Below are 47,547 nucleotides of genomic sequence, written 5' to 3'. Positions count from 1 at the left end.
CGCCGGGAGCGGGCGCCGGGCGGGGATCCGGTGCGGCCCCGCCGGGGGAGGCGGGCCCGGCCGGGCGCTCCGCGGACCGCGCGGGCCGCCAGGCCGCCACCGCCTCGCCGTCGGGCCAGGAGGCCGGCGGGAGGGTGACGTGCAGATGGCCCTCGGCGTCCGGGATGGCGGGGACGGAAGCCGGAGGCGGCGGGACCGTGGACCCGGGCGGGGTGGGCTCCAGCTGGAGGACGGACTCGCCGATGCGCAGCAGGGCCCCGGGGGCGAACGGGACACCGCGGGGCCCGACCGGCTGCCCGTCGAGCGTGGTGCCGTTGGTGGAGCCGAGGTCGTGGACGGTGACCCGGCCCCCGGCGTCCACGGTGATGGCGCAGTGCAGCCGGGAGACGTCGGGGTCGTCCAGGGGGACGTCCGCGTCGGCGGACCGCCCGACCCGGATCTGCCCGCCCTGCAGCAGGTGGACCCCGCCGGCGTCGGGACCGCCTATGACATGGAGCCGGGCCGCGGCCGAGGGTCGTTCCTCGTGGTGGCCGTCGGCCGGGGCGTGCAGCGAGAGCACGGCGCCGTCGAGCAGCGGCGGCACACCCAGCACGGCGGTCGCCGGGTCCAGCCGCTCGGCACCGGCGTACAGCGGAGGCAGGGACCTCAGGGACGCCGTGGACCGCGCGGGCTGCCCGGAGCCGCCCGTGCCGGAGGTCAGGGCACCCGCCACGGCCCCCAGGAGGGTGCCCGCGGGCGCGGTGACGAGCACGTCGGAGGAGCGCGCCCCCCGGCCGCCGCGCGGCCCGAGAACGGTCAGCCGGATCTGCATCTCCGTCCACGGTCCCTTCTGCCCGGTCCGAAGGCGGGAAGAGGCCTCGCCCCACCCGCCGTGTCCGGGCACATCGACACGTACAAGAACGAACCGACCGGCTCCCGTTGCTCAGCGATCCGCGATCCGCACGCGCATCCTCCCACTCGCCACCGACAGGTTGCCGCCGGTGCCCACCTTCACGATCTTGAATGATCAGCATTGGGCGGAAAAAGCAACCAAACGACCGTACTCCGCGTCCTAATCCCACGCCCGCCCCGTGCGTGAACGAGCTCCGCTCCCATGACGCGGCACTACAGTGGGCGCACACAGGCCACGGACCAGGCCAAGATCCAGGGAGTGCGAGACGTGCGGCCGGTAGGCAGCAAATACGAACTGGTGGAGCCGCTGGGACGCGGTGCCACGGGCACCGTGTGGCGCTCCCAGGTGCGGGACACCGGCGAGACCGTCGCGATCAAGGTGCTCAAGGAAGAGCTCGCGAGCGACCCCGACGTCGTGATGCGCTTCCTGCGGGAGCGCTCGGTGCTGCTGCGGCTGCGCCACCCGCACATCGTCCGCGTGCGCGACCTGGTCGTCGAGGGCGACCTGCTGGCCCTGGTGATGGACCTGATCGACGGCCCGGACCTCTACCGCCACCTGCGCGAGAACGGTCCGTTCTCCCCCGTGGGCGGCGCCCTGCTGACCGCGGCCATCGCCGACGCCCTGGCCGCCAGCCACGCCGACGGCGTCGTGCACCGCGACCTGAAGCCCGCCAACGTGCTGCTCGCCACCGTCACCGGCCCGGACGGCAGCGCCCAGATGCACCCGATGCTGACCGACTTCGGCATCGCCCGGCTGGCCGACTCGCCCGGCCTCACCCGGACCCACGAATTCGTGGGGACCCCCGCCTACATAGCGCCGGAGTCCGCGCAGGGCCGCCCGCAGACCTCCGCGGTGGACATCTACGGCGCCGGCATCCTGCTGTACGAGCTGGTCACCGGCCGTCCGCCGTTCCACGGCGAGAGCGCGCTCGAAGTGCTGCAGCGGCACCTGAGCGCGGAACCGCGCCGCCCCACCACCGTCCCCGAACCGCTGTGGACGGTCATCGAGCGCTGCCTGCGCAAGGAGCCCGCCGAGCGCCCCAGCGCCGAGAACCTGGCCCGCGCCCTGCGCGTGGTGGCCGCGGGCGTGGGCGTCCACGCCTCCCCGGCGCAGGCCGAGGCCGCCATCGGCGTGGCCGCGCTGCTCGCCCCGGACCCCGCACCGGCGACCGTGCCGGACACCCCCCTGGTGCCGCCGGGCACCGCCGACCCCACCCAGGTGCTGCCCAACCGCTCGCCGATGGCCGGGTACGACCCGACGGCCGCCACCAGTGTGCTGTCCGCCGGCGGGCCCGAGAGCGGCGCCGACCCGACCCAGGTCATCCAGGGCGGTTCCCGCCCGGCCGGCGGCGCCGACGGCACCCGTGTGATGCCGCCGGTGCCCGGTGGCCCGCCGAACGAGCCGCCCCAGGGCCCGCACCCGTGGGAGTCGCAGCTCAACCGGGCCCGGGCGCGTGCCGAGCAGACCGAGATCCAGTACCTGGACCCCGACCAGGACCCCCTGCGGCGCCGCCCGCGCCGTCAGCCGGGCGGCCAGCCGCCGCAGCAGCCCCCGCAGTCCTACCAGCAGCAACAGCAGCCGCAGCGGCAGCAGCCCGGTGGGCAGGGGTACGCGCAGCAGCCCCAGCACCAGCAACCCCCGCGCCCGCCGCAGCACCGCCAGCCGCAACCGCAGCAGTACGCGCCGCAGCAGCAGCCGCAGCAGCAGCAGTACGCGCCCCGGCCGCAGCAGCAGCCGGTGCCGCCGCGCTACGAGCAGCAGCAGCCCCGGCGGTACGAGCCGCAGCGGCCACCCGCCCCCGAGCCGCCCCCGGCCCGCGAACCGCGCCGGCGCAGTGCCAACCCGATGCGCATCCCCGGCCTGGGCTGCCTCAAGGGCTGCTTCACGATGATCGTCGTCGTGGTCGTCATCTTCCTGCTGGCCTGGTACTTCGGGCCGCTGCAGGGCTGGTTCGACACCGGCAAGGGACTCTGGGACACCCTGTCCACATGGGTGAGCGACATCTGGAACGGGATCAGCTCGCTGGGTGACTCCACCAGCGGCCCTCCCAGCCAGTAGCGCGGCAGCTCCTGCTTTCAAAGAGTGCGGCAGCTCCTGGCTTCAAGGAGTGACGGCGGGAAATTCTGAGAGCGTTTTCAAGCGCCACGTCTTGACGCCTCGTCAGCCCGGGCGGACAGTGAACTGCCCGGGCACCCCCCCCCTTCACGCGCTCCCCCACCTCTCCTCACAGGAGGACTTGTCATGCGCGCGTCCAAAACTCTCGTCCGGGCCGGCGCGGCCGCACTGCTCGCGCTCGCCGCGGCCCTCGCGGGCCCGGCCTCGGCCAGCGTCCCCCCACCCGGCACCGGCTGGTCCCTGACCTGGAGCGACGACTTCACCGGCAGCGCCGGGTCGGCCCCCTCCGGCACGGACTGGATCACCGACACCGGCACCTCCTACCCCGGCGGCCCCGCGAACTGGGGCACCGGCGAGGTGCAGACGTACACCGCGAGCAGCACCAACCTCCAGCAGGACGGCAGCGGCAACCTCCGCATCACCCCGGTCCGCGACGGCTCCGGCCGCTGGACCTCCGCCCGGATCGAGACCCGCCGCACGGACTTCCAGGCGGCCGCGGGCGGCCGGGCCCGCATCGAGGCGCGCATCCAGATGCCGAACGTGACCGGCGCCGCCGCGGCCGGCTACTGGCCGGCGTTCTGGACGCTCGGCGCCGACTACCGCGGCAACTACCAGAACTGGCCCGGCATCGGCGAGTTCGACATCATGGAGAACGTCAACGGAATCAACCAGGTCTGGGGCACGCTGCACTGCGGCGGCAACCCCGGCGGCCCCTGCAACGAGACCAACGGCCTCGGCGCCGTCCACGCGTGCCCGGGCAGCGCCTGCCAGGGCGCCTTCCACACGTACACCTTCGAGTGGGACCGCAGCGTCAGCCCGGAGACACTGCGCTGGTACGTCGACGGTGTGCAGTACCACTCCGTCAACGCCTCGCAGATGGACGCGACGACCTGGGCCAACGCCACCCACCACGGCCACTTCGTGCTGCTGAACGTGGCAATGGGCGGCGCCTTCCCCAACGGGGTCGCGGGCAGCGGCACTCCGACCGGCTCGACCGCCTCGGGCGTGCCCATGCTGGTCGACTACGTGGCCGTCTGGAACTCCGCCGGCAGCGGCGGGGGCGGAGGCGGCGGCACGGGTGCCTACGGCACGATCCAGGCCGAGTCGTACGCCGCCCAGTCCGGCACCGCCACCGAGACCACCACCGACACCGGGGGCGGCCAGGACGTCGGCTGGATCGGAGGCGGCGACTGGCTGCGCTACAACGGCGTCGCCTTCGGCTCCACCGCCGCCCACCAGTTCAAGGCCCGGGTCGCCTCGGGCGCCGCGGCGGGGGTGAGCGGGCTGGTCGAGGTGCGGCTGGACAGTCCCACCGCGACCCCCGTGGGCAGTTTCGCGGTCGGCAGCACCGGGGGCTGGCAGAACTGGACGACGGTTCCGGCCAACACCGCGGCGATCACCGGGACGCACGACGTCTATCTGACCTTCGCCAGCGGTCAGCCCGCCGACTTCGTCAATCTCAACTGGTTCACGTTCACCGGCTGAGACTGCCCATGGTGGTGATTTGTCGACTTCTGGAGGGTGATTTCTTCCGCAGAAGCCGCACTCACCCCGGACTGGTTCCCCCAACCGGCTCGCATCCGCGTAGCTTTGTCGCCAACACGACGGCACGTCGGAGGAGTCGGAGCAGCCTTGGGACGGAAGATCGGCAGCCGGTACACCGCGCACCAGGTGCTGGGGCGCGGGTCCGCCGGCACGGTGTGGCTGGGCGAGGGCCCCGAGGGCCCGGTCGCCATCAAGCTGCTGCGCGAGGACCTCGCCTCCGACCAGGACCTCGTCGGCCGCTTCGTCCAGGAGCGCACGGCCCTGCTGGCACTGCACCACCCGCACATCGTCGGCATCCGTGACCTGGTGGTCGACGGCTCCGACCTGGCGCTCGTGATGGACCTCGTGCGCGGCACCGACCTGCGCTCCCGCCTGGAGCGGGAGCGCAGGCTCGCGCCCGAGGCCGCCGTCTCGGTCACCGCCGACGTCGCCGACGGCCTGGCCGCCGCGCACGCGGCAGGCGTCGTCCACCGCGACGTGAAGCCCGAGAACGTGCTGCTGGACTCCGCCGCGCCGCCCGGACCGGGCGGGGCGCCCCCGGCGCTGCTCACGGACTTCGGCATCGCGCGACTCGTGGACTCCCCGCGCCGCACCCGCGCCACCCGCATCATCGGCACCCCGGACTACCTCGCGCCGGAGATCATCGAGGGCCTGCCGCCGCGCGCCTCGGTCGACATCTACGCGCTCGCCACCGTCCTGTACGAACTGCTGGCCGGCTTCACGCCGTTCGGCGGCGGCCACCCCGGGGCCGTGCTGCGCCGGCACGTCACCGAGTCGGTGGCGCCGCTGCCCGACCTCCCCGACGAGCTGTGGCAGTTGCTCTCCCAGTGCCTGGCCAAGGCGCCGGCCTCGCGGCTGACGGCCGCCGAAGTGGCCACGCGGCTGCGCGAGTTGCTGCCGGACCTGGCCGGGCTGCCGCCGCTGGAGGTGGACGCGCCCGGCGACCACCACCACGAGGACGCGGGCGGCTTCGGCGCCGAACCGGCGGGCGCCGGCGAGCCGTACGACCCGCCGGCCGGCCGCCGGCGCGGCGCGGTCCCGCTGGTCAGGGGCGCCGCCCCGGACTCCACCCGGGACACGCACACCAGCATCAAGCTGCCGACCGCCGAGGAACTCGCCGCCGGCCGCGCCGCGGGCGACGACCCCCGCGGCAGCCGGGCCCGGCACCGGCACCGTGCCGTCGCGGACTCGCCGCAGCGCCGCCGGGCCAAGATCGGGGCGGCCGCCGCAGCCGCCCTGGTGGCCGCCGGGCTCGGCGGCTGGGCCATCGCCGCCTCCGGCTCCGACGACGGCGGCTCCACCAGCCGTGAGGACCGGGAGCCGGGCGACTCCACGACGCACGCGCCCACCCCCACCGCGCCCACCGGCGCCGCGGCCTCCCCGCAGGGTGCCGTCAGTTCCCCCGCCGACGCCGCCGACACGGCCGGGGAGGCGTCGCTGCACTGGTCTGGCCTGACGGCGCTGCCGCCGCTCCCGGTCGCGGGGGTGGAGACCACCGGCAGGCCGCGGGCGGTCTCCGCCGCAGGGGCGACGTACGTCTTCACCCGGGGCACCGACCGGAACCTGTGGTATCTGGTGGACGGCGGCTGGCACCGGCTCACCGGGATAAGCGTCGCCGACGACCCCTCGGCGGTCTCCTCGCGCGCCGGGCAGCTCGACGTGTTCGCGCTCGGCACCGACCACAAGGTCTACCGGCGCACCCTCAGCGACGGCGCCTGGGGCGGCTGGTACCAGGTGGACCAGCCCGCCACCTTCGACACCACCCCGGCCGCCGCGTCCTCCGCCCCCGGCCGGATCGACCTGGTCGCCCGCTCCGACGGCGACCTGGTCACCTCCTCCTGGGTCGACGGCCGGTGGAACGCCTGGGCGCTGGTGCCCACCGCCGGCCGCATCACCTCCGCGCCCGGCCTGGTGTCGCGCGCCCGCGGCACCCTGGACGCCTTCGTCGTGCGCAAGGCCGACGGGGCCGTGCTGCGCCTGCCGTACGTCAACGGCGCCTGGCGGCCCTCGGAACTGGTCCCCGGCCTGGACGCGACCGGCCGTCCGGAGGCCGCGGTGTCGGGGGGCCGGCTGTACGTCCTGGCCCCGTCCGGCGGCGGCGCCCTGGCCGCCGCCGTGGGCGCCGGGTCCGGCTGGGCGCCCGTCCCGGTGAGCGCCACCAGCCGCACCGGCGCCACGCTCACCGGTTCCGCGAAGTCGCTCACTCTCTACGTCCGCCGTGCCGACGGCGCCCTCGCCCGCTCGACCGGTTCGCCGGTCACATGAAGGTCACGATCCAACGGCCTTGTGCGTGGGCGGTATTGCGGCGGTTATCAGACCGGGCGTAACACTGAACGCGGAACAGCGGATGACGCGGGGACGGGACGCCCGGCGCAGCTGCCTCGGCCAACCGGCGGGCTGCCACCGCGGCGTGCTTCCGCGCTGAGGGGATGGGCAGGCAGATGCGGACATCCAGCAGGCGCACGCGAGGTACGCGCAGGGCCGTCGTCGCCGCGGTGGCGGCGGCCGCCCTGGCACTGACAGCGGCCGGTTGCGGCGGCAGCGACGACGACAACGGCGGCACCGGTGACAACGGAGCGGCGTCGCCCAGCGGTTCGGGCGGCGGGAACGGCGGCGTGGCGCTGCCGGACCTCAAGGGGCAGAGCCTCGAGGTCGCCGCGGTGTGGACCGGCCCCGAGCAGAAGAACTTCCAGAAGGTCATCGACGAGTTCGGCAAGCGCACCGGCGCCAAGGTCACGTTCGTGCCGACCGGTGACAACGTCTCCACCTTCCTCGGTACCAAGATCGAGGGCGGTCAGCCGCCGGACGTGGCGTTCCTGCCGCAGGTCGGCGTGTTGCGGCAGTTCGCGCAGAAGGGCTGGCTCAAGCCGCTCGGCCCCGAGGCGCAGGCCCAGCTGGACAAGAACTTCACGCAGGGCTGGAAGGACCTCGGCGCGTACGAGGGCAAGCAGTACGGCGTCTACGCCAAGGCCGCCAACAAGTCGCTGGTCTGGTACAACACCGCCGCCTTCGACAACGCCGGCATCTCCGCTCCTCCCGCCACCTGGGACGACTTCCTCAAGACCGCGGAGACGATCTTCGAGTCGGGCACGCCGCCGGTATCGGTGGGCGGGGCCGACGGCTGGACCCTCACCGACTGGTTCGAGAACATCTACCTCTCCCAGGCCGGGCCCGAGAAGTACGACCAGCTCGCCGAGCACAAGATCAAGTGGACGGACCCCTCGGTCAAGGAGGCGCTCACCACCCTCGGCGGGCTCTTCGGCAAGAAGGACCTCATCGCCGGCGGCCAGAGCGGCGCCCTGCAGACCGACTTCCCCAAGTCGGTGACGCAGACCTTCACCGGCAACCCGCCGAAGGCCGCGATGGTCTACGAGGGCGACTTCGTGGGCGCGTTCATCGGCGACAACACCAAGGCGAAGGTCGGCGAGGACGCCAAGGTCTTCCCCTTCCCGGCGGTCGGTTCCGGCAAGGCGCCGGTGGTCAGCGGCGGTGACGTGGGCGTCGTCCTGAAGGACTCCAAGGGCGCGCAGGCGCTGGTCACCTTCCTCGCCTCCACGGACGCGGCCGGGGTGTGGGCGTCCTCGGGCGGCTTCGTGTCGCCGAACAAGTCCCTGGACCTGTCGGTGTACCCGGACGAGGTCTCGCGCTCCATCGCCAAGGGCCTGGTGTCGGCGGGCGACGACTTCCGCTTCGACATGTCCGACCAGGCCCCGGCGGCCTTCGGCGGCACCGCGGGCAAGGGCGAGTGGAAGGACCTCCAGGACTTCCTGAAGAACCCCTCGGACGTGGCGGGCGCGCAGGCCAGGCTCGAAGCGGACGCCGCCAAGGCGTACGCCGGCTGAGGCGGCCGCGATGGCGACGGCGGCGACCGTGCAGGGTCCGGCCGCCCCGGGCGGCGTGCCCGCGGCGCGGCGCAAGGGCGTGACGGGCACCCGGCGCTGGGTGGCGGCGGTCTTCCTGCTGCCCGCGCTGGTGCTGCTGGGGGCGCTGGTGGTGTACCCGATCGCGTACACGCTCTGGCGCAGCCTCTTCGACAAGGCGGGATCGGGCTTCGTCGGGCTGGAGAACTACGGCTCGGTCTTCAGCGACGACAGCACCCTGACCGCGCTGCGCAACACCGCGGTCTGGGTGGTCGTGGCGCCGGTCCTGGCCACGGCGCTCGGCCTGGTCTTCGCGGTGCTGACCGAACGGGTGAGCTGGGGCACCGCCTTCAAGCTGGTCGTCTTCATGCCGATGGCGATCTCGATGCTGGCGGCCGGGATCATCTTCCGGCTGGTGTACGAGCAGGACCCGGCGCGCGGCGCGGCGAACGCGGTCGTCGTCGGCGTCCACGACACCTTCGCCGACTCCTCCGCCTACCCCGGGGCCAGACCCCGCCCGGGCGGGGAGCTGGCGGCCTCGGGCGGCGGCTCGTACACCACGCAGCAGGCGGCGCGGCAGGGCACGGCGGTCGCGCTGCCGCTGATCGGCATCCCGGCGGCCGAGCTCCCCGCGGGGACGGGCGCCGCCCGGCAGGCGGCCGCCGGGCCCGGGGTGACCGGCACGGTGTGGCTGGACTTCAAGCCGGGCGGCGGAGGCACGGCGGGCGCCGTCGACGCCGGGGAGAAGGCGCTGAAGGGCGTGCGGGTCGAGGCCGTGAAGGACGGCCGGGTGGTCGCTTCCGCGACGTCCGGCGCGGACGGCACCTTCGCGCTCCCGGCGTCCGCGGCCGGCGCCCGACTGCGGCTGCCCGCCTCGAACTTCGCGCAGCCGTACAACGGCATCGACTGGCTCGGCCCGACGCTGGTGACGCCCGCCATCATCGGTGCCTACCTGTGGATGTGGGCGGGCTTCGCGATGGTGCTGATCGCCGCGGGGCTCGCCGGGGTGCCGCGCGAGCTGATGGAGGCGGCGCGGATCGACGGCGCCAACGAGTGGCAGGTGTTCCGCCGGATCACCGTGCCGTTGCTGGCTCCGGTGCTGGTCGTGGTGGTCGTCACGCTGATGATCAACGTGATGAAGATCTTCGACCTGGTCTACATCATCGCGCCCAGCACCTCGCAGGACGACGCCAACGTCCTGGCGCTGCAACTGTTCCTGTCGTCCTTCGGGGGCGGCAACAACCAGGGCGTCGGCAGCGCGATCGGCGTCATCCTGCTGCTCCTGGTCGTCCCGGTCATGGTGTTCAACATCCGCCGTCTGCGCAGGGAGGCCCGCCGATGACGACCGTCGCAGGCACAGCGGAACCCGCCGGACCGGCCCGGCCCGCCGGCCCGGAGACCGCGGGCAGGGCCGCCAGGGCCCCGCTCGCCGCGCGCCTGGTGGAGCGGGCCGGCGCCGGCGTGCTGCGCGTGTTCCTCGTGCTGGTCGCGCTGTTCTGGCTGATGCCGACCGTGGGGCTGCTGATCTCCTCGTTCCGCGGACCGGTGGACATCGGCGCCACGGGCTGGTGGAAGGTGTTCACCGCGCCCTCGCAGCTGACCGCCGCCAACTACCGCGAGCTGCTGGGCAACGACGCCGTCACCTCGTCGCTGCTGAACACCGCGCTCATCACGGTGCCGGCCACCTTGCTGGTGGTGGTCATCGGCTCGCTGGCGGGCTACGCCTTCGCCTGGATGGAGTTCCCGGGCCGGGACTGGCTGTTCCTGCTGGTGGTCGGGCTGCTGGTGGTGCCGGTGCAGATCGCGCTGGTCCCGGTGGCCAAACTCTTCGGTGACATCGGGATCTTCGGCGACATCATCGGCGTCGTCCTGTTCCACACCGGCTTCGGCCTGCCGTTCGCGATCTTCCTGCTGCGCAACTTCTTCGCGGAGATCCCGCGGGAGCTGCTGGAGGCCGCGCGGCTGGACGGGGCGGGCGAGCTGCGGCTGTTCGCGCGGGTGATCATGCCGCTGGGCGGTCCGGCGATCGCCTCGCTCGGCATCTTCCAGTTCCTGTGGGTGTGGAACGACATGCTGGTGGCGCTGATCTTCTCCAACGCCGACTCGCAGCCCATCACCGTCGCACTGCAGCAGCAGGTCAGGCAGTTCGGCAACAACATCGACATCCTGGCGCCGGGCGCCTTCGTGTCGATGGTGGTCCCGCTGGTCGTCTTCTTCGCCTTCCAGCGGCAGTTCGTCTCCGGCGTCATGGCGGGCGCCGTGAAGTAGGCGCGCGGGGCAGGGCCGGGGCCGGGCAACACTCCGTGGCCGGAACGGTCGCCGGACGCGGCACGCCCGTCAGGATATAACGGGCATAAGCCGCGTACGTCGATCCTACGGATGTGCTGCCTTGCCCCGGTTCAGCGTCATCGTGCCCGTCCACAAGGTGCAGGCCTATCTGCACGAGTGCCTGGAGTCGGTGCTCGGGCAGAGCTTCACCGACGTCGAGCTGATCGCCGTCGACGACCGCTCCCCCGACGGCTGCGGCGCGGTCGTCGAGTCCTACGCGGCCCGCGACCACCGGGTCACCGCCGTGCACCTGGCCGAGAACGTGGGCCCCGGGCGGGCCCGCAACGCCGGCATCGCCCACGCCACCGGCGACTACCTGCTCTTCCTCGACGGCGACGACACCCTCACCCCCGGCACGCTGCGGGCCGTGGCCGACCGGCTGGCCGAGACCGCCGAACCCGACGTGCTGGTCTTCGACCACGCCCGCACGTACTGGGACGGCCGCGTCGTCCGCGGCCGCCACGCCGGCCCGCTCTCCCACGCCGGGCCGCCGCCCGGTCCCCTCGCCGACCGGCCCGGTCTGCTGCGCCTGCTGCCGGTGGCGTGGAACAAGGCCTACCGGCGGGAGTTCGTCCAGCGGCGCGGCCTGTCCTTCCCGCCCGGCTGGTACGAGGACGTGCCCTTCACGTACCCCGCGCTGCTCGGCGCCGGCAGCGTCGCCGTGCTGGACCGGGTCTGCGTGCACGACCGGCAGCGCCGCCACGGCAGCGTCCCGCGCACCACCAGCACCCGCCACTTCGACGTCTTCGAGCAGTACGAGCGGCTCTTCGCCTTCCTCGACCGCCACCCCGCGCACGACCCGTGGCGGCCCGCGCTCTTCCGGCGGATGGCCGACCACCTGCTGCTGATCTACAACAGCGCCGACCGGCTGCCCCGTTCGTCGCGCGCCGCCTATTTCAAGCGCTGCGGTCTGCTCCTGCGCCGGCTGCGGCCCCCGGAGGCCGGCCGCCCCGGGCGCGGCGGCGAGCCCCGGCGGCTGCTGGTGCGGCTCGGCGCCCGCCACGTCTTCGACGCGGTGCGGGCCGCGGGCGCGCTGCGCGGGCGGCTGCGCGCGCTGGCCGGGGCCGCCCGTCTCACCGTCCGCACGGCGGCCCTGCGGGCGCACTACCGCCTGCAGCGGCGGCGGCCCCTGGACCCGCGGTCGGCCGTCTTCGCCGCCGACCGGTACGGCGGCTACGCCTGCAACCCCGCCGCCCTGGAGACCGCCGTCCGCGGCCTCGCCCCGCACCTGCGCACGGCCTGGATCACCACCGAGGAGCACGCCGGAACGCTGCCGCCCGGGGTGCGCCGCCTCCAGCCGGACTCGCCCGCGTACTGGACGGCGCTGGCCCGGGCCACGTACCTGGTCAACAACGTCAACTTCCCGCACGCGTACGTCAAGCGCCCCGGCCAGGTGAACCTGCACACCCACCAGGGCACCCCGCTCGGCCACATGGGACTGGACGTGCACGGCGACCCCGCCGCCTCGGCCGGCCGGGACTTCGCGCGCATGCTCGCCCACACCGACCGCTGGGACTACTGCCTGTCCGCCAACCCGCACTCCTCGGTGGTCTGGGAGCGCGCCTACCCGGCCGGCTACGTCACCCTGGAGTACGGCCAGCCCCGCAACGACGTGCTGCTCCGGGCCTCCGCGGACGACGTGCTGCGGCTGCGCGCCGCCCTCGGGCTGCCCGAGGGCGTCACGGCCCTGCTGTACGCCCCGGCCCACCGCGACCACCGGCACGGCTTCCGCCCGCCCGCCGACCCGGCCCGGCTGGGCCGGGAACTCGGCCCGGGATTCATGATCCTGTACCGGGCACCGCGCGAGCACCCGGACCGCGGATGCGCGGCCGGCCTCCCCGAGGACCTGCCGGGCAACGTGCTCGACGTCTCCGCGCATCGGAGCGTGCAGGAGCTGTGCCTGGCATCCGACGGGCTGATCACCGACTACGCGTCCCTGATGTTCGACTACGCCGTCCTGGACCGGCCGGTGGTCGTGCACGCCGAGGACTGGACGGCGTACCGGATCGCGCGCGGCGCCTATCTCGACATCACCGCGGAGCCGCCGGGGCTGGTCGCCGGGTCCGGGGACGAACTTCTCGACATCCTGCGCACCGGCGCCTGGCGCGGCCCGCTGTCCACCCGGCTGCGCGCCGCCTTCCGGGAGCGCTACTGCCCGTGGGACGACGGGCAGGCCGCCGAGCGGGTCGTGCGCCGGGTCTTCCTGGGCGAGCCGGGCGGCCTGCCCCCGATCGCTCCCGCGCGGGGCCGCCGCCCGGCCCCCGCCCCGGACCGGGCCCATGAGCAGGTCCGGGCGCAGGCCCGGGCGCAGGCCTGCGCGCAGGAGCCCGGCGGGGTGTACGACCAGACCCGCGACCCGGCGCCCGGCGCCTGACGTCCCCGGCGGTTCACCCGTTCGACTCAGAGGAGGTGACCGACGCGGCCGGGGCGAGTTGAACTCCTCGTCCCCGCACACCGCCCGTACCCGGAAAGGGTGACGTCAGCCGATGGCCCCGCGCACGCCCCGCCTCACCGTCGTCGTCCCGGTCCACAACGTCGAGGCGCACGTGGCGGAGTGCCTTGCCTCGGTGGCCGCGCAGACCCTCGACGCGCTCGACGTGGTGGTCGTGGACGACGGTTCCACGGACGCCGGCGCCGAGATCGCGCGCTCCTTCGCCGACCGCGACCCCCGCTTCCGGCTGGTCCGCCAGGAAGCCGCGGGCCTGGGCCACGCCCGCAACACCGGTGTCCGGCACGCCGATCCGGCCACCTCCTACCTCGCCTTCCTCGACGGCGACGACGTCCTGCCGCCGCGCGCGTACGAGACGCTGGTGCGGATGCTGGACGCCTCCAGCTCGGACTTCGCCACCGGCAACGCCTGGCGGCTCACCGAGGACGGCCGCGAAGAGGCCTGGCCGCGGCGCGACACGAGCCGCACCGTGCCGCGCACCCATGTCACCCGGGACCCGGCGCTGCTCTCCGACCGGGCCGCCTGGAACAAGGTCTTCCGGCGTGACTTCTGGGAGCGGCACCACCTCGCCTTCCCCGAGGACCTGCAGTACGAGGACGCCCCGCTCACCCTTCGCGCGCACTTCCTCGCCGAGGCCGTGGACGTCCTGCACGACCACGTCCACTACCGGCGGGTCCACGAGGGTTCGGCCGCCGGGCGGCGCACCGAGGTGCGAGGCGTGGGGGGCGCGCGCGGCGCGGCGGACCGTGTCGCGGCCGTCGACTCGGTCAGCCGCTTCCTCGCCGACCCGGCGCACCCCGCCCGGGGCGCGTACAAGCGCGCCTACGACCGCTCGGTGCTCACCGACGACCTGCAGGACCTCGTCGAGGCGCTGCCGATCGCGGGACCGGAGTACCGGCGGGTGTTCATGGAGCGCTGCCGGGACTTCCTCAGCCGTGCCGACCCCGGCGTCTTCCCCGAACTCCCCGTCGCGCAGCGGATCATCTGGCACCTGGTCGCCAAGGACCGGCTCGACGACCTCGTCGCGTTCCTGGAACACCAGCGCGCCAATCCGTCCGGGTTCACGGTCGCCGGGCCGCCGCTGCGCAAGCGCGCGGTGGTCGCCGCCGCGGACGGCACCCCGATGGCACTGCCCCCCTCCGTGGCGCGGCTGCGCCGCGCCGACCTGTCCGTGCACGCCGAGGTCGCCGAAGTGTCCCGGGAGAACGGCCGGCTGGTGCTGCGCGGCCACGCCTACCTGCGCAACATCGACGCCGGGCAGCCCGGCGACGCCCACATCACCGCCGTCGCGCTCAGCGGGCGGCGGCGCCGGGTCAAGGTCCTGCTGCTGCCGGTGCGCATCCACCAGGAACCGGCCGCGACCGTCGGCTCCCGCCAGGAGGAACACTGCTACGACTGGTCGGGCTTCGAGATCACCGTCGACCCGGCACGGCTGCGGCCCGGCAGGTGGCGGATCGCGGTGGTCGTCGCCGCGCGAGGTGTCATCCGCACGGCGGGACTGCGCGCCGCGGACTGCGGTTCCGGTGCCTCCCCGCAGTCGTACCCGGCGGGCGACGGGACCCGGGTGGTGCCGTACCACCGGGCGGGACGGCTGCACCTGTCGGTGGACCCGGTGACCCGGACAGTGGTGGACCACCGGGCGGGCCCCGACCAGACGGTGGAGCTGGACGTCACCGGCGCGCCGGACGCCACCGCGCTGCGCCTGACGCTCGCCTCGACGCGGGCGGTCCTCACGTATCCGGTCCAGGACGCGGACCACGGCGTCCGCCGGGTCCGCGTGCGCCTCGCCGACCTCGGGGACGCCCGGCCCGCGCTGGAACCCGGCCCCCGGCAGATCGCCCCGGAGACCACCGAGACGTGGGAGGCCGTCCTGATGCGGCCGGGCCGCACCGACCCGGTCCATCTCGACGGGGACCTGCCGGCCGGCCACTACCCGCTCGGCACGGACGCCCGGTTCGCCGGTGTCCACCGCGAGCTGCTGGTCGAGGCCGACGCCGCAGGCCGGCTGGTGCTGCGCGACCGCACACCCCAGCCGGTCGTGGACGCCGTCGGCTGGACCGCCGAGGGCGCGCTCGTCCTCACCGGCCGGCTGGCGCCGGACACCCCGCCCGGCCGGGCCGAACTGGTCCTGCGGCACGGCACGTTCAGCGCCGAGCACGCCTTCCCCGTACGCCTGGACAGCGCGGCCGCGTCGCCGGCCCCGGCGGGCCGGGCCCGGCACCGCGAGGGGCGCCGCTTCACCGTGACCGTGCGCCCCGGCCGCATCGAGACCCTCGCCGGGACCGTGCCGCTGGCCGAGGGCCGCTGGGACCTGTGGCTGCGGGCCGGCGGGCACGACGCGCCCGTGCGGGTGGCCCCCGCGGCGTTCGACGCGCTGCCGATGGCGGCGGGCTCCGGCGGCAAGGCGTTCACCGTGGACCGGCACCGGCACGACCGGCTGTTCGTGGAGGCCGGAGCGACCGTGCCGGAGCCGCAGCGCGGCCCCTACCGGCAGCGCGTGCTGCGCGAGACGCACTACCCGCGCACCCGGGGCCTGCCGCGCCGCGACACCGTGCTCTACAGCTCCTTCGACGGCCGCAGCAGCGGCGACTCCCCGCGCGCGGTCCACGAGGAACTGCTGCGCCGCCGCGAGGCCGACCAACTGGAGCACCTGTGGGTGGTGCGGGACGGCCAGGCGGTGCCGCCCGGTACCGCGCGGCCCGTGGTCCTGCACAGCGCCGCCTGGTACGAGGCGCTGGCGCGCAGCCGCTACGTGGTCACCAACACGCACCTGCCGCCGTGGTTCGTCCGCCGCCCCGACCAGCGGGTGCTGCAGACCTGGCACGGCACTCCGGTCAAGCGCACCGGCCGCGACCTGGCCGGCACCCTGTGCGCGGAGCTCGCCCACCTGCCGCGCCCGCCGCGCGACACGGGCCGGCAGTGGAGCGTGCTGCTGTCGCCGAACGCGCACAGCACGGGCGCGCTGCGCACGGCGCTCGCCTTCGACGGGGAGGTCGCCGAGACCGGACTGCCGCGCACCGACGTGCTGTTCGCCGACGACCGCGACAAGATCGCCGCCTCGCTGCGGGACCGGATGGGCATCCCGCGGGGCCGCACCGTGGTGCTCTACGCCCCGACGCGCCGCGACGACCGGGCGTACGACGCCGGCCACTACCGCCGCTCCCCCCACCTGGACCTGGCGGGCGCCGAGGCCGCCCTCGGCAGGGACCACGTGCTGCTGTACCGCTCGCACCCGATGGTCGCCGACCGGCTGCGGCCGGGCCGCTCCGGCTTCGTCCGCGACGTGTCCGCGCACCCCGACGCGGCCGAACTGCTGCTGCTCGCCGACGTGCTGGTCACCGACTACGCCTCGCTCGCCGCGGACTTCGCCAACACCGGCCGCCCGATGCTCTTCCTCGTGCCCGACCTGGAGCACGTCCGCGACACCCTGCGCGGCTTCTACCCCGACTTCGAGGCCCAGGCGCCCGGTCCGCTGCTGCACTCCACCGCCGAGGTCGCCGGCGCGCTGCGCGACCTGGACACCGTGGCACGGCACAGCGCCGACGCGTACGCCCACTTCCGCGCGACCTTCTGCCACCTCGACGACGGCGGGGCCGCCGCCCGCGCCACCGACCGCCTGCTCGGCCTCGGCGGCACCGCACGACGCTGAACGGTCCGTCCGCCGGTCCCCGCGCTCCCCCCGCGCCTGTCGTGGACCCGGTGCCGCCCCAGCCCGTCGCCGGCCCCGGGAACCGCGGGTCGTCGCGGTGCACCACGAGCGCGACCCGGGCGCCGGGCGGTCCCGCGGCACCGACGCCGAACGGGCCACCGGGGAGCCCCTGTTCCTCCTCGACGGCGACGACACCCTGCCCCGGGTCGCCGACGGCGGCCGCACGGCGGCCGCGCCAGGACGGCGCCCCTGACCTCCTCCACCTCGACCATGCGCGCACCTACCGGTGGGACACCGCCGGGAAGAGCCGTGTGCGGGACCTGCCGTCCTCCGCCGGCACCGAGGCCTTCCGGTCACCGAACGCCCGGAGTTCCTGGGGCTGTTCGCGATCGCCTCCCACCGGGTCCACCGCAGGGGCTTGCGCCGGGGGCACGGCTTCGCCTTCGGCGACGGCGTCCGCGAGCGCCCCGGTCCCGTACACGACGGTGCCCACCGCGGAGCGGATCTCCCGCCCGGACCACGTGCTGCCGGAGTACCGGCGGCGCCGCAGCGGGCGGGCACCCGCGCCCCGGCCGCCGCACGGGGAGGCCGCCAGTCGGCCGTAGCCCCTCCCACGAACGGGTGGCCGCACGCGGACACGTCCCCGTACGGACCCGCCGGGGATGCAGCACCGCGTGCCACGATCGAACATCGTGGTGACGAGCTGACGACGGCCGGGAGGGCTGCGTGACCGGCGTTCTGACGACCCAGCGGGACTGGCGCATCCAGACCTACGAGCTGCGCCGGGTGCGGCGCCCCTCGCCGTACCTGATTCTGGGCACCCTGTTCTGGCTGGTGGTGGCCCTGAAGACCTGGGACGCCGTACCGGCCGCCGACTTCGGGCAGCACGCCGCCGCGATCGAGCGGATCGCGGCGGACTGGCGGCACCCGTCCAACCCGCTGCTCGACATGCCCGGCACCGGCAGCCCCTACTTCACCCCGTACACGGTGCTGCTGGGGCTGCTGAGCAAGCTCACCGGCGTGCCGGGCTGGCAGTTGCTGAAGGCCTGCGGCCCGCTCAACCTCGCCCTGGTCGTCACCGGTATCGGCGCCTTCACCCGCACCCTCAGCACCCGCCGCTGGGCGCCGGTCCTGGCACTGGCGGCGTTCGTGCTGCTGTGGGGGCCGGAGCACAAGGAGTGGAGCGGCTTCCTCTCACTGCAGTCGATGACCCGCGGGCTGACCTACCCGAGCGCGTTCGCGATCGGCCTGACCTTCTGGGCGTGGGCGATCACCGCGCGCACCGCGCGGCGCGGCGTCGGCGGGCCATGGCTGCACACCGGGCTCGGACTGCTGCTCGGCGTCATCCTGCTCGTCCACCCGTTCACCGCGATGGGCGCCGTCATCGGCGTGGCCGCCCTGGTGCTCGGCCTGCAGCAGACCCCGATCGTCGCCGGGATCCTGGGCCGCTGGGCGCTGACCGCCGCCGTCGCCTTCGCGGTGGCCGGGTGGTGGCCGTACTTCAGTGTCTCCGCGCTGCTCGGCGACCCGACGGTGGACGGGATCCACCGGCAGCTCTACGGCGACCTGTGGCAGTGGTACGGGCTCGCCCTGGCGGGCCTGCCGGCGCTGCTGTACCGGCTGCGGCTGAACCCGCTGGACCCGCTGGTGCTGATGTTCGCCGGGGACTGCGCGGTGGCCGCGTACGGCTGGTTCAGCGGCGAGTACTCCTACGGGCGGATCTTCGGCCTGCTGCTGGTGCCGCTGCAGTTCGCGCTGGCGGTCGAGCTCGCCGAGGCCCCGCCGTGGACGCTGCTGCGCACGGTGCTGGCACCGCTCGCCGCCGTGGCGGCCTGCGTCGGCCTGGTGGCGCAGGCCGGTGCGATCGTCCCGAAGCGCTACGTACCGCCGGCGGTGCACCTGCAGCGGCTGAACCACTGGCCGAGCTACCAGTGGGCGCAGCGGCACGTGGCGGTCGGCGACGTCGTCCTGACCGACGCCTACGGTCCCTCCCACGTGATGCCGGCCTACGGCGCGTTCCTGGTCGCCCCCACCTGGCCCGACCCGTCGACCACGGCGGCGGAGCGGGGGCGCCGCGCCGCCGACGTCCGCACCTTCCTGGCCCCCACGACCGCGCCGGACCTGCGGCAGGCCATCGCCCGCCGCTACCACGTCCGCTGGATCATGACGGCTCCCAAGGCCCCGGTCCCGCCGGACACCTCCCTGGTCGCCACCGGCCCGCGCACGCACGAACGGCTGTACCGGATCGGGTGACCGGGCGCCGACCGCACGGGAGGGGCCGGGGGATCTCCCCCGGCCCCTCCCGTTGTGCCGCGGCCCTCGCGGGGACCGTCAGTGGTGCGTGCGCAGCAGCGTGCGGAAGGTCCGCATCGCCACCGACAGGTTCGCCAGGTCGAACGCCTCCGACCCCTGGATCTCGTCCAGGGTGGTGCGGGCCCGGGCGACCAGGGCGCCCCTGGCCTCCTCCCACTTCTTGAACCGCTGCTCCGGGGTGGAGGAGCCGTTGCCCACCGAGAGCACGTCCGCCGTCAGCGCGGCGTGCGCGGCGAACAGGTCCTCACGGATGGAGGCACGGGCCATCGACTGCCAGCGGTCGGCGCGCGGCAGCTCGATGATGCGGTCCAGCAGCTGGGTGATCTGCAGGCGGTCGGCCAGGTCGTAGTAGACCTCGGCCACCGCCAGCGGGTCCTTGCCGCTGCGGTCGGCGACGTCCACGATGTCCAGCGCCGGGAAGGCGGAGGAGAACCCGGCCACCTTGGTGGCCAGTTCCTCCGGGACGCCCGCGCCGGTCAGCTCGTCGTGGATCGACTGGTACCACTCCAGGTCCGCGCCGCGCAGCAGCTTGGGCAGCTCGGCCCAGACCCGGGTGACCCCGTCGTGGAAGAACTCGATGGTCTCGGCGATCCGCAGCGGCTGCGGCCGGTTGTTGAGCAGCCAGCGCGAGGCCCGCTCCACCAGCCGCCGCGAGTGGAGCCGCACGCGGGTCTGGACATCGGCCGGCACGACGTTGTCGAGCGCCTCGACGTCGTCCCAGATCCGGCTCAGCCCGAAGATCGCGCGGGCCGCGGTGTGCGCCCGGACGATCTCCTCGCTGGTGGCGCCGGTCTCCTCCTTGAAGCGGTGGAGGAAGGTGCTGCCACCGGTGTTGACGGTGTCGTTGACCAGCACCGTCGTGATGATCTCGCGGCGCAGCGCGTGGGCGTCGATCTGCGCGGAGAAGCGCTCGCCCAGCGCCTTCGGGAAGTACGCGTCCAGCAGCCGCCGCAGATACGGGTCGTCCGGCAGGTCGGTGGCGAGCAGTTCCTCCGCGGCGGTGATCTTGGTGTAGGCCAGCAGGACGGCGAGCTCCGGCTGGGTCAGCCCCTGGCCGGCGGCCAGCCGCTCGCGGATCTGCCGGTCCGTGGGCAGGAACTCCAGCGCCCGGTCCAGCATGCCGTCGCGCACCAGCCGGCGGATGAAGCGCTGGTGGGCGTGGAGCAGACTGGGGGCCTGCGCCATGCTGTTGGCCAGCGCGACGTTCTGCGCGTAGTTGTTGCGCAGCACCAGGGAACCGACCTCGTCGGTCATCTCGGCCAGCAGGGTGTTGCGCTGCTTGACCGTCATGTCGCCCTCGGCGACGACCGCGTTGAGCAGGATCTTGATGTTGACCTCGTGGTCGGAGGCGTCCACCCCGGCGCTGTTGTCGATGGCGTCGGTGTTGACCCGGCCCCCGGCCAGGGCGAACTCGATGCGGCCGAGCTGGGTCAGGCCCAGGTTGCCGCCCTCGCCGATGACCTTGGCGCGCACCTCGGCGCCGTTCACGCGGATGGCGTCGTTGGCCTTGTCGCCGACGTCCAGGTGCGACTCGGCGGACGACTTGACGTAGGTGCCGATACCGCCGTTCCACAGCAGGTCCACCGGGGCCTTGAGGATCGCCTTCATCAGGTCGGCCGGGGTCATCTTCGCCACCGGCTGCTCGATGCCGAGCGCCTTGCGGATCTGCGGGGTGATCGTGATCGCCTTGGCGCTGCGCGGGAAGATCCCGCCGCCGTGCGAGATCAGCTTCGCGTCGTACTCCGCCCACGAGGAGCGCGGCAGCTCGAACATCCGGCGGCGCTCGGCGTAGGAGGTCACCGCGTCGGGCTGAGGGTCGATGAAGATGTGCCGGTGGTCGAAGGCGGCGACCAGCCGGATGTGCTCGCTGAGCAGCATGCCGTTGCCGAAGACGTCACCGGACATGTCGCCGACGCCGACGACCGTGAAGTCCTCGTTCTGGGTGTCGTGGCCCATCTCGCGGAAGTGCCGCTCGACGGACTCCCACGCGCCGCGGGCGGTGATGCCCATCTTCTTGTGGTCGTAGCCGACCGAGCCGCCGGAGGCGAACGCGTCGCCGAGCCAGAAGCCGTAGGAGTCGGCGACCTCGTTGGCGATGTCGGAGAACGACGCGGTGCCCTTGTCGGCCGCGACCACCAGGTAGGTGTCGTCGCCGTCGTGGCGCACCACGTCGGCGGGCGGCACGACCTGGCCGCCCACCAGGTTGTCGGTGATGTCGAGCAGGCCGGAGATGAAGGTCTTGTACGAGGCGATGCCCTCGGCCAGCCACGCGTCGCGGTCGGCCGCGGGGTCGGGCAGCCGCTTGCCGACGAAGCCGCCCTTGGCGCCGACCGGCACGATGACGGTGTTCTTCACCATCTGCGCCTTGACCAGGCCGAGCACCTCGGTGCGGAAGTCCTCGCGCCGGTCGGACCAGCGCAGGCCGCCGCGGGCGACCTTGCCGAAGCGCAGGTGCACGCCCTCCACCCGCGGGGAGTAGACCCAGATCTCGTACGCCGGGCGCGGCGCGGGCAGGTCCGGGATCGCCTGCGGGTCGAACTTCATCGACAGGTAGGCGTGCGGCCTGCCGCCCTCGGCGCGCTGGAAGTAGTTGGTGCGCAGCGTCGCCTTGATCAGGGTGAGGAAGGAACGCAGGATGCGGTCCTCGTCCAGGCTCGCGACCTGCTCCAGGGCGGCGTCCACCTCCTCCAGCAGCGCGTCGGTCAGCTCGCTGCCGGCCCGCTGGTGGTCCGGGGAGAGCCGCGCCTGGAAGAGGTTGACCAGCAGCCGGGTGGTGTGGACGTTGTTGCGGAGGGTGTCCTCCATGTAGTCCTGCGAGAAGGCCGTGCCGGCCTGCCGCAGGTACTTGGCGTAGGCGCGCAGCACCATCGCCTGCCGCCAGCTCAGACCGGCGCTCAGCACCAGCGAGTTGAAGCCGTCGTTCTCGGCCTGACCGGTCCAGGTCGCGGTGAAGGCGTCCTGGAAGCGCTCGCGGGCGTCGTCCCCGAGGTCGCCGAGCTTGGGGTCGATCCGCAGCCCGAAGTCGTAGATCCAGGCGCGTCCCGCGCCCTCCTCGCCGGCCTGCGACGAGGAGGACGTGCGGCGCAGCTCGTAGGGGCGCTCGTCGGTGACCTCGACGCCCAGCCGCTGCAGCGCCGGCAGCACGGCGGACAGCGAGACCGGCGCACCGGTGCGGTAGATCTTGAAGCGGCGCTCGCCGGGGGCGGCACCGACCGGCTCGTACAGGCTGAGGCAGAAGTCCTCGCCGTTGAGCCGCTCCAGGTGCTGCAGGTCGGCGACGGCGGCACGCGGGGTGAAGTCGGCGCGGTAGCCGTCGGGGAAGGCGTGCGCGTAGCGGCGGTTCATCTCGGCGGCGCGTTCCTCGCCGCACTCGGCGTTCAGCGCCTCGGCGAAGCCGTCGGCCCAGGAACGCACGGCCTCGGTCAGCCGGGCCTCGATCCGCTCGACGTCGCCGTCGCTCAGCTGCGGCAGCCGCGTGCCGGGGGCGACCCGGACCACGAAGTGCAGCCGGGAGAGCACCGATTCGGTGCTCCAGGCGGTGAAGTCGACCGTGACGCCGTTCAGTTCCTCCTTGAGGATGTCCGTCAGCCGCAGCCGGACCGCCGTGGTGAAGCGGTCGCGCGGCATGTAGACCAGCGCGGACAGGTAGCGCCCGTACTCGTCCTGCCGCAGGAACAGCCGCAGCCGGCGGCGCTCCTGCAGGTACAGCACGCTGGTGACGGTCTCGCGCAGTTCGTCCGGCGAGGTCTGGAACAGCTCGTCGCGCGGGTAGGTCTCCAGGATCTGCAGCAGGTCGCGGCCGTCGTGGCTGTCCGGCGAGACGCCGGCGCCCTCCAGCACCTCGGCGACCTTGCGGCGGATCACCGGGACCCGGCGCACCGACTCGGTGTACGCGGCCGAGGAGAACAGGCCGAGGAAGCGGCGCTCGCCGATGACGTTGCCGTCGGCGTCGAACTTCTTCACGCCGATGTAGTCCAGGTACGACGGCCGGTGCACGGTGGCCCGGCTGTTCGCCTTGGTGATGATCAGCAGCCGCTGCTCACGGGCCTTCTTGCGGGCGTCGACGGGCAGCCGGTTGAACGACGGCGACACCGGGTGGGCGTTGTGGCGGCCCTCGGCGTCGTGGTGGTGCGGGTCGGAGCGCAGGATGCCGAGCCCGGTGCCGGGCACCGCGGTGAGCACGTCCTCCTGGCCCTCGGGGGTGCTCTCCGTGGTGAGCGCGTACTCCCGGTAGCCGATGAAGGTGAAGTGGTCGTCCGACAGCCAGCGCAGCAGCTCCCAGGCCTCGCCGACCTCCTGCTCGGGCAGCGGCGGCGGGGTCGCGGCCAGCTCGTCGGCGATGCGCAGCGCGCCGTCGCGCATCTTCTGCCAGTCCTCGACGGCCTCACGGACGTCGGACAGCACGCGGCGCAGGTCGGCGCCGATCTGCTTGAGGTCCTCGCGGTCGGTCTCGCGGTCGATCTCGACGTGGATCCAGGACTCGGTCAGCACGTCGTGCGGCAGCTGGGCGCCGTCGCCGGGGACGGCCTCCAGCACCTCCAGCAGGTTGCCGGTCAGGTCGCGGCGGACCAGCATCTGCGGGTGGACGACCACGTGGATCGCGCGGTCCTGCCGGGACAGCTCATTGGTGACGGAGTCGACGAGGAAGGGCATGTCGTCGGTGACCACCTCGACGACGGTGTGGCTGCACGTCCACCCGTTCTCCTCGACCGAGGGCGTGTGCACGCGGACGTTCGCGGTGCCCTGCGGGCGGACCTCGGCGAGGCGGTAGTGGGACAGCGCGGCGCCGTAGACGTCCACCGGGTCGCGGTGGAGCAGGTCCTCGGGGGCGCTGTGCAGGTAGTAGCGCTGCAGGAAGGAGTCCAGCGCCTCCTTCACCGGGCCCTGGCCGTCGCCCGCCCCTGCCGTGCCGGGAGCCGGCGTTCCCCCCGCCGAAGGTCCGGGGCCCACGCGGGCCGCCCGTTCCAGCAGCTCGGCCTTGGCTTCGTCCAGCTTGGTCTGCATGTCCTCATGCTCCCTGTCGCGCGCCGTTGCGTGACGTAGGTCGTGGTGATCGATGGATCAGCGCTGATCACGCTGTAAGGCTATCGCTACGGCCGGGGGGGCTGTCAGGGGCTCTTTGTGTACAAAACCACGAACCAATCTTTGACGAACTGGACAGTCCGGCCGCACGGGTGCAGGTTGAGGAGGTGACCGTACGGAGGTCGTAGCGAGACGTTTACACACGCGACGGGAAGGGACGGGAAACCCGGTCATGGCCACCAAGATCCTGATCGTCACCGGCGACGCTGCCGAGTCGCTCGAAGTCATGTACCCGTACCAGCGACTCCTCGAAGAGGGTTACGAGGTGCACATCGCGGCACCCACCCGCAAGAAGCTCCGGTTCGTCGTGCACGACTTCGAGGAGGGCTTCGACACCTACACCGAGAAGCCGGGCTACACCTGGCAGGCGGACCTGTCCTTCGCCGACGTCGACCCCGGCGCGTACGCGGCCGTCGTCGTCCCCGGCGGGCGCGCCCCCGAGTACCTGCGCAACGACCCCGAGCTGCGCAAGGTGCTCAAGGCCTTCTTCGACGCCGACAAGCCGGTCGCCCAGATCTGCCACGGACCGCTGCTGACGGCCGCGGTGGGCGCCCTCAGCGGCCGCCGGGTCACCGCCTACCCGGCGCTGGAGATGGACATGGAGGCGGCGGGCGCCGGCTTCCAGGACACCGCCGTCGTCGTGGACGGCATGGTGGTCTCCTCGCGGGCCTGGCCGGACCACCCCTCGTGGATGCGGGAGTTCCTGACCGTGCTGCGGTCCAAGGCGCCGGTGACCTGAGGCGGGCGCCGGGTCCGCCCCGGCGGCCGGGGCCCTCAGGCGACCAGGGCCTCGGCCGTCTCCACGGCCTCGACCAGGGTGTCCACGACCGGGACGCCGGCCTTCTCCAGGCTGGCCCGGCTGTGCGAGCCGCCTGTGTACAGCACCGCCAGGGCGCCCACGTGCTGGGCGGCCACCGCGTCGTCGACCGCGTCGCCGATGACCACGACCCGGCCGGCGACTATGCCGTCCATGGCCGCCAGGTGCCGGGCCATCTGCTCGGACTTGCCGGTGTGGCTGCCCTCGGTGCGGCCGTCCACGCGCAGGAAGTGGTTCTCGATGCCGTGCGTGCGCAGGATCGGTATCAGCTGCTCGTGCGGGGCCAGCGAGCACAGGGACTGGGTGAGCCCCTCGTACCGCCGGCGGGCCAGGATCTCCGCGGCGCCCTCCGCGAGGCAGCAGGTGCCGGCCAGGGCCCAGTAGTGGCGATGGAAGATCTCGTCCATCACCTCCCACTCGTCCTCGGTGGGCAGGCGTCCCATCAGCCGCTCGTAGAACCTCGGCACGGGCACGCAGTACAGCTCGCGGTAGCGCTCCAGCGTGATCCGCGGAAGGCCGATCTCGGCGAAGGAGGCATTCGTCGCCTCGATCACCGCGTCGATGTCGTGGAGCAGCGTGCCGTTCCAGTCCCACACCAGATGCGCGTTCACATCCGAAACCGTACCCAGACCCTCCCGGCCCAAGGCAAGTGCCGAGGTCACATACGAAGCCGCATCGTAGACATCGGGTCCCCGGGACACCCCTCCGCGCGGTGCGCGGCACGGGTCACGGTCGCGCGTCACGCGTCACGCGTCACGCGTCACGCGATCAGCGTGGGGATCTCCTGGGTGGCGAACCAGAGCAGTTCGTGGTCCTCGGCTCCGTCGACCGTGAAGCGCGCGTCGTCGTCGCCGGCGTCGGCCGCGCCCAGGGCGTCCGCGGCCGCGGAGATGTCCCGCTCGGCGTCGTCGGCGTCCGCGTGCACGGCGGCGGCGCGCGCCATCGGCACGGGCGCGGACAGGCGGACCGAGCCGAGGGCGGAGGGGTCCAGGGCGCGGTCGGGGTCGAAGGAGACGGCGGCGTCGGCGACGTCCACGGCGAGCACGACACGGCGGCGCGGCGCGTCCGGGGCGAGCGCCAGCTGCCGCAGCGAGCTCTGGGCGGCCCGGGTCAGGGCGGCGTACTCCAGCTCCTCGATGTCGTCGGAGACGTACCACTCGCGCAGGCTCGGGGTGACCGCGAAGGCGTCCAGCGGGGCGGGGCCCAGCTCACCGGCCTTGTGCGCCTCGGCCAGGCCGGGAAGGGTCGTGGGGATGTAGACGCGCATGGCGTCAGCATACGTGCGCGGCACCCCGGATAGGTGAATCCCGGCCCGCCTCCCGCGCCGCCCCCGCCCGGCTTTCCCATCCGGCGGCGCCCCCCGTACAACCCGGTTACCAATCGGTAGACCACGGGGGTCCGCACATGCCTGTCACCACACCGTCACGTAGCGCGATCATTCGCGCACACAACGTCACCGCCCTGCCGCCCCACATCTGGTTCGCCGGACGGCTGCTGGACGTCCTCACCGGACGGCGGCCCGTGGCCGGCCTGGCGGGACGCGTGCGCCCGGAGGCGTACGACCACCTGTGGAACCTGGTGAACACCCGCACCGACTGGGCCTACGTCGCCCGCGGGCACACGCCGCGGCTGCTCAGGAGGCCGCACGTGTCCCCCTCCTCCGACGGCAGGGCCGTCGAGGTCGCCGCCGCCGTCGTCCTCGCCCCGGACATCGTGCGGGCGCTCGCCTTCCGCCTGGAGCGCGACGGAACCCGGCCGGGCGGCGGCCCCGGCTGCTGGCGCTGCACCGCCGTGGAGGCCCGCTGAACGCCGCCGGGGCCGGCCTCCCGAAGGAGACCGGCCCCGGCCGCGCGCGACACCGCGGATGTGCTCCGCGGTCGCCGCCTACTTCTTGCGGCGCCGGCCGCCCTTGGCCGCGCGGCGGCGCTCCGCCCGGGTCAGGCCGTCCGACTCGGGGACGTCGCCGTCACCGTTGTCGAACTCGCCCTGCACGACGCCGCCCTCGCCGTCGACGGTCGGGGCGGAGAAGTGCAGCCGGTCCGCCCGCTTCGGGGCCTCCAGGCCCTTGGCGCGGATCTCCGGACGGGCGTCCTGCTTGACCAGCGTCGGCACCGCGTCCTCGGCACCGGCGTCCACCGGCACCTCCTCGACCTGCTGCTCGACCTGGACCTCCAGGTTGAACAGGTAGCCGACGGACTCCTCCTTGATGCCGTCCATCATGGCCTTGAACATGTCGTAGCCCTCGCGCTGGTACTCCACCAGCGGGTCGCGCTGCGCCATCGCCCGCAGGCCGATGCCCTCCTGCAGGTAGTCCATCTCGTACAGGTGCTCACGCCACTTGCGGTCCAGCACCGACAGCACCACGCGCCGCTCCAGCTCGCGCATGATCTCCGAGCCGAGCTGCTTCTCCCGCGCGTCGTACTGCTCGTGGATGTCGTCCTTGACCATCTCCGCGATGAAGTCCGCGGTGATGCCCGCCCGGTCCCCGGCGGCGTCCTCGAGGTCCTCGACGGTCACCGTGATCGGGTAGAGCTGCTTGAAGGCGCCCCACAGCCGGTCCAGGTCCCAGTCCTCGGCGAAGCCCTCGGCGGTCTCGATCGCGATGTAGTCGTCGATCGTGTCGTCCATGAAGTGACGCACCTGCTCGTGCAGGTCCTCGCCCTCCAGGACGCGGCGGCGCTCGCCGTAGATGACCTCGCGCTGCCGGTTGAGCACCTCGTCGTACTTCAGGACGTTCTTGCGGATCTCGAAGTTCTGCTGCTCGACCTGCGACTGGGCGGAGGCGATGGCACGGGTGACCATCTTGTTCTCGATCGGCACGTCGTCCGGCACGTTCGCCATCGCCATGACGCGCTCCACCATCTGCGCCTTGAACAGGCGCATCAGGTCGTCACCGAGCGAGAGGTAGAAGCGGGACTCGCCCGGGTCGCCCTGACGGCCGCTGCGACCGCGCAGCTGGTTGTCGATGCGCCGCGACTCGTGGCGCTCGGTGCCCAGCACATAGAGGCCGCCGAGCTCCTTGACCTCCTCGAACTCGGCCTTGACCGCCGCCTCGGCGCGCTCCAGCGCCTCCGGCAGGGCCTGCGCCCACTCCTCGACGTGCTCCACCGGGTCCAGGCCGCGCTGGCGCAGCTCCGCCTCGGCGAGGTCGTCGGGGTTGCCGCCGAGCTTGATGTCGGTACCGCGGCCGGCCATGTTGGTGGCCACCGTGACGGCGCCCTTGCGGCCCGCCTGCGCGACGATCGACGCCTCACGCTCGTGCTGCTTGGCGTTGAGCACCTCGTGCGGGACGCCACGCTTGTTCAGCTGCTGCGACAGGTACTCGGACTTCTCCACCGAGGTCGTGCCGACCAGGACCGGCTGGCCCTTCTCGTGCTTCTCGACGATGTCCTCGACGACCGCCGCGAACTTCGCCTCCTCCGTGCGGTAGATCAGGTCCGCGCGGTCCTGACGGCTCACGGGGCGGTTCGTCGGGATCGGGACCACGCCGAGCTTGTAGATCTGGTGGAACTCGGCGGCCTCGGTCATCGCCGTACCGGTCATGCCGGAGAGCTTGTCGTAGAGGCGGAAGAAGTTCTGGAGGGTGATCGTGGCGAGCGTCTGGTTCTCGTCCTTGATCTCCACCCCCTCCTTCGCCTCGATCGCCTGGTGCATGCCCTCGTTGTAGCGGCGGCCGGCGAGGATACGGCCGGTGTGCTCGTCGACGATCATGACTTCGCCGTCCATGACGACGTAGTCCTTGTCCTTCTTGTAGAGCTCCTTGGCCTTGATGGCGTTGTTCAGGTAGCCCACCAGCGGGGTGTTCACCGACTCGTAGAGGTTGTCGATGCCCAGCCAGTCCTCGACCTTCGAGACGCCGCTCTCGTGGATCGCGACGGTGCGCTTCTTCTCGTCGAAGTCGTAGTCACCGGTCTCCGCCTTGCCCATGCTGCCGGCCTCGCCCGGCTTCAGGCGGGTGACCAGGCGCGCGAAGTCCGAGTACCACTTGGTGGCCTGGTCCGCCGGGCCCGAGATGATCAGCGGGGTACGGGCCTCGTCGATGAGGATCGAGTCCACCTCGTCCACCACCGCGAAGTAATGACCGCGTTGCACCAGTTCGTCCTTCGACCACGCCATGTTGTCGCGCAGGTAGTCGAAACCGAACTCGTTGTTGGTGCCGTACGTGATGTCGCAGGCGTACTGCTCCCGGCGCTGCCCCGGGTTCATGTTCGCCAGGATGCAGCCGACCTTCAGGCCCAGGAAGCGGTGCACCCGGCCCATCCACTCCGAGTCGCGCTCGGCGAGGTAGTCGTTGGTGGTGATCAGGTGCACGCCCTTGCCGGACAGCGCGTTCAGATACGTCGGCAGCGTGCCGACCAGGGTCTTTCCTTCGCCGGTGCGCATCTCGGCGACGTAGCCGAGGTGCAGGGCGGCGCCGCCCATCAGCTGGACGTCGTAGTGGCGCTGCCCCAGGACGCGCTTGGCGGCCTCGCGGACGGTGGCGAACGCCTCGGGGAGCAGGTCGTCCAGGCTCTCGCCGTCGGCGTAGCGCTGCTTGTACTCGTCCGTGAGGGCCCGCAGCTCGGCGTCCGTCAGGTTGACGAAGTCCTCTTCAATGGAATTGACCTGGTCCGCGATGCGGTGCAGCTTGCGCAGGATCTTGCCTTCGCCTGCACGCAGGATCTTGTTGAGGACGGACACGTAGGCTGGCTCCTTGCCGGTCGGGCCTGGCACGGGTTCTCGCGCTGGGCACAGCAGGTCACACCCCGCTGCAACGGCCATCGTAAGCGAGGACCCCAGCAGGCCGGGAGGTCCGTCATCAAGCCGGGCGGTTCTCACCCGCGAACCACCACATCCAAGAGGCGATATCCGGTCGTGACCGACCGCCCGTTCCTGGATACTCCCGCACATGGAGGCCGCATGGAACCGATAACCCTCACCACCGAGCACCTGCTGCTCCGCCCCTTCGGGCCGGACGACGCGGACGCCGTCCTCGCCGCCTGCCAGGACCCCGAGATCCCGCGCTGGACCTCGGTGCCGTCCCCGTACACCCGCGAGCACGCCGAGGACTTCGTCGGCCGCATCTGCACCGAGGGCTGGCGCGACGACCTGGTCTACAACTTCGCCGTGGTCACCCGGGGCGAGGGGCGCCTCGTGGGAGCCATGGGGCTGGTGCGCCTGGAGCGACTGCACAGCGCGGAACGCCAGGCCGAGCTCGGCTACTGGACCGCCAAGGAGCACCGCGGCCGCGGCCTGACCGCCGAGGCCGCCGCCGCCGTGGTCCGCTGGGCCCTGACCGACCTGGGCGTCGAGCGACTGGAGTGGTACGCCGAGGCCGGCAACCACGGCTCCCGGGCGGTCGCCCTCAAGGCGGGCTTCCGGATGGAGGGCACCCTGCGCGCCCGGATCGTCCACCAAGGGACCCGGCGGGACGCCTGGACCGGCTCACTGCTCCCCTCCGACCTCGGGAGGGGCGGCGCGACGGCGTACCTGCCGTACCCGGGCGAGTGACCCCGCGCCCCACGGTGCGGCGCCTGGAGCCGGGGCGGACCGGGGCCGCCGGGAAGGACTGTCGGACCCTGCTTCTACGCTGGGGCGCATGAACAAGCCCGCGCCCCTCTCCGCCGACGAGGCCCGCCGCATGGCACTGCGCGCCCAAGGATTCCTCGGCGCCCCGGAGCGCCGCGGCGGCGTGCGCGGCATATTGCGGCGGCTCGGCGCGGTGCAGCTCGACACGATCTCCGTCCTCGCGCGCTCGCACGAACTCATCCCGTACGCACGGCTGGGCGCGGTCGGCAGGAGCGCGGTCGAGACCGCGTACTGGACCGAGAACCACGCTTTCGAGTACTGGTCGCACGCCGCGTGCATCCTGCCCGTCGAGGAATGGCCGCACTTCGCCTTCCGGCGCCGGGCCCGCCGCGCCCGCGGCCACCGCTGGCACGTGCTGCAGGACGCCGAACGCTCCGTCGCCGCGGTGCTGGACCGGCTCAAGGCCGACGGGCCGCTCACCTCGACCGAACTCGGCGGCGCCAAGAACGGCGGCCCCTGGTGGGACTGGTCCGAGACGAAGATCGCGGTGGAGTGGCTGCTCGACACCGGTGATGTGGTCTGCGCCCAGCGGCGCGGCTGGAAGCGGGTCTACGACCTCGCCGAACGCGCCGTCCCCGACGCCCTGTTCCACGACGACATCGACGACGCCGAGTGCCTGCGCCGGCTGGTCGCCCAGGCCGGCGCGGCCATGGGCGTCGCCACCCGCGCCGACCTCGCCGACTACCACCGCGTCAAGGGCGAGCAGGTGGACGCCGTGATCGCCGACACCGGTCTGGTCCCGGTCGAGGTCGAGGGCTGGGGGAAGCCCGCGTGGGCCGACCCCGCGGCCCTGGCGGAGCTCTCGCGCGGCGGCCGGCACCGCACGACCCTGCTGTCGCCCTTCGACTCCCTGATCTGGGACCGGCCGCGCACCGAGCGCATCTTCGGCTTCACGCACCGCCTGGAGGCCTACGTCCCCAAACCGCAGCGCATCCACGGCTACTTCGCGATGCCGCTGCTGACCGGCGGCCGGCTCGTCGGGCGCGCCGACCCGGCACGCGAGGGCAGCACCCTGATCGCCCGTCAGGTCACCCTGGATTCCGTGCGCGCCGTGGAACCCATGGCACAAGCACTGCGCGAAGCGGCCGACTGGGTCGGCTGCGACAGTGTCCGCGTCGAGCGGTTGGACGACCCCGCGCTGGCCGCGGCGCTGCGGGCCGCGGTGGTGTGACCCCGGGGGCCGCGGCGCGCGCCGGCGGTCTTCGCCCTGTCGACCGCCGACCGGTCGGGCGGTCGGCCCGTCGGCCCGTCGGCCCGTCGGCCCGTCGCTAGCGGATCTCCAGGATCTTCTCCCGCATCGCGTACACCACGGCCTCCATGCGCGAGTGCAGTTGGAGCTTCTCCAGGATGTTGCGCACGTGGTTCTTCACCGTGTTCTCGCTGATGAAGAGTTCCTTCGCGATGTCCCGGTTGTTCATCCCCGTCGCGACGAGCTTCAGCACCTCCAGCTCACGGTCGGTCAGCCGGGGTGCCGGGACGAGCCGGCGCTCGTCGGTGCGCTGGATCATCGACTTGAACTCGGTGAGCAGCTTGGACGCCATCGACGGGCTGATCTGCGACTGCCCGTCGGCGACCGCGCGGATCGCGGTGGCGACCTCGTCCGTGGAGATCTCCTTCAGGAGGTAGCCGGTGGCGCCGGCCTTGATCGCCTCGTAGAGGTCGGCCTCCTCGTCGCTCATCGTCAACATGATGATCTTCGCGCTGGGCGCCACCTCCTTGATGGAGGTGCACGCCTCGATCCCGCCCCGCTTCGGCATCCGCACATCCATCAGCACGATGTCCGGGAGCAGGTCGGCGGCCTTCTCCGTCGCCTCCGCACCGTCCCCGGCCTCACCGATGACCTGGATGTCCTCCTCCTGCGCGAGCACGATCTCCAGGCCCCGCCGGAAGAGCGCGTGGTCGTCCACCACGAGGACCCTGATGGGCTCCCTTCGCGGCGCACCACCTGTGCCGTGCGCGTCGTTCGCGCCCGCGTCCCGCGCGGCCCCGCCGGCGGGTTCCGCCACACCGGACGGCGCGGGCTCGAAGCTGTCGGCCATCGGTTCCTCCCCCTCGGGCCGGCAGCCCGTGGTCGTCGCACGCTTTTGTGCACGTTCGTGCCAGGCCAACCGGGCGATGCGGCCCGAAAGTCGGCTGCCCGGCCATGATTCCATGCCGCAGCACGGCAACGCCCCCGGGCGGAGGTCGTTTCCCGCCCAGGGGCGCCACCCGAGACCGTCACATCACCGGCGCAGCGCTCCTCCCGCGCCGGACGGCGCCACCATGACGGACGGGTCCGCCTTCAGGTGGATGACGCCGTAGTCGTAGCCGTGCCGCCGGTAGACGACACTCGGTTGTTCCGTGTCGGAGTCGATGAACAGATAGAAGTCGTGCCCGATCAGTTCCATCTCATAGAGCGCCTGGTCGAGCGTCATCGGTGCTGCCGCGTGCGTCTTCTCGCGCACCACCAGGGGGCCTTCGCCCTGGACCTCCAGGGAACCCATCTTGGTGGTGGGCACGCCGGCGGCGGACTCGTCCGCGGGCCGGGTGCCGTTGGGCTCCTCGGCGGCCAGGACGGCCGTCGCCTCCGCGACGCTCAGGGTTGCGCGGCTCCCGCCGCGGTGGTGCACCCTGCGTTTGTCGGCGGCCTTGCGCAGTCGCGCCTCGAGCTTGCTCACCGCGAGGTCGAGCGCCGCATACGGATCCGTAGCGGCGGCCTCGGCCCGGACCACCGGTCCACGCGAGAGCAAAGTGATCTCCACCCGGTCGGAGCGGTCCGCCTGCCGGGGGTTCGGTTCCTTGGACACCTCGACTTCGAGGCTGATCACTTTGCCGTCGAGCTTCTGGATCTTGTCCAGTTTCTCGCTCACGTGCTTCCGGAACCGCTCGGGCACCTCGGTCTTGCGGCCCTTGACGACGATGTCCACGCAGAACTCCGTTCCCGGATCGCCCCGTTCGCACAGGACGGATCCCTTGCGCTGAGGCCGGCGGGCACCAGGTCCCGCCCGGCGTCGACGTTCGTTGCCGCTCCGCGCACCTCCGGAGGCCTTCCGGGGCGGCGAAGCCGCGACTCTCACCTCCTCCTCCCCCGGGAGAAAGATCAACATCCACTGAACGGTGGGTGAACCACAACCCGCGGTCCGCGGAACGGCGGGCCACCGCGGGCGGCTCCGTCCCTCACAACCGAACATAGACCCGGAGCACCACGGTCGGCACCCCCAGCGGGGCTATACCTCCGTTCGGGTGAAAGAGCGGTTGCGCAACCTGCAACATCGCCGGTGCTCGGGGGGTTCCGTTTGCCGGCGCGCGGAGGTGACCACCCGCGCGCGAGGGGTACGCGGGCCCTCTCCCGAACACCGGAGCGCGCTGTCCGCGGCGCTCGTCCGTGCCGTGCCGCGGCCCGCCGCGCGACACCCCCGTGCGATGGCCCGCTACTCCGTTCGGCGGCGCAGCGGGGCCGGGCCGCCGATCACGGCGGCGCCCAGGACGTGGCCGCCGGCCGACTCGACGGCCCGCGCGGCGGCCACCAGGGAGGCACCGGTGGTCATCAAGTCGTCCACAAGGACGGCGGCACTGCGTGCGAGCAGTCCGGCGGCGCCCGGTACGGCTTCCAGTGCGCCGGAGAGGTTGGCGAGGCGGTCAGCGGCGGCGAGGCCGGCTTGGTCGGCTACGGCGCGGCGCTGCCGCAGGACCGCGGCGACCCGCACGGGGAGCCCGTCCCGGCGCAGTTCCGCGGCGGCGGCGCGGGCCATGCGGCGGGTAGCGTCGTGACCGCGGGCGGCGACGGCGCGGCGGGAGGAGGGGACGGGGACGAGGAGCAGCGGCCCGCTTTCGGGGGCCCCACCCCCACCCCCTCCCCTGACCGCCGCGTAGATGGCGCCCGCCAGCGCCGCGCCCAGCGGGCGCGCCAGCCCGAGGGCACCGCGCTCCTTGTGCGCGAGCAGCACGGCGCGCGGCTGGTCGGCGTAGACGGCCGCGGCCCACACCTCCGGGAGCCCGGCGGGCGGCGGGTCCGGCCACACGCGCCGCGCCCCCGGCTCGTACAGCGTCGCCCCGCACTCCTCACACAGTCCGGTGCGCGGCGCACCGCACCCCGCGCACTCCCCCGGCAGCACCAGCCCGGCGATCTCGCGCCACCATCCCCGTAGGCCTCGCATGACTCAACGATGCCGGGTGGGGGCGACATCCACCAGGGTCTTCCACAGGCCTGTGGATAACTCCTGTGGGTAAAGCTTCGCAGGAGGCCGGGACAGCCCGGAAAAGGCCTCGTGGGAGCGGCGCCCGACGGCCCGACGTCCGGTGTCCGGCACCGGGCGCCGGGCACCGGGCGCCGGGCACCGGGCACCGGGCAGACTCAGCCCGGATAGACCGGCGCGGTGCCCTTGGGGGTGACTTCCTTCCAGTTCGCGTCCGGGGGCAGCCGGAAGATGCCGCCGTCCAGTTCCGCGAGCAGCGGCTTGTCCTGGTTCTCGGACGCGGCCACCGACTTCACGCCGCTGATGCCGGGCAGGCTCGGGGTGAAGGAGGCCGAGCCGTCCGCGTCGACGTACTGGATCTGGGGCACGCCCCCGGTCTCCCGGCCCACGACCACGAGGCGGCTCACCCCGGCCCAGGAGGCCGCTATGACGTCCTCCAGCTGCGGGGTCACCCGGCGCAGGTCGGCGACGGCGATCTGCGGGTCGTCGGAGGGCCCGGTGCGCTCGATGCGGCCGAGCCGCAGCGTGGTGTGCTTGTCCTCGCTCACCAGCAGGGCGATACGGACACCGTCGGCGGCCACGCGCAGCGACTCGATGCGCCCGTTGCCGAGTTCCGGCACCGTGACGTCGACGGCCGTGCCGGCGCCGTTGCGGAACATGAGCAGCTGGGGACGGTTCGGGTCCCGGTCGGCGACCCACAGGCCGCCGTAGCCGTCCCAGCTGGGGGCGCTGAGCCGGTTCTTCTTGTCGGCGGCCTGGCTGTGGGCCACGACCGGCCCGAGTTCGCCGCCGGCGTCGAGCGGGGCCACGTAGAGGTTGGCGCCGTCCTCGGTGACCCCGGCGGCGGACTGCTCATCGCGCCGCACCGCGACGGTGCCCAGCTTGAGCGGCCCCGATCCGAAGGGTCCGGGCACGGTCATGGGCTGGGTTCCGTCGCCGCTGAGGCTGACGAGGTGGTGGTCGGCGTCGACGAAGTACTGCTCGTTGCCCTGCCCGGCCAGCCCCTCCGGGGCGTAGTCCCGGGCGGCCTGCTCGCGCTGCAGGGAGCAGGCGGTGCGGTTGCCCGGGCCCTGCACGTCCACGGACGGCAGGGGGCTGGAGGACATGCCCTGCACGGTCTGGATGAGCTGGGCGGCCATCCGCCGGCAGCGGAGGCTGTCGCCGGGCGCGCGGTTGAGCCGGACAGTGAGGCGCTGGGTGTCGTCGAGGGTGACCCTGGTGGCGCGGATGCCGCTGGCGAAGGCCGATTCCACGACGGGTTCGAGCCATTCGGTGGGCCCGGCCAGCAGGGCGTCGACGGTGGCGCCCAGTGGGTTGATGCGCTTGCGCAGGTACAGCGGGTCGGCGACCAGGGCCTCGCGGCGCTTTCCCTCGGCGAGTGCATCAGGACCCAGGGAGGCGAAGTAGTAGGTGTCCACCGAGCGGTAGAAGCGGGTGAAGTCGGCCTCGCTCAGCACGAGCCCGTCGGCGACGCCGGCGATGCGCCATTCGCCGTTCTCCTTGGTCAGCCTGATGCCGGTGCTGAAGGTGCCCTCGTCCGCGCGGTACGCGTGCCGGGCGTCGACGGCGGCGACCTTCTCACCGGTGAGGCTGATCTGGGTACCGTCGTCGGCCTTGCCGTCGCCCGCGGATCCCGGCTCCTGCACCTGGGTGGGGCCGTCGGCGAGGATGGTGATGCCGGAGTCCGGCTTCCACCGCTGGGCCTGCTCCTTGGTCATGTAGAGCTTGGCGGTGTCGTACTTCGCCTCGTCGCTGGTGGTCGCCTCCAGGAATCCGCTGACGATCTCCCGGGGCGTCTCGCCCTTCTGCGGTTTCACCCCGTAGACGCGTACCTGGGGGTCGCTGTCGGCGTGCTGCTCGCCGCCGACCCGGTGCACCTCGCCGCTGTCGGGCATGGAGGCGCAGCCCGTGAGCAGCACGAGGAGGCAGCCCAGGAGCATGCCCGCCTTGACCGGCCGCGGTCGGCCGCCCCCCTTCGCGCGCATCAGCTCTCGTCCTCCCGCGCCTGGTCCGTGGTGGTGTGGGTGGCCGTGCCGCTGCCGGCGCGGTGGCCGACGACGCGGGCGCCGTTGCCGGGCAGCGCGGCGGGGTCGGCGGCGGGGGGCCGGGGAGGGCTGAGCGGCATGTTGGGGATGGCGGGCGCGGCGAACCGCGACACCGGCACGCCGTGCAGGGCCGGGGTGTGCGGCTGGACCGCCGCGCCTTCGAGGGCCGCGCCGAGCGCGGTGGCGCCGGCGGGCATGGTGCGGTGGGCCGTGCCCGCGTTCAGCTCGCGGTTGCGGCGGGAGTCCTCGGGTTCCAGGGCGATCGGGGAGCCGCGCAGGCTGTCGGCGCCGGTGCGGGGCAGGGTCAGCCGGAACTGCGAGCCGCCGCCCGGTTCTCCCCAGGCCTGCAGCCAGCCGCCGTGCAGCCGGGCGTCCTCGAGTGCGATGGACAGGCCGAGGCCGGTGCCGCCGGTGGTGCGGGCGCGCGCGGGGTCGGCGCGCCAGAAGCGGTTGAAGACGCGGGTGGCCTCGCCGGGCTTGAGGCCGACGCCGTAGTCGCGGACCGCCACGGCGACGGCGCCGCCGGCGGACGCCATGCGGACGTGGACGTCGCGGCCCTCGCCGTGCTCGACGGCGTTGACGACGAGGTTGCGCAGGACGCGCTCGACGCGCCGGGCGTCGGCCTCGACGGTCACGGGCTGCTCGTCGCCGTGGACGACGATGCGGCTGCCCTTGCGCTCGGCGAGCGGCTCGGCGCCGTCGACGACCCGGCGCACGACGTCGCGCAGGTCTATCGGCTCGGCCTCCAGGGCCGCGGCACCGGCGTCGAAGCGGCTGATCTCCAGCAGGTCGGAGAGCATCGACTCGAACCGGTCCAGCTGGTTCTGCAGCAGTTCGGCGGAGCGGGACGTCGCCGGGTCGAATTCCCCGCGGGCCTCGTGGATGACGTCGGCGGCCATGCGGACCGTGGTCAGCGGGGTGCGCAGTTCGTGGGAGACGTCCGAGACGAAGCGGCGCTGCATCCGCGACAGGTCCTCCAGCTGCTGGATCTTGACCTGGAGCGTCTGGGCCATCTTGTTGAACGACTCGCCGAGGCGGGCGATGTCGTCCTCGCCGGTGACCTTCATGCGTTCCTGCAGGTGGCCGGCGGCCAGCCGTTCGGAGATCTGGGCGGCCATGCGCACGGGGGTGACGACCTGGCGCACGACGAGCCAGGCGATGGCGCCGAGCAGCACGACGACGAAGATGCCGGCCGTGGCGAGGGTGCCCTTGACCAGGCCGAGGGTCTTCTCCTCCTGGTCGAAGGGGAAGAGGTAGTACAGCTGGTAGGGCTTGCCGTTGGGGTCGTTGAGGCGCTGTCCGACGATCAGGGCGGGCTCCCCCTGGGGGACGCTGTCGCTCTTCATCGAGGTGTAGCGCTCGTAGACCTCCAGCGTGCCGTCGAGGGACTGCCGCAGGTCGGCGGGCACGCTCTCCTCGGGCCACACCCCGCCGGAGCCGCGGGGACCGTGGGTGCCGGGGCTGTCGGCCTGGGTGCTGTAGGTCATCTGCTGCTCGGCGTTGGAGCTGAGGGCGACGACGGAGTAGACGCCCTGGCCGCCGCTGGCGAGCTGTTCGACGAGGTTGTTGAGCCAGGTCGCGGTGTCGGTCTGGCTGCGCCCGTCGGTGCCGGTGTCGCCGCTGTCGGTGACGTTGCGGGCCTTCTCCTTGGCCACGGCGAAGCCGCCGACGGCCTGGCTCTGCGCGGTCTGCCGCTTGGCGTCGAGCAGCCCGTTCTTGACCTGGCCGATGACGACCACGCCGAGGAGCAGCACTACGCCCAGCGACATCAGGAGGGTGGTGGCGACGACGCGCAGCTGGATGTTGCGCCGCCACAGCCGGGTGGCGGGCTGGAGCGGCCGCCGGGCCCAGCGCACGCACGAGCGGAGCACCGGCAGCAGGCCCGTGAGCGGGTCCGCGTGCCGGCTCTCCTGCCGCTCACGCTCGTACGAGGTCGCCATATCAGCCCGGTCCGGCCTTGTAGCCGACGCCGCGGACGGTCACCACGATCTCCGGGCGCTCCGGGTCGCGTTCGACCTTGGAGCGCAGCCGCTGGACGTGGACGTTGACCAGCCGGGTGTCGGCCGCGTGCCGGTAGCCCCAGACCTGCTCGAGGAGGACCTCGCGGGTGAAGACCTGCCACGGCTTGCGGGCGAGCGCGACCAGGAGGTCGAACTCCAGGGGGGTCAGCGCGATCGGCTGCCCGTCCCGCTTGACCGAGTGCCCGGCGACGTCGATGACGAGGTCACCGATGGTGAGCTGTTCGGGCGTCGGCTCCTCCGCCCTGCGCAGCCGGGCTCGCACGCGGGCGACGAGCTCCTTGGGCTTGAACGGCTTGATCACGTAGTCGTCGGCGCCGGACTCCAGTCCCACCACCACGTCGACGGTGTCGCTCTTCGCGGTGAGCATGACGATGGGCACCCCGGACTCGGCCCGGATCTGACGGCACACGTCGATGCCGTCGCGCCCGGGGAGCATGAGGTCGAGGAGAACCAGATCCGGCTTGGTCTCACGGAAAGCGGCAAGGGCCTTGTCACCGTCGGCCACGAACGACGGCTCAAAACCTTCGCCGCGCAGCACGATGCCAAGCATCTCTGCCAGTGCGGTGTCGTCGTCGACGACCAGGACGCGTCCCTTCATAGCGACCATCATCCCATTTTCGCATCGATAGCTTTGACCATGGTGTTCGTCGTCACTCCGCCGTGATCTCCATCCACTGACATCTGCCGTTGACCTGGCATGTCGGGGGCCGTCGAGGTCATTCCCGCGTACCGGCTCCGGACACCTGGTTCCGGACAGTGAACACCCTGCCAGGTTCATGGCGAGCTGCGCGACGGGTCGTATGACCCTGTTCTCTGACGAAGGTCACTTCGGGGCGGTTCAGGCCGGTTCGGGCCGGTGTCACAGGCTCTGGCCGCCGGAGATCTCGATGCGCTGTGCCGTGACCCACCGGTTCGCGTCCGAGAGCAGCGCGGCGAGTGCCGCGCCGATGTCGTCGGGCTCGCCCATGCGGCCGAGGGCGACCTGCGAGCTGACGCGCGCCCGTACCTGCTCGTTGTGCTTCATGCCACCGCCGCCGAAGTCGGTGGCGGTCGCTCCGGGGGCGATCGTGTTGACGCGGATACCGCGTCCGCCGAGCTCCTTGGCCAGGTAGCGGGTGAGGACCTCGACCGCGCCCTTGATCGCGCCGTAGGCGGCGTGGCCGGGGGCGATGATGCGGGTCAGTCCGGTGGAGACGTTCACGACGGCGCCGCCGTCGGCGAGCTGCGGCAGCAGGGTCTGGGTGAGGAAGAAGGCGCCCTTGAGATGGACGTCGACCAGGGCGTCGAAGTCCTTCTCGGTGGTCTCCGCGAAGGACGCCGTCAGGTCGTGGCCGGCGTTGTTGAGAAGGTAGTCGAAGGTCGTCCGGTCCGGTCCCAGCGGGACGTGAGCTCGCCGGCCAGCTGCCCGGCGAAGTCCGCGAAGGAGCTCACGGCGCCGGTGTCCAGACGCAGGGCGGCCGCGGACCGGCCCAGACCCTCGACGGCCGCCACGACGTCCTCCGCCTCGGCCCGGTTGTTCCGGTACGTGATCACGACGTCGACGCCGCTCGCGGCCAGGTGCAGGGCACTGGCGCGTCCCAGGCCGCGGTTGGCCCCGGTGATGACGGCGATCTTCTGGTCGGTGCTCATGGTGACTCCTTCACGGGTGCTCGACGACGGGGATCGAGCCGGTGGCCGGCCTCCTCACTCCAGACCAGTGGACGGGCCGGCGGCCGTGGCAGCCAGTGCCTTCGTTTTCCACGGACTGCCAGTACCAGCCTGCGCGGGAGAGCCGGCCGACGGACGCGGTCGCAGGTCAATGGCACGGCCCCCTGACCCGTGCGTCCGCACGGGTCAGGGGGCCGTCACCTTGCTTCAGGCCGGGATCATCCCCGCGCCTGGTCGTGACCTGGAGCACGAGGCGAGCACAGTGCCGCCAGGGCATCCGCGGTGACCGGCGAGATCACCCCGTTCTCGGTGACCATCGCCGTGATCAGGCCCGGTGGCGTGATGTCGAACGCGGGGTTGTACGCCTGGGTGCCCAACGGAGCCATGGCGACTCCGGCCGCGTCGGTGACCTCGTGGCCGGGGCGCTGCTCGATCTCGACGGACGCCCCGTCCGGGGTGTCCAGATCGACGGTGGTGGTGGGGGCCACAACGACGAAGGGCACGTTGTGGTAGCGGGCCAGGACGGCGAGCGGGTAGGTGCCGACCTTGTTGGCGACGGACCCGTCGGCGGCGATGCGGTCCGCGCCGACGAGGACGGCGTGCACCTCCCCGGCGGCGAAGAGGGAACCGGCGGCGTTGTCGGTGAGCAGTGTGTACGCCATGCCGGTGCGGGCGGCCTCGTAGGCGGTGAGCCGGGCGCCCTGGAGCAGCGGGCGGGTCTCGTCGACCCACAGCCGGCGCAGTTGGCCGCGGCGGTGGGCGGCGAGGGCGACGGCGAAGGCCGTGCCCTCGCCGCCGGAGACGAGGGCTCCGGAGTTGCAGTGCGTGAGGATCTGGTACCCACCGCCGGGCAGGAGCTCGGAGAGCAGTTGGAGGCCGTTGCGGCCCATGGCGGTGCTGGCCTCGGCGTCCTCGGCGTGCAGACGGCGGGCTTCGGCGAGGGCGGCGGCCGCGGCGCGGTCGGGGTCGCCGTGCGCCTCGCCGGTGAGGGCGGCGCGGTAGGCGGCCACGGCGCGCTTGACGCCGTAGGCCAGGTTGACGGCGGTGGGTCGGGCGTGCGCGAGCGTTTCAGCGGCGTCGTCGACGTCGTAGCCGCGTACGGCTGCGAGCGCCACACCGTAGGCGCCCGCTATGCCGAGCAGCGGCGCCCCGCGCACGGCGAGGCCGCGGATCGCCTCGACGAGTGCGGGCACATCGGTGCAGACCAGTTCAACTTCCTCCGCCGGGAGGCGTGTCTGGTCGAGCAGGACGAGGACGGGCCCTTCCGGCGGCTCCTCCCAGCGCAGCGCCGGGAGCGGTTCGTCGGGGTTCCCCTTGGTTTCGTTGGCCAGAGATACCACGTACTGATCACCCATCTGCCCAGTCTGCCGTGAACGGCAGCACGTTTTGAACGGTTGCGGTGCACCGCATCCGCGGGTACAAGGCCACTTACCCCATGGCACGATTGCCACCGTCCCGGCGTTGAACGATCGGGTAGCGCAGTAACGAAGGAGCGATGATGAACGACTCTCCGGGCTGGGCCTCGCCCGGATCCTCCCCCTCCGACGAGCCGGGGCACACGAACGGCCCCGACACGCCGCAGGATTCTGCGCCCCCGAACTGGACCCAGCAGCAGCCTCCGGCCGGCCAGTGGCAGGCCGCCGGAAGCGGAGGGTGGGGCAACCCGCCCCCGCCCCCCACCTGGGGCGGCACCGCACAGTCCGGCTGGAAGCCGCCCCAGTGGGGTCTCCCGCCCTCCCCCAAGCCCGGCGTCATCCCGCTGCGGCCGCTGGGCGTGGGCGAGATCCTGGACGGGGCGGTCTCCACCATGCGCGCGCACTGGCGGACGGTGCTCGGCATCGCCCTGGTGGTCTCCTTGGTGACCCAGGGCGCCTCGGTGCTCCTGCAGGGTCTGGCCCTCAACGACAACAGCAGCCTCAACGCCCTGGAGAACAACCCCGAACCGAGCCTCAACGACGTCGCGGACGCCGTCGGCGGCAGCCTCGCGGGCGCCGGACTCACCCTGATCATCACGCTGCTCGGCGTGGTGATCGCCACCGCGATGCTCACCATGGTGATCAGCAGGGCCGTGCTGGGCCGCCAGGTCACCACAGGCGAGGCCTGGTCCGACGCCCGGCCCCAGTTCGCCCGGCTGCTCGGGTTGACCCTCCTGATCGCCCTCATAGCGGTGGGCATCCTGACCGTCGGCATCGGCCCCGGGGTGGCACTGGCGGTCGGCGGCTCCGTCGGAGCCGGACTCAGCCTCGCCCTGTTCGGCGGTCTGGCGGCGCTGGTCGTCGTCGTGTGGCTGATGATCCGGTTCAGCCTCGCCTCTCCCGCGCTGATGCTGGAGAAGCAGGGCGTGGTCAAGTCGATGGCGCGCTCCGCCAAGTTGGTGCGCGGCTCGTGGTGGCGGGTCCTGGGGATCCAGTTGCTCTCCTCGCTGCTCGTCTACCTCATCACGTCGATCATCCAGATCCCCTTCCTGCTCGTGGGCCTGGCCGTCAGCGGCGACGGTCTGTCCGCCTTCACCTCGGGCAACTCCGCCGGCCTCGGCTGGTCCTACCTGATCGTCGTCGGCATCGGCGCCGTCATCGGATCCACCATCACCTTCCCGATCAGCGCGGGCGTGACCGCCCTGCTCTACATGGACCAGCGCATCCGGCGCGAGGCCCTCGACATCGACCTGGCCCGCGCCGCAGGCGTCACCGGATACGGAGAGCCGACCGGTACGCCCGGCGCGAGTCCGGCCACCGGGGCCTGACGCCGGTGTCGGGGGACGTACCGGTCACGATCCCGCGCGTTCCGGCTCGTGAGGCGGCCGAGGACGAACTGTCCAAGGCCGTCTACCACCAGAACGACCCCAGCCTCCTCCAGCGCGCCCTGGAGTGGCTGTGGCGGAAGTTCTCCGACCTGATGGACAGTGCCTCCGGGGCCGCCCCCGGAGGCACCGTCGGCCTGGTCACGGTGATCGTGCTCGTCATCGTGCTGGCCGTCGTCCTCCGACTGCGGCTCGGCGCACTGCGCTCCCAGCCGGCCCCGGGCGGCGGCCTGTTCACCAAGGGCCCGCGCACCGCCGCGGAACACCGGGCCGCGGCCGAGGAGCACGCCCGCAACGGCGTCTGGACCGAGGCCGTCCAGGAACGGATGCGGGCGATCGTGCGCTCCCTGGAGGAACGCGCAGTCATCGATCCACGCCCTGGCCGCACCGCCGACGAGGCCGTGGCCGACGCCGGCCGCCACCTGCCCGCCCACGCCGCGGCGCTGCGCGACGCCGCCCGCAGCTTCGACGACGTCACCTACGGCAACCGGCAGGGCAGCCCCGAGGCCTACACGGCCCTCCGCGACCTGGACACCCAAGTGGGGCGCACCAAGCCCGACTTCGCCGCGACCCCAGCCGGGGCGTCCGGGGGCGCCCGCCCGTGACCACCGCCCCGGCCGCGACGCCGGCTCCCGCCACGACTTCCGTGTCCCCTACGGCACATCAGCTCTGGACCGGCTGGCGCGCCCTACTGGCCGCGGGCCTCGCCCTGGTGTTCTTCGGCGTCCTCTACGCCCTTCTGCAATCCGGTCAGAACCACCAAGCACTGGACCCCCGTTCTCCCGACCCGGCAGGAAGCCGGGCCTTGGCGCAACTCCTCGAACACCGAGGCGTCACGACCAAGGTCGTCACCACCACCGACGATGCCGCTGCCGCCGTCACCCCCGACACCACCCTCCTCGTCACCGTCCCCGACCTACTGACGCCACGTCAGCAGCTTCGCCTGCACCGGGCCACGGTGCAGTCCGGCGGTGGCCGCACCGTCCTGCTCGACCCGAGTGACTCCTCCCTCGGCGTACTCGCCCCCGGGGTCCACTACGCGGGCCCCACCGCCGTCCAGACCCGCAGGGCCGGATGCGACCTGCCCGCCGCGGTCCGCGCGGGCGACGCCGATCTCGGCGGCACCGCCTACACGACCACCGCCGAAGGAGCCGACGGGTGCTACCGCACCGGCGCGGGCAACCCCACCCTCCTGCGCCTTCCGACGGCGGACGGTGACGTCGTCGTCCTCGGAACCCACACACTCCTGCAGAACGAGAACCTCGACGACCAGGGCAATGCCTCGCTCGCCCTGCAGCTCCTCGGTGCCCACCCGCGACTCGTCTGGTACCTCCCCTCTCTCGACGACGCGGCCGCGTTCGACGGCGGCCAACAAAGCTTCCTCGACCTCATCCCCGACGGCTGGAACTGGGCTTTCCTCCAGCTCCTCATCGCCGCCGGGCTCGCCGCGCTCTGGCGCGCCCGCCGGCTCGGCCCGATCGTTGCCGAGCGCCTGCCCGCGACCGTGAGGGCCGCGGAGGCCACCGAGGGGCGGGCGCGTCTCTACCGCCGCGGCAACGCCCGCGCCCGCGCCGCCGAAGCACTGCGCACCGCGACCCGGGACCGGCTGGCTCCCCTCCTCGGTATCCCGCCGTCCCAGGTCCACGACCCGGGTACCCTCGCCTCCGCGGTCGCCGCACGCCTCGACGATCCCTCCACGGATCCGCACATCACGCTGCACGGCCCTCCCCCGGCCGACGACGCCGCCCTGCTGCGCCTCGCCGACGACCTCGACGCACTCGAACGCCGCATCCTGCGCAACGAGAGGAAAGCAATCCCGTGAGCGCCGCTCCCACCGCCGACAGCGCCCGCGCCTCCCTGGAGGCACTGCGCACCGAAATCGCCAAGGCCGTCGTCGGCCAGGACCCGGCAGTCACCGGCCTGGTGGTGGCCCTGCTGTGCCGCGGGCACGTCCTGCTCGAAGGTGTGCCCGGCGTCGCCAAGACGCTGCTGGTTCGGACACTGGCCGCGTCGCTGCAGCTGGAGACCAAACGCGTCCAGTTCACCCCAGACCTGATGCCCGGAGACATCACCGGCTCCCTCATCTACGACGCCCGGACGGCCGAGTTCTCCTTCCAAGCGGGCCCCGTCTTCACCAACCTCCTCCTCGCCGACGAAATCAACCGCACGCCTCCCAAGACCCAGGCCTCCCTCCTGGAGGCGATGGAGGAGCGCCAAGTGACGGTCGACGGCACCCCACGTCCCCTCCCGGAACCCTTTCTGGTCGCGGCGACGCAGAACCCGGTCGAGTACGAGGGCACCTATCCGCTTCCGGAAGCCCAGCTGGACCGCTTCCTGCTCAAGCTCGTGCTGCCCCTCCCCTCCCGCGAGACGGAGATCGACGTCCTCACCCGGCATGCCGAGGGCTTCACCCCCCGCGACCTGGACTCCGCCGGCATCCGGCCCGTCGCCGGTCCCGCCGACCTCGACGCCGCCCGCGCCGCGGTCGCCAAGACGTCGGTCTCCCCCGACATCACCGCCTACATCGTCGATATCTGCCGCGCCACCCGTGAATCCCCCTCACTCGCTCTCGGTGTCTCCCCCCGCGGAGCCACCGCTCTCCTCGCCACCGCCAGGGCCTGGGCCTGGCTCACCGGCCGCGACTACGTCACACCCGACGACGTGAAGGCCCTGGCACTGCCCACCCTCCGGCACCGGATCCAACTGCGGCCCGAGGCCGAGATGGAGGGCACGACCCCCGACTCGGTCATCACCTCGGTCCTCGCCCACGTCCCCGTGCCCCGCTGAGCCGACAGGCCGATCGATGTCATTGACCGGACGCACCGCCCTCCTCGCCGCGATCGGCGCCCTCGTCGTGGGGGTGCTCCTCCCTGGCTGGAACGGCATCCTGCTCGTCGAAGGCGTCCTTCTCTTCGGAATTCTGTGCGACCTCGCCCTCGCCGCGCCAGTACGAAAGCTCCATTTCACCCGAACCGGTGATACATCAGTTCGACTCGACGAGGTCGCGGAGGTCACGCTCACCGTGACCAATCCGGGTCGTCGACCGCTCCGTGCCGCGTTGCGCGACGCCTGGCCGCCGAGCAGCTGGCGCCCCGGAACCGAGGTCACGTACTCACGGCACGAACTGACGATCCCCGCCGGCGAGCGTCGCCGCCTCACCACCGTCCTCCACCCCACCCGTCGTGGTGACCGGCACGCGGAACGCGTCACCGTCCGCTCCTCCGGCCCCCTCGGTCTGGCGGCCCGCCAGGGCTCGCACCACGTGCCCTGGACCGTCCGTGTGCTGCCGCCTTTCCACAGCCGCAAACACCTACCGTCCCGCCTCGCACGGCTGCGGGAGCTCGACGGCCGCACGTCCGTCCTCATCCGGGGACAGGGAACAGAGTTCGACTCGCTGCGCGAGTACATCCCGAGCGACGACACCCGCTCCATCGACTGGCGGGCCACCGCCCGCCGGTCGACCGTCGCCGTCCGCACCTGGCGACCCGAACGCGACCGCCACATCCTCGTCGTCCTCGACACCGGACGCACCTCCGCGGGCCGCGTGGGCGACGCGCCCCGCCTGGACGCCGCGATGGACGCGGCTCTGCTCCTCGCAGTGCTGGCGAGCCGCGCGGGCGACCGCGTGGACCTCCTCGCCTACGACCGTCGCGTACGTGCCTCCGTGCACGGCCGCGCGGCCCGCGACATGCTCCCCGCCTTCGTCAACGCCATGGCCCCGCTGGATGCCGAACTCGTCGAATCCGATGCGCGCGGGCTCGTCTCGACCGTGCTTCAACGGACCTCGCACCGCTCCCTGGTGGTGATCCTCACCGGCCTGGACGCCGCCCCCATGGAAGAAGGCCTCCTGCCGGTCCTCCCGCAGCTCACGCACCGCCACGAGGTCCTCATCGCCTCTGTCGCCGACCCACGGGTCGACGACATGGCCGCGGGCCGCGGCACCATCGACGCGGTCTACGCGGCAGCCGCCGCCGAACAGGCCCGCGCGGAACGCCGGCGCGTCGCCGAGCGCCTTGTCCGTCACGGCATCACCGTCGTGGACGCCCCTCCGGCCGACATCGCACCCGCCCTGGCAGACGCGTACCTCGCGCTCAAGGCCGCCGGGCGCCTCTAAAGGCTGTTCGAGATGGGCCGCCGGCACAACGCAAAAAAGCCTCAACCCCCGAACCGGAGTTCGGGGGTTGAGGCTGAAGAATTGTTCGGCGGCGTCCTACTCTCCCACAGGGTCCCCCCTGCAGTAC

The 47,547-nt window shown here is 72.9% G+C and carries 33 protein-coding genes; 19 read left to right on the top strand and 14 right to left on the bottom strand.

Annotated elements, in window-relative coordinates; translation table 11 throughout:
* Positions 1-811: FHA domain-containing protein (locus PV364_RS39055; protein ID WP_319665694.1), on the bottom strand; the 811-nt coding region annotated here is incomplete at its 3' end.
* Between the two features lie 348 nt (positions 812-1,159).
* Between PV364_RS39055 and PV364_RS39050 the strand changes: the two genes are divergently transcribed.
* The 10 genes from PV364_RS39050 to PV364_RS39005 all read left to right on the top strand — a co-directional run bounded on the left by PV364_RS39050 (position 1,160) and on the right by PV364_RS39005 (position 19,091).
* Entirely contained in the window at positions 1,160-2,950 is a 1,791-nt protein-coding gene (locus PV364_RS39050) for a serine/threonine-protein kinase (protein ID WP_319665697.1), read from the top strand.
* Positions 2,951-3,133: 183 nt separating this feature from the next.
* Positions 3,134-4,492 (top strand): glycoside hydrolase family 16 protein, encoded by a 1,359-nt coding sequence (locus tag PV364_RS39045; RefSeq protein ID WP_319665693.1) that lies wholly within the window; start codon positions 3,134-3,136, stop codon positions 4,490-4,492.
* Between the two features lie 147 nt (positions 4,493-4,639).
* On the top strand, positions 4,640-6,817 hold the full coding sequence (locus tag PV364_RS41455) for a protein kinase domain-containing protein (RefSeq protein ID WP_401979493.1): 2,178 nt from the start codon (positions 4,640-4,642) through the stop codon (positions 6,815-6,817).
* Positions 6,818-6,993: 176 nt separating this feature from the next.
* Positions 6,994-8,394 (top strand): ABC transporter substrate-binding protein, encoded by a 1,401-nt coding sequence (locus tag PV364_RS39035; protein WP_319665692.1) that lies wholly within the window; start codon positions 6,994-6,996, stop codon positions 8,392-8,394.
* A 10-nt stretch (positions 8,395-8,404) separates the two neighbouring features.
* Positions 8,405-9,754, top strand: coding sequence for a sugar ABC transporter permease (locus PV364_RS39030; RefSeq protein ID WP_319665691.1), 1,350 nt, complete (start codon positions 8,405-8,407; stop codon positions 9,752-9,754).
* Positions 9,751-10,680 (top strand): carbohydrate ABC transporter permease, encoded by a 930-nt coding sequence (locus tag PV364_RS39025; RefSeq protein ID WP_319665690.1) that lies wholly within the window; start codon positions 9,751-9,753, stop codon positions 10,678-10,680. The genes PV364_RS39030 and PV364_RS39025 overlap by 4 nt, the downstream gene beginning before the upstream one ends.
* A 121-nt stretch (positions 10,681-10,801) precedes the next feature.
* Complete coding sequence (locus PV364_RS39020; protein ID WP_319665689.1) at positions 10,802-13,114, top strand: bifunctional glycosyltransferase family 2 protein/CDP-glycerol:glycerophosphate glycerophosphotransferase; 2,313 nt, start codon at positions 10,802-10,804, stop codon at positions 13,112-13,114.
* A gap of 112 nt (positions 13,115-13,226) precedes the next feature.
* Positions 13,227-16,838, top strand: a complete 3,612-nt coding sequence (locus PV364_RS39015) for a CDP-glycerol glycerophosphotransferase family protein (RefSeq protein ID WP_319665688.1) — start codon at positions 13,227-13,229, stop codon at positions 16,836-16,838.
* A 97-nt stretch (positions 16,839-16,935) separates the two neighbouring features.
* Positions 16,936-17,091, top strand: coding sequence for a hypothetical protein (locus tag PV364_RS39010; protein WP_319665687.1), 156 nt, complete (start codon positions 16,936-16,938; stop codon positions 17,089-17,091).
* A 473-nt stretch (positions 17,092-17,564) separates the two neighbouring features.
* On the top strand, positions 17,565-19,091 hold the full coding sequence (locus tag PV364_RS39005) for a hypothetical protein (RefSeq protein ID WP_319665686.1): 1,527 nt from the start codon (positions 17,565-17,567) through the stop codon (positions 19,089-19,091).
* A gap of 78 nt (positions 19,092-19,169) precedes the next feature.
* Here PV364_RS39005 and PV364_RS39000 read toward each other — a convergent pair whose 3' ends face one another.
* Positions 19,170-24,155 carry an NAD-glutamate dehydrogenase gene (locus PV364_RS39000; RefSeq protein ID WP_319665685.1) on the bottom strand — a complete coding sequence of 1,662 codons (4,986 nt, stop codon included), beginning with the start codon at positions 24,153-24,155 and terminating at the stop codon, positions 19,170-19,172.
* Positions 24,156-24,405: 250 nt separating this feature from the next.
* Between PV364_RS39000 and PV364_RS38995 the strand changes: the two genes are divergently transcribed.
* Positions 24,406-24,972: a DJ-1/PfpI family protein gene (locus tag PV364_RS38995; RefSeq protein ID WP_319665684.1), complete on the top strand. Its 567-nt coding sequence runs from the start codon at positions 24,406-24,408 to the stop codon at positions 24,970-24,972.
* A 35-nt stretch (positions 24,973-25,007) separates the two neighbouring features.
* Here PV364_RS38995 and PV364_RS38990 read toward each other — a convergent pair whose 3' ends face one another.
* Both PV364_RS38990 and PV364_RS38985 read right to left on the bottom strand, forming a co-directional pair.
* Positions 25,008-25,661 carry an HAD family hydrolase gene (locus tag PV364_RS38990; RefSeq protein ID WP_319665683.1) on the bottom strand — a complete coding sequence of 218 codons (654 nt, stop codon included), beginning with the start codon at positions 25,659-25,661 and terminating at the stop codon, positions 25,008-25,010.
* Positions 25,662-25,810: 149 nt separating this feature from the next.
* Complete coding sequence (locus tag PV364_RS38985; protein WP_319665682.1) at positions 25,811-26,317, bottom strand: DUF6912 family protein; 507 nt, start codon at positions 26,315-26,317, stop codon at positions 25,811-25,813.
* A gap of 137 nt (positions 26,318-26,454) precedes the next feature.
* Here PV364_RS38985 and PV364_RS38980 point away from each other — a divergent pair, with 137 nt between their 5' ends.
* Positions 26,455-26,856 carry an Rv3235 family protein gene (locus tag PV364_RS38980; protein WP_319665681.1) on the top strand — a complete coding sequence of 134 codons (402 nt, stop codon included), beginning with the start codon at positions 26,455-26,457 and terminating at the stop codon, positions 26,854-26,856.
* Positions 26,857-26,934: 78 nt separating this feature from the next.
* On the opposite strand, the gene secA is transcribed toward PV364_RS38980, so the two are convergent.
* Positions 26,935-29,730, bottom strand: a complete 2,796-nt coding sequence (secA, locus tag PV364_RS38975) for a preprotein translocase subunit SecA (RefSeq protein ID WP_319665680.1) — start codon at positions 29,728-29,730, stop codon at positions 26,935-26,937.
* 219 nt (positions 29,731-29,949) lie between these two features.
* On the opposite strand from secA, the gene PV364_RS38970 reads away from it, so the two are divergent.
* Together PV364_RS38970 and PV364_RS38965 are read left to right on the top strand one after the other, a co-directional pair.
* Positions 29,950-30,540 carry a GNAT family N-acetyltransferase gene (locus PV364_RS38970; RefSeq protein ID WP_319665679.1) on the top strand — a complete coding sequence of 197 codons (591 nt, stop codon included), beginning with the start codon at positions 29,950-29,952 and terminating at the stop codon, positions 30,538-30,540.
* 88 nt (positions 30,541-30,628) lie between these two features.
* Positions 30,629-31,789 carry a winged helix-turn-helix domain-containing protein gene (locus PV364_RS38965; protein WP_319665678.1) on the top strand — a complete coding sequence of 387 codons (1,161 nt, stop codon included), beginning with the start codon at positions 30,629-30,631 and terminating at the stop codon, positions 31,787-31,789.
* Between the two features lie 97 nt (positions 31,790-31,886).
* Here the strand turns inward: PV364_RS38965 and PV364_RS38960 are convergent, their stop codons facing one another.
* The 9 genes from PV364_RS38960 to mtnA all read right to left on the bottom strand — a co-directional run bounded on the left by PV364_RS38960 (position 31,887) and on the right by mtnA (position 41,861).
* Positions 31,887-32,657, bottom strand: a complete 771-nt coding sequence (locus tag PV364_RS38960) for a response regulator (protein WP_401979472.1) — start codon at positions 32,655-32,657, stop codon at positions 31,887-31,889.
* 183 nt (positions 32,658-32,840) lie between these two features.
* On the bottom strand, positions 32,841-33,524 hold the full coding sequence (gene hpf, locus PV364_RS38955; RefSeq protein ID WP_401979470.1) for a ribosome hibernation-promoting factor, HPF/YfiA family: 684 nt from the start codon (positions 33,522-33,524) through the stop codon (positions 32,841-32,843).
* Positions 33,525-34,028: 504 nt separating this feature from the next.
* On the bottom strand, positions 34,029-34,754 hold the full coding sequence (locus PV364_RS38950) for a ComF family protein (protein WP_319665677.1): 726 nt from the start codon (positions 34,752-34,754) through the stop codon (positions 34,029-34,031).
* A gap of 197 nt (positions 34,755-34,951) precedes the next feature.
* Positions 34,952-36,778, bottom strand: coding sequence for an LpqB family beta-propeller domain-containing protein (locus tag PV364_RS38945; RefSeq protein ID WP_319665676.1), 1,827 nt, complete (start codon positions 36,776-36,778; stop codon positions 34,952-34,954).
* Positions 36,778-38,778, bottom strand: a complete 2,001-nt coding sequence (gene mtrB / locus PV364_RS38940; RefSeq protein WP_319665675.1) for an MtrAB system histidine kinase MtrB — start codon at positions 38,776-38,778, stop codon at positions 36,778-36,780. The genes PV364_RS38945 and mtrB overlap by 1 nt, the downstream gene beginning before the upstream one ends.
* 1 nt (position 38,779) lies before the next feature.
* Entirely contained in the window at positions 38,780-39,469 is a 690-nt protein-coding gene (gene mtrA, locus PV364_RS38935) for a two-component system response regulator MtrA (protein WP_078620260.1), read from the bottom strand.
* 249 nt (positions 39,470-39,718) lie between these two features.
* The gene (locus PV364_RS38930) at positions 39,719-40,183 is read right to left on the bottom strand and encodes an SDR family NAD(P)-dependent oxidoreductase (RefSeq protein WP_319665695.1); all 465 of its coding nucleotides are present in this window, start codon (positions 40,181-40,183) and stop codon (positions 39,719-39,721) included.
* The gene (locus PV364_RS38925; protein ID WP_319665674.1) at positions 40,180-40,488 is read right to left on the bottom strand and encodes an SDR family NAD(P)-dependent oxidoreductase; all 309 of its coding nucleotides are present in this window, start codon (positions 40,486-40,488) and stop codon (positions 40,180-40,182) included. Before PV364_RS38925 ends, PV364_RS38930 begins: the two co-directional genes overlap by 4 nt.
* Before the next feature lie 236 nt (positions 40,489-40,724).
* Positions 40,725-41,861: an S-methyl-5-thioribose-1-phosphate isomerase gene (mtnA, locus tag PV364_RS38920; protein ID WP_319665673.1), complete on the bottom strand. Its 1,137-nt coding sequence runs from the start codon at positions 41,859-41,861 to the stop codon at positions 40,725-40,727.
* A 143-nt stretch (positions 41,862-42,004) separates the two neighbouring features.
* On the opposite strand from mtnA, the gene PV364_RS38915 reads away from it, so the two are divergent.
* Genes PV364_RS38915 through PV364_RS38895 form a run of 5 tightly spaced genes read left to right on the top strand, consistent with a single transcriptional unit; the run spans position 42,005 to position 47,420 of the window.
* Positions 42,005-43,249: a glycerophosphoryl diester phosphodiesterase membrane domain-containing protein gene (locus PV364_RS38915; protein WP_319665672.1), complete on the top strand. Its 1,245-nt coding sequence runs from the start codon at positions 42,005-42,007 to the stop codon at positions 43,247-43,249.
* A 5-nt stretch (positions 43,250-43,254) separates the two neighbouring features.
* Positions 43,255-43,911: a DUF4129 domain-containing protein gene (locus PV364_RS38910; RefSeq protein ID WP_319665671.1), complete on the top strand. Its 657-nt coding sequence runs from the start codon at positions 43,255-43,257 to the stop codon at positions 43,909-43,911.
* A 41-nt stretch (positions 43,912-43,952) separates the two neighbouring features.
* Positions 43,953-45,128 carry a DUF4350 domain-containing protein gene (locus PV364_RS38905; protein ID WP_319665670.1) on the top strand — a complete coding sequence of 392 codons (1,176 nt, stop codon included), beginning with the start codon at positions 43,953-43,955 and terminating at the stop codon, positions 45,126-45,128.
* On the top strand, positions 45,125-46,093 hold the full coding sequence (locus PV364_RS38900) for a MoxR family ATPase (RefSeq protein ID WP_319665669.1): 969 nt from the start codon (positions 45,125-45,127) through the stop codon (positions 46,091-46,093). The genes PV364_RS38905 and PV364_RS38900 overlap by 4 nt, the downstream gene beginning before the upstream one ends.
* A gap of 16 nt (positions 46,094-46,109) precedes the next feature.
* Entirely contained in the window at positions 46,110-47,420 is a 1,311-nt protein-coding gene (locus PV364_RS38895; protein ID WP_319665668.1) for a DUF58 domain-containing protein, read from the top strand.
* Positions 47,421-47,547 lie beyond the last annotated feature (127 nt).

Source organism: Streptomyces sp. MI02-7b, from assembly GCF_033793585.1.
In the GTDB taxonomy this organism is placed as follows: Bacteria; Actinomycetota; Actinomycetes; order Streptomycetales; family Streptomycetaceae; genus Actinacidiphila.
This window is presented reverse-complemented; position numbering and strand designations above follow the sequence as displayed.

Coding starts and splice junctions, on each gene's coding strand:
- PV364_RS38945 (WP_319665676.1), bottom strand. CDS start 36,778: ATGCGCGCGAAGGGGGGCGGCCGACCGCGGCCGGTCAAGGCGGGCATG.
- PV364_RS39000 (WP_319665685.1), bottom strand. CDS start 24,155: ATGCAGACCAAGCTGGACGAAGCCAAGGCCGAGCTGCTGGAACGGGCG.
- PV364_RS38985 (WP_319665682.1), bottom strand. CDS start 26,317: ATGCGCGTCTACATCCCCACGACCCTTCCCGGCCTGGCCGAGGCGCAC.
- PV364_RS39015 (WP_319665688.1), top strand. CDS start 13,227: ATGGCCCCGCGCACGCCCCGCCTCACCGTCGTCGTCCCGGTCCACAAC.
- PV364_RS38995 (WP_319665684.1), top strand. CDS start 24,406: ATGGCCACCAAGATCCTGATCGTCACCGGCGACGCTGCCGAGTCGCTC.
- PV364_RS38895 (WP_319665668.1), top strand. CDS start 46,110: ATGTCATTGACCGGACGCACCGCCCTCCTCGCCGCGATCGGCGCCCTC.
- mtnA (WP_319665673.1), bottom strand. CDS start 41,861: ATGGGTGATCAGTACGTGGTATCTCTGGCCAACGAAACCAAGGGGAAC.
- PV364_RS38970 (WP_319665679.1), top strand. CDS start 29,950: ATGGAACCGATAACCCTCACCACCGAGCACCTGCTGCTCCGCCCCTTC.
- PV364_RS39045 (WP_319665693.1), top strand. CDS start 3,134: ATGCGCGCGTCCAAAACTCTCGTCCGGGCCGGCGCGGCCGCACTGCTC.
- PV364_RS38960 (WP_401979472.1), bottom strand. CDS start 32,657: ATGGCCGACAGCTTCGAGCCCGCGCCGTCCGGTGTGGCGGAACCCGCC.
- PV364_RS38925 (WP_319665674.1), bottom strand. CDS start 40,488: ATGAGCACCGACCAGAAGATCGCCGTCATCACCGGGGCCAACCGCGGC.
- PV364_RS39030 (WP_319665691.1), top strand. CDS start 8,405: ATGGCGACGGCGGCGACCGTGCAGGGTCCGGCCGCCCCGGGCGGCGTG.
- PV364_RS38915 (WP_319665672.1), top strand. CDS start 42,005: ATGAACGACTCTCCGGGCTGGGCCTCGCCCGGATCCTCCCCCTCCGAC.
- mtrB (WP_319665675.1), bottom strand. CDS start 38,778: ATGGCGACCTCGTACGAGCGTGAGCGGCAGGAGAGCCGGCACGCGGAC.
- PV364_RS39025 (WP_319665690.1), top strand. CDS start 9,751: ATGACGACCGTCGCAGGCACAGCGGAACCCGCCGGACCGGCCCGGCCC.
- PV364_RS38950 (WP_319665677.1), bottom strand. CDS start 34,754: ATGCGAGGCCTACGGGGATGGTGGCGCGAGATCGCCGGGCTGGTGCTG.
- mtrA (WP_078620260.1), bottom strand. CDS start 39,469: ATGATGGTCGCTATGAAGGGACGCGTCCTGGTCGTCGACGACGACACC.
- PV364_RS38980 (WP_319665681.1), top strand. CDS start 26,455: ATGCCTGTCACCACACCGTCACGTAGCGCGATCATTCGCGCACACAAC.
- PV364_RS38965 (WP_319665678.1), top strand. CDS start 30,629: ATGAACAAGCCCGCGCCCCTCTCCGCCGACGAGGCCCGCCGCATGGCA.
- PV364_RS39035 (WP_319665692.1), top strand. CDS start 6,994: ATGCGGACATCCAGCAGGCGCACGCGAGGTACGCGCAGGGCCGTCGTC.